Annotated in this window: 57 protein-coding genes, 2 tRNA genes and 2 pseudogenes (2 of these 61 only partly in view); 41 read left to right on the forward strand and 20 right to left on the reverse strand. The window is 74.0% G+C overall.

Annotated elements, in window-relative coordinates; genetic code table 11:
* The 4 genes from ACWIYF_RS17515 to ACWIYF_RS17530 all read left to right on the forward strand — a co-directional run.
* Positions 1-561: the end of an FUSC family protein gene (locus ACWIYF_RS17515; RefSeq protein WP_448624106.1), read on the forward strand. The gene continues 1,377 nt to the left of window position 1, outside the view; only the last 561 of its 1,938 coding nucleotides appear in the window; the start codon falls outside the window, past its left edge; it ends in the stop codon at positions 559-561.
* Between the two features lie 11 nt (positions 562-572).
* Entirely contained in the window at positions 573-1,529 is a 957-nt protein-coding gene (locus ACWIYF_RS17520) for an alpha/beta fold hydrolase (protein WP_448624107.1), read from the forward strand.
* 100 nt (positions 1,530-1,629) lie between these two features.
* The gene (locus ACWIYF_RS17525; protein ID WP_448628766.1) at positions 1,630-3,033 is read left to right on the forward strand and encodes a WS/DGAT/MGAT family O-acyltransferase; all 1,404 of its coding nucleotides are present in this window, start codon (positions 1,630-1,632) and stop codon (positions 3,031-3,033) included.
* A complete protein-coding gene (locus ACWIYF_RS17530; protein ID WP_448624108.1) occupies positions 3,030-4,034 on the forward strand; it encodes an NAD-dependent epimerase/dehydratase family protein in 1,005 nt (334 codons plus the stop codon). The genes ACWIYF_RS17525 and ACWIYF_RS17530 overlap by 4 nt, the downstream gene beginning before the upstream one ends.
* A 2-nt stretch (positions 4,035-4,036) precedes the next feature.
* On the opposite strand, the gene ACWIYF_RS17535 is transcribed toward ACWIYF_RS17530, so the two are convergent.
* The gene (locus ACWIYF_RS17535; RefSeq protein ID WP_448624109.1) at positions 4,037-4,948 is read right to left on the reverse strand and encodes an alpha/beta fold hydrolase; all 912 of its coding nucleotides are present in this window, start codon (positions 4,946-4,948) and stop codon (positions 4,037-4,039) included.
* Positions 4,949-5,129: 181 nt separating this feature from the next.
* Here ACWIYF_RS17535 and ACWIYF_RS17540 point away from each other — a divergent pair, with 181 nt between their 5' ends.
* Positions 5,130-5,936 carry a lipase family alpha/beta hydrolase gene (locus ACWIYF_RS17540; protein WP_448624110.1) on the forward strand — a complete coding sequence of 269 codons (807 nt, stop codon included), beginning with the start codon at positions 5,130-5,132 and terminating at the stop codon, positions 5,934-5,936.
* A 136-nt stretch (positions 5,937-6,072) separates the two neighbouring features.
* The gene (locus ACWIYF_RS17545) at positions 6,073-6,321 is read left to right on the forward strand and encodes a hypothetical protein (RefSeq protein ID WP_448624111.1); all 249 of its coding nucleotides are present in this window, start codon (positions 6,073-6,075) and stop codon (positions 6,319-6,321) included.
* Positions 6,322-6,437: 116 nt separating this feature from the next.
* On the opposite strand, the gene ACWIYF_RS17550 is transcribed toward ACWIYF_RS17545, so the two are convergent.
* The 3 genes from ACWIYF_RS17550 to ACWIYF_RS17560 all read right to left on the reverse strand — a co-directional run bounded on the left by ACWIYF_RS17550 (position 6,438) and on the right by ACWIYF_RS17560 (position 7,540).
* Positions 6,438-6,509 (reverse strand) — tRNA-Val (locus tag ACWIYF_RS17550).
* A gap of 99 nt (positions 6,510-6,608) precedes the next feature.
* Entirely contained in the window at positions 6,609-7,070 is a 462-nt protein-coding gene (locus ACWIYF_RS17555; RefSeq protein ID WP_448624112.1) for a peroxiredoxin, read from the reverse strand.
* Between the two features lie 44 nt (positions 7,071-7,114).
* Complete coding sequence (locus ACWIYF_RS17560) at positions 7,115-7,540, reverse strand: DUF3052 domain-containing protein (protein WP_448624113.1); 426 nt, start codon at positions 7,538-7,540, stop codon at positions 7,115-7,117.
* A gap of 417 nt (positions 7,541-7,957) precedes the next feature.
* On the opposite strand from ACWIYF_RS17560, the gene aceE reads away from it, so the two are divergent.
* Positions 7,958-10,765, forward strand: a complete 2,808-nt coding sequence (aceE, locus tag ACWIYF_RS17565) for a pyruvate dehydrogenase (acetyl-transferring), homodimeric type (RefSeq protein WP_448624114.1) — start codon at positions 7,958-7,960, stop codon at positions 10,763-10,765.
* A gap of 26 nt (positions 10,766-10,791) precedes the next feature.
* Positions 10,792-11,712, forward strand: a complete 921-nt coding sequence (locus ACWIYF_RS17570) for an FAD-dependent oxidoreductase (protein WP_448624115.1) — start codon at positions 10,792-10,794, stop codon at positions 11,710-11,712.
* On the opposite strand, the gene ACWIYF_RS17575 is transcribed toward ACWIYF_RS17570, so the two are convergent.
* Genes ACWIYF_RS17575 through ACWIYF_RS17585 form a run of 3 tightly spaced genes read right to left on the reverse strand, consistent with a single transcriptional unit; the run spans position 11,709 to position 14,209 of the window.
* On the reverse strand, positions 11,709-12,929 hold the full coding sequence (locus ACWIYF_RS17575; RefSeq protein ID WP_448624116.1) for a M20 metallopeptidase family protein: 1,221 nt from the start codon (positions 12,927-12,929) through the stop codon (positions 11,709-11,711). The two genes, ACWIYF_RS17570 and ACWIYF_RS17575, sit on opposite strands and share 4 nt — an antisense overlap.
* Before the next feature lie 21 nt (positions 12,930-12,950).
* The gene (locus ACWIYF_RS17580) at positions 12,951-13,502 is read right to left on the reverse strand and encodes a pirin family protein (RefSeq protein ID WP_448624117.1); all 552 of its coding nucleotides are present in this window, start codon (positions 13,500-13,502) and stop codon (positions 12,951-12,953) included.
* Complete coding sequence (locus tag ACWIYF_RS17585) at positions 13,499-14,209, reverse strand: phosphatase PAP2 family protein (protein ID WP_448624118.1); 711 nt, start codon at positions 14,207-14,209, stop codon at positions 13,499-13,501. Before ACWIYF_RS17585 ends, ACWIYF_RS17580 begins: the two co-directional genes overlap by 4 nt.
* Positions 14,210-14,278: 69 nt before the next feature.
* Here ACWIYF_RS17585 and ACWIYF_RS17590 point away from each other — a divergent pair, with 69 nt between their 5' ends.
* The 7 genes from ACWIYF_RS17590 (at position 14,279) to ACWIYF_RS17620 (ending at position 20,830) form a co-directional block, all read left to right on the forward strand.
* Entirely contained in the window at positions 14,279-15,454 is a 1,176-nt protein-coding gene (locus tag ACWIYF_RS17590) for a PucR family transcriptional regulator (RefSeq protein ID WP_448624119.1), read from the forward strand.
* Positions 15,455-15,594: 140 nt separating this feature from the next.
* On the forward strand, positions 15,595-16,536 hold the full coding sequence (locus ACWIYF_RS17595) for an ACP S-malonyltransferase (RefSeq protein ID WP_448624120.1): 942 nt from the start codon (positions 15,595-15,597) through the stop codon (positions 16,534-16,536).
* Complete coding sequence (locus tag ACWIYF_RS17600) at positions 16,529-16,783, forward strand: biotin/lipoyl-containing protein (protein WP_448624121.1); 255 nt, start codon at positions 16,529-16,531, stop codon at positions 16,781-16,783. Before ACWIYF_RS17595 ends, ACWIYF_RS17600 begins: the two co-directional genes overlap by 8 nt.
* Positions 16,780-17,745, forward strand: coding sequence for a beta-ketoacyl-ACP synthase III (locus tag ACWIYF_RS17605; RefSeq protein WP_448624122.1), 966 nt, complete (start codon positions 16,780-16,782; stop codon positions 17,743-17,745). Before ACWIYF_RS17600 ends, ACWIYF_RS17605 begins: the two co-directional genes overlap by 4 nt.
* 97 nt (positions 17,746-17,842) lie before the next feature.
* Positions 17,843-18,088 carry an acyl carrier protein gene (locus ACWIYF_RS17610; RefSeq protein WP_448624123.1) on the forward strand — a complete coding sequence of 82 codons (246 nt, stop codon included), beginning with the start codon at positions 17,843-17,845 and terminating at the stop codon, positions 18,086-18,088.
* A 57-nt stretch (positions 18,089-18,145) separates the two neighbouring features.
* Positions 18,146-19,387, forward strand: coding sequence for a beta-ketoacyl-[acyl-carrier-protein] synthase family protein (locus tag ACWIYF_RS17615; RefSeq protein WP_448624124.1), 1,242 nt, complete (start codon positions 18,146-18,148; stop codon positions 19,385-19,387).
* A 27-nt stretch (positions 19,388-19,414) separates the two neighbouring features.
* The gene (locus ACWIYF_RS17620) at positions 19,415-20,830 is read left to right on the forward strand and encodes an acyl-CoA carboxylase subunit beta (protein WP_448624125.1); all 1,416 of its coding nucleotides are present in this window, start codon (positions 19,415-19,417) and stop codon (positions 20,828-20,830) included.
* Between the two features lie 243 nt (positions 20,831-21,073).
* Here the strand turns inward: ACWIYF_RS17620 and ACWIYF_RS17625 are convergent, their stop codons facing one another.
* Positions 21,074-21,574: a DUF3145 domain-containing protein gene (locus ACWIYF_RS17625; RefSeq protein WP_448624126.1), complete on the reverse strand. Its 501-nt coding sequence runs from the start codon at positions 21,572-21,574 to the stop codon at positions 21,074-21,076.
* A gap of 684 nt (positions 21,575-22,258) precedes the next feature.
* Between ACWIYF_RS17625 and ACWIYF_RS17630 the strand changes: the two are divergent.
* Together ACWIYF_RS17630 and ACWIYF_RS17635 are read left to right on the forward strand one after the other, a co-directional pair.
* Positions 22,259-22,768: pseudogene (locus ACWIYF_RS17630) on the forward strand (ANTAR domain-containing protein); the annotation flags it as partial.
* Between the two features lie 482 nt (positions 22,769-23,250).
* Positions 23,251-24,093: a maleylpyruvate isomerase N-terminal domain-containing protein gene (locus ACWIYF_RS17635; RefSeq protein ID WP_448624127.1), complete on the forward strand. Its 843-nt coding sequence runs from the start codon at positions 23,251-23,253 to the stop codon at positions 24,091-24,093.
* Here ACWIYF_RS17635 and ACWIYF_RS17640 read toward each other — a convergent pair.
* Entirely contained in the window at positions 24,090-24,770 is a 681-nt protein-coding gene (locus ACWIYF_RS17640) for a TVP38/TMEM64 family protein (RefSeq protein WP_448624128.1), read from the reverse strand. The genes ACWIYF_RS17635 and ACWIYF_RS17640 overlap by 4 nt on opposite strands.
* A gap of 85 nt (positions 24,771-24,855) precedes the next feature.
* Between ACWIYF_RS17640 and ACWIYF_RS17645 the strand changes: the two genes are divergently transcribed.
* Positions 24,856-24,929, forward strand: a tRNA-Ile gene (locus ACWIYF_RS17645).
* A gap of 174 nt (positions 24,930-25,103) precedes the next feature.
* Here the strand turns inward: ACWIYF_RS17645 and ACWIYF_RS17650 are convergent.
* The 3 genes and pseudogenes from ACWIYF_RS17650 to ACWIYF_RS17660 all read right to left on the reverse strand — a co-directional run.
* Positions 25,104-25,937, reverse strand: a pseudogene (locus ACWIYF_RS17650) (tyrosine-type recombinase/integrase); the annotation flags it as partial.
* 68 nt (positions 25,938-26,005) lie between these two features.
* On the reverse strand, positions 26,006-26,446 hold the full coding sequence (locus ACWIYF_RS17655) for a GIY-YIG nuclease family protein (RefSeq protein WP_448624129.1): 441 nt from the start codon (positions 26,444-26,446) through the stop codon (positions 26,006-26,008).
* 194 nt (positions 26,447-26,640) lie between these two features.
* Complete coding sequence (locus ACWIYF_RS17660; protein WP_448624130.1) at positions 26,641-27,744, reverse strand: hypothetical protein; 1,104 nt, start codon at positions 27,742-27,744, stop codon at positions 26,641-26,643.
* An 863-nt stretch (positions 27,745-28,607) separates the two neighbouring features.
* On the opposite strand from ACWIYF_RS17660, the gene ACWIYF_RS17665 reads away from it, so the two are divergent.
* The 9 genes from ACWIYF_RS17665 to ACWIYF_RS17705 all read left to right on the forward strand — a co-directional run bounded on the left by ACWIYF_RS17665 (position 28,608) and on the right by ACWIYF_RS17705 (position 37,427).
* On the forward strand, positions 28,608-28,784 hold the full coding sequence (locus tag ACWIYF_RS17665) for a hypothetical protein (RefSeq protein WP_448624131.1): 177 nt from the start codon (positions 28,608-28,610) through the stop codon (positions 28,782-28,784).
* Between the two features lie 237 nt (positions 28,785-29,021).
* Entirely contained in the window at positions 29,022-30,041 is a 1,020-nt protein-coding gene (locus tag ACWIYF_RS17670; RefSeq protein ID WP_448624132.1) for an MvdC/MvdD family ATP grasp protein, read from the forward strand.
* 86 nt (positions 30,042-30,127) lie between these two features.
* Positions 30,128-31,078, forward strand: coding sequence for a hypothetical protein (locus ACWIYF_RS17675; protein ID WP_448624133.1), 951 nt, complete (start codon positions 30,128-30,130; stop codon positions 31,076-31,078).
* A 16-nt stretch (positions 31,079-31,094) separates the two neighbouring features.
* Complete coding sequence (locus ACWIYF_RS17680; protein WP_448624134.1) at positions 31,095-31,958, forward strand: ATP-binding cassette domain-containing protein; 864 nt, start codon at positions 31,095-31,097, stop codon at positions 31,956-31,958.
* Between the two features lie 25 nt (positions 31,959-31,983).
* Positions 31,984-32,673, forward strand: coding sequence for a S1 family peptidase (locus tag ACWIYF_RS17685; protein WP_448624135.1), 690 nt, complete (start codon positions 31,984-31,986; stop codon positions 32,671-32,673).
* 140 nt (positions 32,674-32,813) lie between these two features.
* Positions 32,814-34,109 carry a tyrosinase family protein gene (locus ACWIYF_RS17690; RefSeq protein WP_448624136.1) on the forward strand — a complete coding sequence of 432 codons (1,296 nt, stop codon included), beginning with the start codon at positions 32,814-32,816 and terminating at the stop codon, positions 34,107-34,109.
* 31 nt (positions 34,110-34,140) lie between these two features.
* Entirely contained in the window at positions 34,141-35,103 is a 963-nt protein-coding gene (locus ACWIYF_RS17695) for a HEAT repeat domain-containing protein (protein WP_448624137.1), read from the forward strand.
* A complete protein-coding gene (locus tag ACWIYF_RS17700) occupies positions 35,100-36,233 on the forward strand; it encodes an SCO family protein (protein ID WP_448624138.1) in 1,134 nt (377 codons plus the stop codon). Before ACWIYF_RS17695 ends, ACWIYF_RS17700 begins: the two co-directional genes overlap by 4 nt.
* A 165-nt stretch (positions 36,234-36,398) precedes the next feature.
* Entirely contained in the window at positions 36,399-37,427 is a 1,029-nt protein-coding gene (locus ACWIYF_RS17705) for a hypothetical protein (RefSeq protein ID WP_448624139.1), read from the forward strand.
* Positions 37,428-37,442: 15 nt separating this feature from the next.
* Here ACWIYF_RS17705 and ACWIYF_RS17710 read toward each other — a convergent pair whose 3' ends face one another.
* The 4 genes from ACWIYF_RS17710 to ACWIYF_RS17725 all read right to left on the reverse strand — a co-directional run bounded on the left by ACWIYF_RS17710 (position 37,443) and on the right by ACWIYF_RS17725 (position 42,467).
* On the reverse strand, positions 37,443-38,171 hold the full coding sequence (locus tag ACWIYF_RS17710) for an SRPBCC domain-containing protein (protein WP_448624140.1): 729 nt from the start codon (positions 38,169-38,171) through the stop codon (positions 37,443-37,445).
* Positions 38,168-38,494 carry an ArsR/SmtB family transcription factor gene (locus ACWIYF_RS17715; protein ID WP_448624141.1) on the reverse strand — a complete coding sequence of 109 codons (327 nt, stop codon included), beginning with the start codon at positions 38,492-38,494 and terminating at the stop codon, positions 38,168-38,170. The genes ACWIYF_RS17710 and ACWIYF_RS17715 overlap by 4 nt, the downstream gene beginning before the upstream one ends.
* A gap of 105 nt (positions 38,495-38,599) precedes the next feature.
* Positions 38,600-41,767, reverse strand: a complete 3,168-nt coding sequence (locus ACWIYF_RS17720) for a carboxyl transferase domain-containing protein (RefSeq protein ID WP_448624142.1) — start codon at positions 41,765-41,767, stop codon at positions 38,600-38,602.
* Between the two features lie 22 nt (positions 41,768-41,789).
* Positions 41,790-42,467: a hypothetical protein gene (locus ACWIYF_RS17725; RefSeq protein ID WP_448624143.1), complete on the reverse strand. Its 678-nt coding sequence runs from the start codon at positions 42,465-42,467 to the stop codon at positions 41,790-41,792.
* A 185-nt stretch (positions 42,468-42,652) separates the two neighbouring features.
* Here ACWIYF_RS17725 and ACWIYF_RS17730 point away from each other — a divergent pair, with 185 nt between their 5' ends.
* The 5 genes from ACWIYF_RS17730 to ACWIYF_RS17750 are packed head-to-tail and all read left to right on the forward strand — an operon-like array spanning position 42,653 to position 46,376.
* Positions 42,653-43,813 (forward strand): sensor histidine kinase, encoded by a 1,161-nt coding sequence (locus tag ACWIYF_RS17730; protein WP_448624144.1) that lies wholly within the window; start codon positions 42,653-42,655, stop codon positions 43,811-43,813.
* Entirely contained in the window at positions 43,810-44,463 is a 654-nt protein-coding gene (locus tag ACWIYF_RS17735) for a response regulator (protein ID WP_448624145.1), read from the forward strand. Before ACWIYF_RS17730 ends, ACWIYF_RS17735 begins: the two co-directional genes overlap by 4 nt.
* 26 nt (positions 44,464-44,489) lie before the next feature.
* Complete coding sequence (locus ACWIYF_RS17740) at positions 44,490-44,636, forward strand: hypothetical protein (protein ID WP_448624146.1); 147 nt, start codon at positions 44,490-44,492, stop codon at positions 44,634-44,636.
* 37 nt (positions 44,637-44,673) lie between these two features.
* Positions 44,674-45,858, forward strand: coding sequence for a serine/threonine-protein kinase (locus tag ACWIYF_RS17745; protein WP_448624147.1), 1,185 nt, complete (start codon positions 44,674-44,676; stop codon positions 45,856-45,858).
* A gap of 8 nt (positions 45,859-45,866) precedes the next feature.
* On the forward strand, positions 45,867-46,376 hold the full coding sequence (locus tag ACWIYF_RS17750; RefSeq protein WP_448624148.1) for a mycothiol transferase: 510 nt from the start codon (positions 45,867-45,869) through the stop codon (positions 46,374-46,376).
* Here ACWIYF_RS17750 and ACWIYF_RS17755 read toward each other — a convergent pair whose 3' ends face one another.
* Positions 46,377-47,192 carry a DUF2182 domain-containing protein gene (locus ACWIYF_RS17755; RefSeq protein WP_448624149.1) on the reverse strand — a complete coding sequence of 272 codons (816 nt, stop codon included), beginning with the start codon at positions 47,190-47,192 and terminating at the stop codon, positions 46,377-46,379.
* Between the two features lie 4 nt (positions 47,193-47,196).
* Complete coding sequence (locus ACWIYF_RS17760) at positions 47,197-47,799, reverse strand: DUF1326 domain-containing protein (protein WP_448624150.1); 603 nt, start codon at positions 47,797-47,799, stop codon at positions 47,197-47,199.
* A 112-nt stretch (positions 47,800-47,911) separates the two neighbouring features.
* Here ACWIYF_RS17760 and ACWIYF_RS17765 point away from each other — a divergent pair, with 112 nt between their 5' ends.
* Positions 47,912-49,099, forward strand: a complete 1,188-nt coding sequence (locus ACWIYF_RS17765) for an acyl-CoA dehydrogenase family protein (protein WP_448624151.1) — start codon at positions 47,912-47,914, stop codon at positions 49,097-49,099.
* A 19-nt stretch (positions 49,100-49,118) separates the two neighbouring features.
* Here the strand turns inward: ACWIYF_RS17765 and ACWIYF_RS17770 are convergent, their stop codons facing one another.
* Positions 49,119-49,379, reverse strand: coding sequence for a hypothetical protein (locus ACWIYF_RS17770; protein ID WP_448624152.1), 261 nt, complete (start codon positions 49,377-49,379; stop codon positions 49,119-49,121).
* 158 nt (positions 49,380-49,537) lie between these two features.
* Between ACWIYF_RS17770 and ACWIYF_RS17775 the strand changes: the two genes are divergently transcribed.
* The 7 genes from ACWIYF_RS17775 to ACWIYF_RS17805 all read left to right on the forward strand — a co-directional run bounded on the left by ACWIYF_RS17775 (position 49,538) and on the right by ACWIYF_RS17805 (position 54,210).
* Complete coding sequence (locus ACWIYF_RS17775) at positions 49,538-50,116, forward strand: hemerythrin domain-containing protein (protein WP_448624153.1); 579 nt, start codon at positions 49,538-49,540, stop codon at positions 50,114-50,116.
* Positions 50,117-50,177: 61 nt separating this feature from the next.
* Positions 50,178-50,480: a hypothetical protein gene (locus tag ACWIYF_RS17780; protein ID WP_448624154.1), complete on the forward strand. Its 303-nt coding sequence runs from the start codon at positions 50,178-50,180 to the stop codon at positions 50,478-50,480.
* Between the two features lie 46 nt (positions 50,481-50,526).
* On the forward strand, positions 50,527-51,606 hold the full coding sequence (locus ACWIYF_RS17785) for a sigma-70 family RNA polymerase sigma factor (RefSeq protein WP_448624155.1): 1,080 nt from the start codon (positions 50,527-50,529) through the stop codon (positions 51,604-51,606).
* Positions 51,607-51,609: 3 nt separating this feature from the next.
* Entirely contained in the window at positions 51,610-52,518 is a 909-nt protein-coding gene (locus tag ACWIYF_RS17790; RefSeq protein WP_448624156.1) for an STAS domain-containing protein, read from the forward strand.
* Complete coding sequence (locus ACWIYF_RS17795; protein ID WP_448624157.1) at positions 52,515-52,895, forward strand: STAS domain-containing protein; 381 nt, start codon at positions 52,515-52,517, stop codon at positions 52,893-52,895. Before ACWIYF_RS17790 ends, ACWIYF_RS17795 begins: the two co-directional genes overlap by 4 nt.
* On the forward strand, positions 52,892-53,182 hold the full coding sequence (locus ACWIYF_RS17800; RefSeq protein ID WP_448624158.1) for a phosphatase RsbU N-terminal domain-containing protein: 291 nt from the start codon (positions 52,892-52,894) through the stop codon (positions 53,180-53,182). The genes ACWIYF_RS17795 and ACWIYF_RS17800 overlap by 4 nt, the downstream gene beginning before the upstream one ends.
* 230 nt (positions 53,183-53,412) lie before the next feature.
* Positions 53,413-54,210, forward strand: coding sequence for an esterase/lipase family protein (locus tag ACWIYF_RS17805; protein ID WP_448624159.1), 798 nt, complete (start codon positions 53,413-53,415; stop codon positions 54,208-54,210).
* A 21-nt stretch (positions 54,211-54,231) separates the two neighbouring features.
* On the opposite strand, the gene ACWIYF_RS17810 is transcribed toward ACWIYF_RS17805, so the two are convergent.
* Complete coding sequence (locus tag ACWIYF_RS17810) at positions 54,232-54,693, reverse strand: MarR family winged helix-turn-helix transcriptional regulator (RefSeq protein ID WP_448624160.1); 462 nt, start codon at positions 54,691-54,693, stop codon at positions 54,232-54,234.
* Between the two features lie 20 nt (positions 54,694-54,713).
* Between ACWIYF_RS17810 and ACWIYF_RS17815 the strand changes: the two genes are divergently transcribed.
* On the forward strand, positions 54,714-55,229 hold the 5' portion of the coding sequence (locus ACWIYF_RS17815) for an ABC transporter substrate-binding protein (RefSeq protein WP_448624161.1). It continues 546 nt past the right edge of the window; only the first 516 of its 1,062 coding nucleotides appear in the window; its start codon is at positions 54,714-54,716; the stop codon falls past the right edge of the window.

Raw genomic sequence — 55,229 nt, forward strand, 5'->3', positions numbered from 1 at the left:
CTCGCGGTGCCCAGCGGCTCCGGGCTGGTGACCGCCCGGCTGCTCGACACTCTCATCGGCTGCGCGATCGTGCTCGTGTTCGGCTACCTGCTCTGGCCGCAGACCTGGCGCGCGCCGCTCGACGAGGCGCTGCGCGGCGCCGCCCTCGCGCTCGACGGCTTCGTCGAGGCGGCCTTCACCGGCTCCCCGACCGAGCGCCGCCGCGCCCGCCGGCGCTGCTACCGGGCGCTCACCGAGCTGCAGACCCAGCTGCAGCGGCGGCTGGCCGAGCCCCCGCCGATCAGCACCCGCGCCGCCGCCTGGTGGCCGGTGATCGTGCAGCTGGAACGGACGTCGGACGCGGTGACCGAGGCGGTGATCGCCATCCGCTCCGGGGAGCCCGAGCCGGACCTCGACCAGGTCGCCGTCCTGCGCCGGGCGATCCGGCAGCTGGAGGACGACGTCCGCGCCGACCGGGTGTGGGACGACGCCGAGATCCTCGCCGACGGCGTGCTGGCCCCGGTCGCCCGCGAGGTCGACACCGCCCGCCGCCTGGTGCGCGAGGCGGCGCCCGGGCGCTGAGGATGGACGGCATGGTCGTCCTCCCGCCGCTGTCCGATCCGCCGCCGCCCGGGTCCCGCACCGTCCGCACCGACGACGGCGTCGACCTGCACGTGGAGGTCGACGGCCGGGACGACGCCCCGCTGACCGTCGTCCTCGCCCACGGGTTCACCGCCCGGCTGGCCGAGTGGGAGCTGCAGCGCCGGGTGCTGCGCGACCGGGCGCGGCTGGTGCTCTTCGACCAGCGCGGGCACGGCCGGTCCGGCTGGACGCGGCTGACCGCTGCCACCATCGACCGCACCGGCCGGGACCTCGGCGAGGTCCTCGACGCCACCACGCCGGCGGGTCCGGTGGTGCTGGCCGGGCACTCGATGGGCGGCATGAGCGTGATGGCGCTGGCCCGGCAGCGCCCGGAGCTGTTCGGCTCGCGGGTGGTCGGCGTCCTCCTGCTGGCCACGTCGGCCGGCGGGCTGGTGGAGACGGGGATCGTCGGCTGGGCGGTGAAGGCGGTCCGGTGGCTCGGGCTGCTGCCGCTGTACCTCTGGTTGCTGCAGCTGTGGGCGCCGCTGCTGGAGCGCTTCCGCCGCCGCGGCACCCGGCTCGGGCGATGGTTCACCCGCCGCTACCTCTTCGGGCGGGAGGACGCCGACCCGGCGCACGTGCGCACGGTGCAGGACCTGCTGGAGGAGACGCCGTACCCGGTCACCGCGGCGTTCTACGCGACCTTCCTCGACCACGACGAGACGGCGTCGCTCGACGTGCTGGCCCGCGTGCCGGTCACCGTCGTCGCCGCCTCCGACGACCGGCTGACGCCGGCCGTGCACGCCCGGCGGATGGCCGAGCGGCTCGGGCCGGACGTCGAGCTGGTCGTCGTCCCCGGCGCCGGGCACAGCGTCAACCTGACCCGCGCCGCCGTGGTCGACCAGGCGTTTCTGGACCTGCTCGACCGGGTGGAGGCCGGGCTCGGGGAATCCCGCCGGACCGGTTGAACCGTTGTTACCGGTGAGTTCATGATCGGCTTGCACCCCCCGCCGCAGGCTCATAGCTTCGGCGGCCAGCCGACCTCTCGAGGAGCTGATCGTGGACCGCATGAGCCCGACCGACGCCGGTTTCTTCTACGCGGAGAGCGAGAACACCCCGCTGCACGTGGGATCGGTGGCCGTGTTCGACGGGCCGGCGCCGTCCTACGGCGACCTGGTCCGGCTGCTGCTGTCCAAGCTGCCGCTCGTCCCGCGCTACCGGCAGCGGGTGCGCGAGGTGCCGCTCAACCTGGGCCGGCCGATGTGGGTCGACGACCCGCACTTCCAGATCCTCTACCACGTGCGGCACACGGCGGTGCCGAAGCCGGGCAGCGACGAGCAGCTGCGCAACCTCGCCGGCCGCGTGCTCGGCCAGCGCCTGGACATGGCCAAGCCGCTGTGGGAGGTGTGGCTGGTCGAGGGCCTGGAGAACGACCGCTGGGCGATCATCTCCAAGGTCCACCACTGCATGGTCGACGGCATCGCCGGCACCGACCTGATGCAGGTCATCTTCGACCTCGACCCGAACGTCAAGCACACCGAGCCCAAGGAGTGGACGGCGCAGCGCAACCCGTCGAGCGTCGAGCTCATGGCCGGGGCCGTGCAGGACAACCTCACCCATCCGCTGCGCCAGCTGACCAGCCTCCCCGGCACCGGGGGCGCCGCGCGGGCGGCCAAGGGGCTGCTGGGCTCCGGCAGGACGCTGGCCAGCAACCTGCCCGCCCTCGCCCGGCAGGCGACGACGCCGCTGGCCCGCACGCTCACCGGGCCGATCGGCCCGCACCGCCGGTGGGCGTGGACCGACGCGCAGTTCGACGAGTTCAAGGCGGTGCGCACCGCGCTCGGCGGCACGGTGAACGACGTCGTCCTCACCGCCATCACCCGCGGGTTCCGCGACCTGCTGCAGGGCCGGGGCGCGCTGTCCGAGAAGGCCGTCGTCCGCTCGATGGTCCCGGTGTCCGTGCGGCGCCCCGGTGAGCGCGGCGCGCTGGACAACCGCGTCTCGGCGGTCTTCGTGGACCTGCCGGTGGGCGAGCCGGACGCGGGCGAGCGGCTGACCCGCGTCCGCCGGCAGATGGACGACTACAAGAAGGCGATGCAGGCGGTCGACGCCCGCTCGATCATCGCGATGGGCGACTTCGTCGCGCCGACGCTGCTGGCCATGGGCGTGCGGGCGGCGATGCAGGCCGGCCAGTTCTGGTGCCAGGCGGTGACGACCAACGTGCCCGGGCCGCGGGTGCCGCTGTACGTGCTCGGCCGGCGGATGTGCTCGGCGCACGCCTACGTGCCGATCGCCGGCGGCACCCGGATCTCGATCGGGATCTTCTCCTACCTGAACACGATGACCTTCGGCATCAACGCCGACTTCGACGGCTTCCCGGACATCGACGTGCTGGCCACCGGGATCCGCCGCGGGGTGGACGAGCTCAAGGAGATCGCGGACAAGCAGCCGGCCGCGGCGGCGCAGCAGTGAGCCCTGCGGCCGACCGCGACCTCACCGTCGCCGTCACCGGACCGACCGGCACCTTCGGCTCCGGGCTGGTCCCGCTGCTGCAGGAGGAGCCGCGGGTCGCGCGGATCATCGGCCTGGCCCGCCGGCCGTTCGACCCCGTCGAGCGCGGCTGGACGAAGATGGAGTACCGGCAGGGCGACGTCCGCGACCCCGACACCCTCACCGAGGCGTTCCGCGACGCCGACGTCGTCGTCCACCTCGCCTTCCTGATCACCGGCAACGCCTCCCGGCGGACGACGCGGGCGATCAACGTCGAGGGGACGCTCAACGTGTTCCGGGCCGCGGCGGCCTGCGGCGCGCGCCGGTTCGTCTACGCGTCGTCCGTGGCCGCCTACGGCTGGCACGCCGACAACCCGGAGCGGATCGCCGAGGACTGGCCGGTGCGGCCGGCCGGCCGGCTGTTCTACGCACAGGAGAAGGCCGAGCTCGAGGAGCTGCTCGACGCCGAGGCGGCCAGCGCCCCCGACCTCGCCCTCTACCTGCTGCGGCCGCCGGTGGTGCTCGGCCCGAACGCCGTGGGCGCCAAGGACGTCCTCCCGGGTCCGCTGGCCCCGCTCGGCCGCCGGCTGCTGGGCCGCCCCCGCCGGCTGCCGGTGCCCGTGCCGGTCGTCGTCCCCGAGTTCGAGCTGCAGTTCATCCACGAGGAGGACGTCGGCCGCGCGCTGCTGCTGTGCGTGCTGGGCGCCGGCCCGCCGGGGGCGTACAACATCGCCGGCGACGGCATCCTCACCGTCGGGGACGTCGCCCGCGAGTTCGGGGCGCTGCCGCTGCGGGTGCCGCCCGGCCCGGCGCAGCTCACCGCCCGGGCGCTGGCACGGCTGCCGTTCCTGCCGCCGTCCGGTGAGTGGGTCGAGGCGGTGAGCCGGCCCTCGATCATGGACACCACGCGCGCCAAGGAGCAGCTCGGCTGGCGGCCGCGCTACACCGGCCTGGAGGCGCTGCGCGCCACGCTGCAGCGCTGAGGTCAGGCCGGCGAGGGTGTCTCGGCCGTCTCCTCGAGCCAGGTGAGGATCTCCTTGGCGACCGTGTCGGGGACCTGCAGCTGCGGCACGTGCCCCACGCCGGCCAGCTCGAGGTAGCGCCAGTGCGGGTGCTGCTCGGCGGCGGCGCGGGCCGCGGCCACGGGCACCAGCCGGTCGCGGTCGCCCTGCACGAGCAGGACCGGGGCGGCGATGCCGGCCATCGCGCCGCGATAGGAGCGGGGGTCGACGAGGAGCTTCAGCAGCGAGCGGGCGGCGGCGAGGAAGGCCTTGTCCATGCCGTCGACGTCCCGGCGCTCCTCGAGCAGGGTGACCGACCGGTCGATCACCTCGGACGGGACGGCGTCCGGGTCCACCCCGCACAGCGCCAGCATCTCCCGCACCCGGTGCAGCGCGCTGTGCCGCCGGCGCCGGAGGGAGAGGAACCGCTCGCCGACGAAGGGCAGCGCGTAGAGGAAGAACTGGGCGGCGACCACCGGGTCGAGGGTCCGCCGCCCGCCGGGCAGGGCCGGGTCCAGCAGGACCAGCCCGCTGACCGCCCTCGGTGCGGACGCGGCGGTGAAGATCGAGATCATCCCACCCATCGAGTTCCCGACGAGGACGGCCCGCCCGCCGGCCACCTCGGTCAGGAAGCGTCGGAGGACGGCGACGTTGGCCTGCACGGTGGCTCGCCGGCTGCCGGGCTCGCTGCGGCCGAAGCCGGGCAGGTCGAGCGCCAGGACGCGGCCGTGCGGGGTGAGCAGCGGGGCGAGCAGGTCCCAGTTCAGGTGCGAGCCGCCGAGGCCGTGCACGAGGACGACGGTCGGCCCGTCGGGATCGCCGCCGAAGTCCACGTAGTGCACCGGACCGTCCCAGTCGACGGTGTGGCTGGTCCCCGGCTGCGTGCGCTCGTCCATCGATCCCCTTCGTCGGTGCCCACGGTCCTACCCGCGGGCACAGGCCCGGTAGCTGCCGCGTTGAAGTGTGCTGCATCACAACTTCATGTCGATGCGGCGACGCCGATACGAACGACGTGTGACCGACTGCTCATCTCGGTACACACAGAGATACCGACGTCGGGCCGGCCGAGGAGGACACGTGGCACACCAGGACGAGGGCCCCGGGCTCCCGCTGTACCTGACCGAACCCAGCCGGGCGGCCGCGGACTTCGGCCTGTACCTCGCGGCCCGCCCCTTCCTCGACCGTCTCCCGCACGGCGACGGGCACCCGGTTCTCGTCCTCCCCGGCTTCCTGGCCGACGACGTCTCCACCCGCGTCCTCCGGCGAGTGCTGCGCCGGCTGGACTACCGGGTGCACGGTTGGCGGCTGGGCCGCAACTTCGGCCCCACGGCGGCCTGCGTGACAGGCCTGCGGGACCGGATGGAGGACCTGTCCGACCGCTACGGCCGGCCGGTGACCCTGATCGGCTGGAGCCTGGGCGGCATCTTCGCCCGGGACATCGCGCGCCGCTCCCCGGAGTCGGTCCGCCAGGTGATCACCCTCGGCAGCCCGTTCCGGCTCGAGCGCAACAGCCAGAGCCGGGCCTCGAAGGCCTTCGAGCGCTACTCGCACCTGCACGTGGAGCACCGCACGCTGCCGCTGGAGAGCGAGGCGACGCCGCTGCCGGTGCCCTCGACCTCGATCTACTCGCACTTCGACGGCATCGTGCACTGGCAGACCTGCCTGGAACGGCCCGGCGAGCGCTGCGAGAACATCGCCGTCATGGCCAGCCACCTGGGACTGGGCCACCACCCGGCGGCCATCTGGGCGATCGCCGACCGGCTGGCGCAGCCCGAGGGCACCTGGCGGCCGTTCAAGGCCCCGCTGTTCCTGCGGCCGGCCTTCCCCCGCCCCGACCGGCCCGCTGCGGCCTCGCAGTTCACGGTGCGGGACCCCGCCGCGTAGCCCGGCATCGAGATGCGCCTGAGGGCGGTGTCCGCGCGTGCGGACACCGCCCTCAGGCGCATCTCGGCGGGTTGAGTTGCGGCACCGGCAGGACCAGCATGTGAAGGCACCCGCAACCGCTCGAGCAGGGGGCGTCATGGCCTGGCAGAAGGTGAGCTGGTACTCCCTCGGATTCAACATCGTCGACAAGCAGTGCTACTTCTACTTCGGCCTGGAGGGCGACCCGTCGGCCCGGCAGATCTTCGTGTCCGCCGCCGAGCTCAGCGTGCTGGCCGACATGTTCCGCAACGAGGGCCCGGTCTCCTACAACAGCGAGGGCAACTACTTCGTGACCGATCAGGAGAAGATCGGCGAAGGCGAGAACGTCCAGCGCGTCGACGCCTGAGCGGGGATCAGCCGGGCGGGCAGGGCGGGGTGATCAGCGGGGGCGCGGGCGGGGGCGCCGCCGGTGTCACCGGACGTCGCCCCTCCCCCGCCGGACCAGCCGAGCGAAGTGACAGGTGGGCGCGGCCGGGATCGAACCGGCGACCGCTCGCTTGTAAGGCGAGAGCTCTTCCGCTGAGCTACGCGCCCCGCGCGCCCAGGGTAGACAAAGGACCCCCGTCCCCCTCACCGCTCGCACGCTCGCGGCGAGCCTCTGGACGGGGGCCACCTCCCCAGGCGGCGAGAAGGTCAGGCGGCCAGTTGGCCGACCGCGTTCTTCCAGCCGGACTGCTGACGCGCGTCGCCGGGCTGGTTGACCTCGGCGAAGGCGATCTTGCCCTCGGCGTCGACGAGGAACGTGCCGCGCAGCGCCATGCCGGCCTTCTCGTTGAAGACGTCGTAGGCCTGCGCCGTCGCCCCGTGCGGCCAGAAGTCCGACAGCAGCGGGAAGTCGAAGCCCTCCTTCTCGCGGAAGGCCTTGAGGCTGAACACCGGGTCGGTGCTGATCGCGAGCACCTTCACGCCGGCCTCGGTGTAGGTGGTCAGCTCGTCGCGCAGCTGGCAGAGCTCACCGGTGCAGATGCCGGAGAAGGCGAACGGGTAGAAGACCAGCAGGACCGGCGTGCCGCGCAGCTCGGCGAGCGAGACGACCTGCCTGTCCTGGTCGGGAAGGCTGAACTCGGGCGCGGGATCTCCGACGGAAAGCGTCATGCGCCCGATCGTGCCGCATCCGGCGCCCAGGGCCGAACCGAGGGTCAGCGACGGGTGCGCGCGGCCTTCGGGGTCACCAGCCGGATGCCGGACCAGTCCTTGGCCGCCGAGATGCTGCTGGTCTGCTGCAGCCCCGCGGTGGGCGCCACCTCGGTGACGTCGCCGGGCTCGACGTGCCCGGGCCGCCCCGACTTCGGGACCAGGAGCCAGACCACGCCGTCGTCGGCCAGCGAGGTCAGGGCGTCGGTGAGCGCGTCGAACAGGTCGCCGTCGTCCTCGCGCCACCACAGGATGACGACGTCGGCCACCTCGTCGGTGTCCTCGTCGACCATCTCGCTGCCGGCCGCCTCGACGATGGAGTCGCGCAGGTCCTCGTCGGCGTCCTCGTCCCAGCCGAGCTCCTGCACGACCATGCCCGGCTTGATGCCCAGCCGGGCCGCCATGCTGGCGCTGCCCGAGTCGACGCTCATCCCTGCTGCTCCTCCGTGGAACGGTCGCCTGCTGACCGGCTGTCTGCGAAATGGTGCACTGTCGGAACGCGAAACGCGCGCGGACATCGCTTCACGAGCGCTCGCACGCGAGAGCCGGGGAGACGGGGGGTCCGGCGGCATCGGCGGACACGACCAGCGGGAGGGTTGCCCGCACCCTGGTCATGTCACCCCTCTCGTCCCTGCATCAGACCCGCCGTCCGGCCCGAAACGGCCCGGATGTCGGGGAACGGCCCCGTCTGCCGGGCGACCGTTGGCGGAAGCGTAGGGCATGCCCGGCGGGGCGCAAGCCCGTCCGCGACCGACGCGGAACACCGTCGTCCGTTGGTACGAACGCGTACCGACTGGACGCCGCGCCCTCACGTGACGCCGGAACCCCAGACGGGAGACGATGGAGACATGAGCGCACCGCAGCAGCCGGACGGCGACACCGCCCGCGACGCCACCTCCCCCCGCGCGGTCATCACCGCCGGTCTGCCCAGCCAGCTGGTCGACACCGATCCCGACGAGACGCAGGAGTGGGTCGAGTCCCTCGACGCGGTCGTCGACCACGCGGGGCGGACCCGGGCGCGGTACCTGATGCTCAAGCTGCTCGAGCGCAGCCGTGAGCAGCGGGTCGGCGTCCCGTCGCTGCGCAGCACCGACTACATCAACACCATCCCGCCGGAGCGGGAGCCCTACTTCCCCGGCGACGAGTTCGTCGAGAAGCGGATCCGGGCCTACATCCGGTGGAACGCCGCGATCATGGTGCACCGCGCCCAGCGGCCCGGGATCGCCGTCGGCGGGCACATCTCCTCCTACGCCTCCTCGGCGTCGCTCTACGAGGTCGGCTTCAACCACTTCTTCCGCGGCAAGGACCACCCCGGCGGAGGCGACCAGATCTGGTTCCAGGGGCACGCCTCCCCCGGCATCTATGCGCGCGCCTTCCTCGAGGGTCGGCTGAGCGAGCAGCAGATGGACGGGTTCCGCCAGGAGGTCAGCCACCCCGGCGGCGGGCTGTCGTCCTACCCGCACCCGCGGCTGATGCCGGAGTTCTGGGAGTACCCCAGCGTCTCCATGGGCCTGGGCCCGATCAACGCGATCTACCAGGCCCGGTTCAACCGCTACCTGCACAACCGCGGCATCAAGGACACCTCGGACCAGCACGTCTGGGCGTTCCTCGGCGACGGCGAGATGGACGAGCCCGAGTCGCTCGGCGCCATCGGCCTGGCCGCCCGCGAGGAGCTGGACAACCTCACGTTCGTCATCAACTGCAACCTGCAGCGCCTCGACGGTCCCGTCCGCGGCAACGGCAAGGTGATCCAGGAGCTGGAGTCCTTCTTCCGCGGCGCCGGCTGGAACGTCATCAAGGTCATCTGGGGCCGCGAGTGGGACGCGCTGCTGGCTGCCGACCGCGACGGCGCGCTGGTCAACCTGATGAACCAGACCCCGGACGGCGACTACCAGACCTACAAGGCCGAGGACGGCGCCTTCGTCCGCGAGCACTTCTTCGGCCGGGACCCGCGCACCCGCAAGATGGTCGAGGGCATGTCCGACAAGGAGATCTGGGACCTCTCCCGCGGCGGGCACGACTACCGCAAGCTCTACGCGGCCTACAAGGCGGCGGTCGAGCACAAGGGCCAGCCCACGGTCATCCTCGCCAAGACGATCAAGGGCTGGACGCTCGGCAGCCACTTCGAGGGCCGCAACTCCACGCACCAGATGAAGAAGCTGACCGCGGAGGACCTCGCCGCCTTCCGCGACCGGCTCTACCTGCCGATCCCCGACGAGGCGCTCGACAAGACCCTGCCGCCGTACTACAAGCCCGACCCCGACGGCGACGAGATGCAGTACATGCTCGAGCGGCGCCGGGCCCTCGGCGGGTCGGTGCCGCGGCGCCGGACGGACGCCAAGCCGCTCAAGGCGCCCGAGGACAAGGCCCTCGACGTGCTGCGCCGGGGCTCCGGCAAGCAGGAGGTGGCGACGACGATGGCGTTCGTCCGCCTGCTCAAGGAGCTCATCAAGGACCCCGAGCTCGGCCCGCGCTTCGTGCCCGTCATCCCGGACGAGGCCCGCACCTTCGGCATGGACTCGCTGTTCCCGACGCAGAAGATCTACTCGCCGCACGGCCAGCGCTACACCTCGGTCGACCGCGAGCTGATGCTGGCCTACAAGGAGTCCGAGCAGGGCCAGATCCTGCACGAGGGCATCAACGAGGCGGGCTCCGCGGCCTCGTTCACCGCCGTCGGGACCTCCTACGCCACGCACGGCGAGCACATGATCCCGATCTACATCTTCTACTCGATGTTCGGGTTCCAGCGGACCGGCGACGCGTTCTGGGCCGCCGGCGACCAGATGGCCCGCGGCTTCCTGCTCGGCGCCACCGCCGGGCGGACGACGCTCAACGGCGAGGGCCTGCAGCACGAGGACGGCCACTCGCTGCTGCTCGCGCTGACCAACCCCGCGGTGGTGAGCTACGACCCGGCGTTCTCCTACGAGGTCGCGCACATCACCAAGGACGCGCTGCTGCGGATGTACGGCAACGACCCGGGCGCGCCGCTCGGCGGGCACCGCAGCCCCGACGTCTTCTACTACCTGACCGTCTACAACGAGCCGTTCCAGCAGCCGGCCGAGCCGGAGAACCTCGACCTGCAGGGGCTGCTGGCCGGCATGTACCGCTACGCCGAGGGCCCGCAGCTGGACGGCGGCAAGAAGGCCCAGATCCTGGCCTCCGGCGTCGCGGTGCCGTGGGCGCTGCGGGCGCAGGAGCTGCTGGCGAACGACTGGGGCGTCTCGGCCGACGTCTGGTCGGTGACCTCCTGGACCGAGCTGCGCCGCGAGGCGGACGACGCCGAGGAGCACAACCTCCTGCACCCGGAGGAGGAGCCGCGGGTGCCGTACGTGACCCGGCGCCTGCAGGAGGCGGAGGGCCCGGTCGTGGCGGTGTCGGACTGGATGCGCGCCGTCCCCGACCTGATCGCGCCCTACGCGCCGAACGGCATGAAGTCCCTGGGCACCGACGGGTTCGGCCTGTCCGACACCCGCCCGGCGCTGCGCCGGTACTTCCACGTCGACGCCGAGTCGATCGTCGTCCGGACGCTCGCCTCGCTGGCCGACTGGAACGTGCTCGACCGGGACGTCGTCCGGCAGGCGGTCGAGAAGTACCAGGTCCGCGACGTCCAGGCGGCCCCCGAGGAGCAGCGGCCGGACGAGAGCCCGGCGACCTGAGACACGGGCCGCCCGGCGACGTCACCGTGATCGGGGGTGGGGTCGTCGGGCTGACCTGCGCCCTGGAGCTGGCCCGCGCCGGACACCGGGTGCGGGTCGTCACCGCCGGCCCGGTCGAACGGACGACGTCGGCGGTGGCTGCCGCGGTGTGGTTCCCCTACGCCGCGGCGCCCGCCGCCGCCGTCCTGCGCTGTGCGACGACGACCTTCGGCGTGCTCACCGACCTGGCCGGCGACCCCGCCACCGGCGTGACCCAGCGCCCCGGCACCGTCGTCTCCCGCACCGCCGAGCCCGACCTCTGGTGGGCGCCCGGCGTGCCCGGCCACCGGCCCGCGACGCCGGCGGAGCTGCCGCTGGGCGTTCCCGCGGGGACGCGCTGCACGCTCCCGGTGGCCGACATGAACAGGTACCTGCCGTGGCTGGCCGGCGCGTGCCGGGCCGCCGGGGTGGAGGTGGTCGAGGGGCGGGTGGACCGGCCGGCCGACGTCCCCGGCAATGTCGTCGTGGTCGCCGCGGGCCTGGCCTCGGGTGCCCTGCTCGGCGACGACTCGCTCGTGCCGGTGCAGGGGCAGGTGGTCCGGCTGGCCGATCCCGGGCTGGGCGGCTGGGTGCTCGACGAGGACAACCCCGCCGGGCTGACCTACGTGGTGCCCCGCGGCAGCGACGTCGTCTGCGGCGGCACCGCCGTCCCGGGTGCGACCGGCATCGAGCCCGATCCCGCGGTCGAGGCGGCGATCCTGGCGCGGGTGTGCGCGCTGGTACCGGCGCTGCGCGGGCAGCCGGTGCTCTCCCGCGCGGTGGGGCTGCGGCCGGGGCGGCCGACCGTGCGGCTGGACCGGACCGTCGTCGACGGCCGCCCGGTGGTCGCCTGCTACGGGCACGGCGGCGCCGGCGTCACCCTCTCCTGGGGCTGCGCCGCGGACGTCGTGGCGCTGGTGTCCGGCTAGCCCCAAGGCCGTTCACCCGCCAGGGCGTCCAGGGCCATGCGGGCGTAGAGGGCGACGCCGGCCGGGAGCGGCTCCTCGTCGAAGACGACGAGGTTGGAGTGGTTGGGCGGCGCGTTCTCCGGCTCCAGCCCGGGCGGGCACGCGCCGAGGAACGCCAGCGCGCCGGGCACCTGCTGCAGCACGTAGGAGAAGTCCTCGGCGCCCATGAGCGGGTCCGACATCAGCACGCTGGCCTGCGGCCCGAGCAGCGACGCCGCGGTGTCGAGCACCTGCGCGGTCGCCCCCGCGTCGTTGGCGGTGACCGGATAGCCCTCGACGTGCTCGAACTCGACGGTCATCTCGTGCGCGCCGGCGATCGCCGTCGCCACCCGCTGCACCGCCGCGACCACGGCGGCCCGCGTCGGCGCCGACAAGGTGCGGATCGTGCCCTCCAGGAACGCGGAGTCCGGGATGACGTTGTTGGTGGAGCCGGCCTCGATGTGGGCCACCGTGACCACCGCGGGGTCGAACACGTTCACGCGCCGCGTCACCAGCGTCTGCAGCGCCAGCACGATCTCCGCGGCCACCGGGACGGGGTCGTTGGCGGCGTAGGGCATCGAGGCGTGCCCGCCGCGGCCGCGGACGGTGATCCGCCACTGGTCGGCGGCGGCCATCATCGGCCCTGGCCGCACGTTGATCGTGCCGCTGGCGAACGACGAGGAGATGTGCAGCGCGAAGGCGCCGCTGACCGGGGCCTCCGGCACCGCCTGCAGCAGGCCCTCCTCGAGCATGTACCGCGCGCCGTGGAAGCCCTCCTCCCCCGGCTGGGCCATGAACACGACCTGCCCGGCGAGCTCGTCGCGCCGCTCGGCCAGGAGCCGGGCCGCGCCCAGCAGCATCGCCACGTGGGTGTCGTGCCCGCAGGCGTGCATGGCGCCGGGCACCTCGGAGGCGAAGGGCAGACCGCTGTCCTCGTGCACCGGCAGGGCGTCCATGTCGCCGCGCAGCAGGAACGTCGGGCCGGGCCGGGCCCCGCGCAGCACGCCGACCACCGAGCTGGTGGACCGCCCCGTCGTCACCTCGATCGGCAGGTCGGCCAGCGCCTCCACGACCGCGGCCTGGGTCCTCGGCAGGTGCAGCCCGATCTCCGGCTGCCGGTGCAGCCGCCGGCGCAGGTCGATGGTGCGGTCGGCGTCGGAGTAGGCGGCGGCGAGCAGGTCCGAGGCGCTGGTCGGCATGGCCCCAGTCTCGCCGCCGGATCAGAAGGCGGCCCAGTCGGGCCGTTGCCGGTCCAGCTGCCACACGAGCAGCAGCGCCGGGTCGGTCGCCCGGAACGGCCCGCCCGGCTGCTCGTGCGTCGTGGTCGTCCCCGGGCCGGCCACCACGAGCAGGCCGGGCGGGACGTCGGCGACCTCCCCCGCCGGCAGCCGGTGCACCCACAGCCGCGCGTCGGCCCGCCCGAGGTCCACCCAGCCCGCCGGCTGCGGCCGCACGGCGTGGGACGGCGCGGCCGCCGGCTCGGCCGCCCGCAGGTAGGTCTGCAGCAGCCGGGCCCCCTCCTGGCCGGCCACCTCGTCGTGCTCCAGCCCGCTGCCCGCGCGCAGCACCGCCACGTCACCGGCCGCCAGCCGCGCGTCGGGACCCCAGGCGTGCCGCACCGACCCGGAGACGACGACGGCCACGACGTCGACCGCGCGGTGCTCGTGCCGCCCGTAGCCGGCGCCGGGCGCCAGCCGGTCGTCGGCGAGCCGCAGCAGCGGCCCGAGCGAGCCGTCGTCCGCGGTCAGGACGACGTCCTGCTCGAGGGTCACGGCTCCTCCTCGACGACGAGCGCATCGCGCCGGAGAGGCAGCGCGGCCCGCCCGCCGGGCAGCGCGCCGAAGGCCAGCGCCACCGTCAGGGTCCAGGCCACCCCGAACGCCCAGCCGCCCACGACGTCGGAGAGGAAGTGCACGCCCAGCCACATCCGCGTCAGGCCCACCAGGACGACGAGGGCGACCCCCAGCCCCAGGCAGGTGCGCCGGACCGCCGGGGCGAGCAGCGGCCAGACCAGCAGCAGGACGACGGTGACGAGGGTGGCGATGCCCGAGGAGTGGCCGCTGGGGTAGCTCAGCGACGCCAGCCGGGCGCCGCCCTCCTCGAAGTCCGGCCGCACCCGGCCGAAGGACTCCTTGAGCACCGTGTTCAGCGGCCCCACCAGCACGATGGCGGTGAGCACCCAGGCGGCGACCCACCACGCCCGCCGGAGGACCAGCCAGACGACCACCGGCAGCAGCACGACCACGCGGAACGCCGTGAGCCCGGGCGCGGTGAGCACCTCCAGCAGGCCGTTCAGGCCCGCGGCGCGGTCGTCGCCGGCGTAGAGCGCCTCGCTCACCGCGCCGTCGAGGCGCAGCTGCGGGCCGAAGCCGGTGAGGACGCCGAGCCCCAGCAGCGCCACGACGACGTAGCCGGCCGCGGCCGCGATCAGCGCATGCCGACGAGTGACCCGCGGCGCGCCGTCCGGGGGAACGTCCACGGGTCCACTCTCCCCGCCCCGCCCTCGCGTGACACGCTGGGACGGGAACGACCGCAACGGGGAGGCGCCGTGTCCCGGGTGAGCAACCGCCCACCGAGCGAGGCGACGCTGCGGCGCCTCGAGCGGGCGTCCGGAGCGCTCGCCACCCAGGCCGTGGCGCGCATGGACGAGCAGCTGACCTGGTTCCGCACCATGCCGGCCGACCAGCGCTCCTGGGTCATGCTCGTCGCGCAGAACGGCATCGCCTCGCTGGTGGAGTGGTGCCGCAACCCAGGCCGCCCGCCCCGGCTCACCGGCGAGGTGTTCGGCGCCGCGCCGCGGGAGCTGGTCCGCGCCGTCCCGCTGCGCCAGACCGTCGACCTGATCAAGGTGACCGTCGAGGTGATGGACGACCACGTCGCCTCCGTCGCCGAGCCCGGGGACGCCGAGGCGCTGCGGGTGGCGGTGCTGACCTTCAGCCGCGAGGTCGCCTTCGCCACCGCGCACGTCTACGCCAGCTTCGCCGAGAACCGCGGCGCGTGGGACGCCCGGCTCGAGGCCCTGGTGGTCGACGCGCTGGTCCGCGGCGAGCGCTCCGAGGAGCTGCCCGGTCGGGCGGCCGCGCTGGGCTGGGCGACGATGAGCCCGGTCGTCGTCCTCGTCGGCAACGCCCCGAGCGGGGTGGACGCGCACTCCGTCGTCCGCCGGGTCGCCCGGTCGCTGCGCAGCGAGGTGCTCGTCGGGGTGCACGCCGACCAGCTCGTCGTCGTCCTCGGGGGGCACGACGACCTGGAGGCGGTCGCCGAGCGGCTCTCCGACGAGTTCGGGCCCGGCCCGGTGGTGACCGGGCCGGTGGTCGACGGGCTCAGCCGGGCGGCGGAGTCCGCGGCGGCCGCGCTCGCCGGGCTGCACGCCGCCCCGGCGTGGCCGGGCGCGCCGCGGCCGGTGTCGGCCGACGCCCTGCTCGCCGAGCGCGCCCTGGACGGCGACCCGCTGGCCCGCGGGGCGCTGAACGAGCGGATCGCCGCACCCCTGCAGGCGGCCGGCGGCGAGGTGCTCGAGACGGTGCGGGCGGTGCTGGCCGGCGGCGGCAACCTGGAGGCCAGCGCGCGGGCGCTGTTCGTGCACCCCAACACGGTCCGGTACCGGCTCAGGCGGGCCGCCGAGCTGACCGGGCTGTCGGCGACCGATCCGCGCGGCAGCTGGACGCTGCAGGTGGCGCTCGCCCTGGCGCAGCTCGGGCGGGACAGCTCCCTGTGGCACTGAGACGTGTGGTCTCTACCACGAATCGGCACAGAACCGGCCTCTGACCGGGCCCAGTTTGTAGGAACCCTCCAAAGATCAGCGGTGTGCTTTCGTACCGCTCCGGGGCGCGGGAGCCGATGATCTTTGGCACGGTGAAGGGCGTGCTGGCCGTTCTCGCCCCCGGACAGGGTGCCCAGAAGCCCGGGATGCTCACCGACTGGCTCGACCTCCCCGGCGCCGAGTCCTTCTTCCGCTGGGCCGGGGCGATCGCCGACGCCGACCTGCTGACCCTCGGCACCACGGGCGACGCCGAGGCGATCAAGGACACCGCGGTCACCCAGCCGCTCGTGGTGGCGATGAGCCTGTTCATCGCCCGCGAGCTCGGCGGGCTCCCCGAGCCGGGTGCGCAGCCCAGCGGGGACGTCGTCGTCGCCGGCCACAGCGTCGGCGAGCTGACCGCCGCCGCGCTCGCCGGGGTGCTGAGCACCGAGGCCGCGATCGCGCTGACCGCCGTCCGCGGCCGGGCGATGGCGGCCGCCTGCGCGCGGACGCCGACCGGCATGGCCGCCGTCCTCGGCGGCGACCCCGACGAGCTGCCGATCGCGCTGGACAAGCACGGCCTCGTCGCCGCGAACTACAACGGCGGCGGCCAGGTCGTCGTCGCCGGGCCGCTCGAGGGGCTGGCCGCGCTCAAGGCCGACCCGCCGGCCAAGGCCCGGGTGATGCCGCTGTCGGTGGCCGGCGCCTTCCACACCGAGTACATGGCCCCGGCCCGCGAGGAGCTCGAGGGGCTCGTCGGCGGGGTGCGCCCGGCAGACCCGAGCCGGCGGCTGCTCTCCAACGCCGACGGCGCCGCGGTCGACAGCGGCGCCGAGGCGCTCTCCCGCCTGGTCAGCCAGGTCACCAGCCCGGTCCGCTTCGACGCCTGCCTGGCCACGATGCGCGAGCTGGGGGTCACCGCCGCGGTCGAGCTGCCGCCCGCCGGCGCGCTGGCCGGCCTGGCCAAGCGCGAGTGGAAGGGCGCCGACGTCGAGATCCTCGCCGTCACCGGCCCGGCCGACCTCGACCGCGCCCGCGAGCTGCTGGAGGCTGGCCGTGCCTGACGCCGGCAACGTGTTCGGCTGGCGGATCGTCGTCGCGCCCACCCGCGGCACGGTCAGCCCCGCCGCCCTCGCCGAGGGCACCCGCCTGCCCGCCGGCACGCCGCTGGGCTCGGTGCGCAGCCGCCGCGAGGAGGTCGACGTCTCGGCCGGCTACGACGGGGTACTGGCGGAATGGCTCGTGCACGACGGTGACCTGGTCGACGCCGGGGACCCGCTGGCCCGTCTCTACCCGGAGGTGTCGCAGTGACCATCAAGCAGCGGCAGGGGGCGCCCGGTGCCCGGATCCTCGGGATCGGCGGCTACCGGCCCCGCCGGCGGGTCACCAACGACGAGCTCTCCCAGGTGATGGACACCAGCGACGAGTGGATCCAGAGCCGGGTCGGCATCGCCGAGCGCCGCTGGGCCGGCGAGGACGAGTCCCTCGTCGAGATGGCGGTCGCCGCCGGCGGCAAGGCCATCGCGGCCAGCGGCCTCGGGCCCGACGAGATCGACATGGTGGTCGCGGCCAGCGCCAGCCTGCGGGCACCGATCCCCGGCATCGGCCCGCAGATCGCCCACCGGCTGGGTGTCCCGCGGCCGGGCTCGTTCGACCTCAACGCCGGGTGTGCCGGCTTCTGCTACTCCCTCGGCCTGGTCACCGACGCGATCCGCGCCGGCTCGGCCCGCAACGCGCTGGTCATCGGCGTCGAGCGGCTGACCGACGTCACCGACCTGACCGACCGGTCCACCGCCGTGATCTTCGCCGACGGCGCCGGCGCGGCCGTGGTCGGCGCCTCGGACGAGCCCGGGATCGGACCGGTCGCCTGGGGCAGCGACGGCGACCAGCACAACGCGATCGAGATCGCGGCCGGCAGCGCGACCATGACCATGGCCGGGCAGGCGGTGTACCGGTGGGCGACGACGAAACTGACCCTGGCCCTGGTGGAAGCCATGGAGGCCGCCGGCGTCGGCCCCGAGGACATCGACGTCTTCGCCCCCCACCAGGCCAACCTGCGGATCATCGAGTCGATGACCAAGAAGCTCGGCCTGCCCGAGCGGACCGTCATCGCCCGTGACATCGTCCAGGCCGGCAACACCTCCGCGGCGTCGATCCCGCTCGCCCTGTCGGCCCTGCTGGAGTCCGGCGAGGCCAAGTCGGGCGACCTGGCCCTGGTGCTCGGCTACGGCGCCGGGCTGACCTTCGCGGGCCAGGTCCTGCGGCTTCCCTAGCCACGCACCACCTTGTCAGTCAGCCGGGACACCCGTCCCGGACGACGGCGGCGGACCACCGTGGACGCCGCCACCTTCCGAGAGAGAGGACCCCACGTTGGCCAGCACCCAGGAGATCCAGGCCGGGCTCGCCGAGATCCTGGAGGAGGTGGCCGGCGTGACCCCCGCCGACGCCACCCCCGAGAAGTCCTTCACCGACGACCTCGACGTCGACTCGCTGTCGATGGTGGAGATCGCCACCGCCGTCGAGGACAAGTTCGGCGTCGCGATCCCCGACGACGAGCTGGGCAACATCAAGACCGTCGGCGACGCCATCGGCTACATCGAGAAGAACCAAGGCTGACGACCCTCGCCCGGTTCCCGGCCACCCGGCCGCCCCGCCTTCTGGGAGGAAGAGCACATGAGCACGTCAACCAGTGACGTCGTCGTCACCGGCCTCGGCGCCACCACGCCGCTCGGCGGGGACGTGGCCAGCACGTGGGAGGCGCTGCTGGCCGGGCGGTCGGGGGTCAGCCGCATCACCGACGACTGGATCAAGGAGTACCCCGCCCAGCTCGTCGCCCACATGGCGACCGACCCGGCCGACTCGCTCGACCGGGTCCGCGCCCGGCGGCTGGACCGCAGCCAGCAGGCCGCGGTGGTCGCCGCCGAGGAGGCCTGGACGTCCTCCGGCGCCGCCGACCTCGACGTCGACCCCGAGCGGATCGCGGTCGTCTTCGGCACCGGCATCGGCGGCGCGCTCACCCTGCTCGGCCAGGACGACGTCCTCGAGCAGAAGGGGCCCAAGCGGGTCTCCCCCTTCACCATCCCGATGCTCATGCCCAACGGCCCGGCGGCCGCGGTCGGCCTCGCGATCGGTGCGAAGGGCGGCGTGCACGCGCCGGTCAGCGCGTGCGCGTCGGGCGCCGAGGCGATCCGGTGGGGCCTGGACCTGCTGCGCTTCGACCGCGCGGACGTCGTGCTGGTCGGCGGCGCCGAGGCGTGCATCCACCCGCTGCCGATGGCCGGCTTCGCGGCGATGCGTGCGATGAGCACTCGCAACGACGAGCCCGAGCGCGCCTCGCGGCCGTTCGACAAGTCGCGTGACGGCTTCGTGCTCGGCGAGGGCGCCGCGGCGCTGGTGCTGGAGCGGGCCGACTCGGCGACCTCCCGGGGAGCCACCGTGCACGCCCGGCTCGCCGGGGCCGGTGCCACCGCCGACGGTTACGACCTGGTGGCCCCGCATCCGGAGGGCGAGGGCGCCGGCCGCGCCATCGGCGCGGCTCTGCGCGACGCCGGCCTGTCGCCGTCCGACGTCGGGCACGTCAACGCGCACGCCACCTCCACGCCGGTCGGCGACACCGCCGAGGCGTCCGCGATCCGCAACGCGATCGGCGAGCACGTCCTGGTCACCGCGACCAAGAGCCAGACCGGCCACCTGCTCGGCGCCGCCGGCGCGCTGGAGTCGGTGTTCACGATCCTGGCCCTGCGCGAGCAGATCGTGCCGGCGACGGCCAACCTCGACGACCCGGACGACGACGCCGCCGTCCAGGCGCTCGACATCGTGCGGCACGAGCCCCGCAAGGCGCAGCTCACCGCGGCCGTCAACGACTCGTTCGGCTTCGGCGGCCACAACATCGCGCTGGTCTTCACCACCGCCTGAACCCCGTCCCCGGTCCCCGGAGGTTCCGTGACAACCCTGCACGCCGCTCCCCCGACGTCGACTGCCACGGACCCGCGAGACCCCGAGGACCGCCTGCTGCGGTTCTTCGACGAGGGATCCCTGCGGCTGCTGGCCGGCCGGGACGGCTCCGGGGTGGTGGCCGCGCGCGGCACCGTGTGCGGTGCGCCGGCGGTCGCGTTCTGCACCGACGCGACCGTGATGGGCGGCGCCATGGGCGTCGACGGGTGCCGGCACATCGTCGACGCGATCGACACCGCGGTGCGCGAGCGCGTCCCGGTCGTGGGGATCTGGCACTCGGGCGGTGCCCGGCTGGCCGAGGGCGTGACCGCGCTGCACGCCGTCGGCGAGGTCTTCGCGGCGATGGTGCGGGCCTCCGGCCGGGTGCCGCAGATCTCCGTCGTCCTCGGCCCGGCCGCCGGCGGCGCCGCCTACGGCCCGGCGCTCACCGACCTGGTGATCATGGGCCCGGCGGGGCGGGTGTTCGTCACCGGCCCGGACGTCGTCCGCTCGGTCACCGGCGAGGTCGTGGACCAGGAGCAGCTGGGCGGCCCGGACACCCACGGCCGCCGCTCCGGCGTCGTCCACGTGGTGACCGACTCCGAGGCCGAGGCGCTGGAGACCGCGCGGCGGACCGTCGACCTGCTCGCCGGGCAGGGCGCGTTCGCCCCGGCCGAGGGCGAGCCGGACGTCGACCTGCGGACCCTGCTGCCGGAGCAGCCGCAGCGGGCCTACGACGTCAAGCCGCTGGTGGCCGCCGTCCTCGATGCCCCCGGCCTCGAGCTGCACCCGCGGTTCGCACCGAACATCGTCACGACGCTCGGCCGGCTGGCCGGGCGGACCGTCGGCGTGATCGCCAACAACCCGCTGCGGCTCGGCGGCTGCCTGGACTCCGCGTCGGCGGAGAAGGCGGCGCGGTTCGTGCGCATGTGCGACGCGTTCGGCGTGCCCCTCGTCGTGCTGGTCGACGTCCCGGGCTACCTGCCGGGGGTCGGCCAGGAGTGGGACGGCGTCGTGCGCCGCGGGGCCAAGCTGCTGCACGCCTTCGCGGAGGCCGTCGTCCCGCGGGTGACCCTGGTGACCCGCAAGTCCTATGGCGGCGCCTACATCGCGATGAACTCGCGCTCGCTGGGCGCCACCGCCGTGTTCGCGTGGCCGGGCGCCGAGGTCGCCGTCATGGGTGCCAGGGCCGCCGTCGGCATCCTGCACCGCAAGAAGCTGGCCGCCGCGCCGCCCGGGGAGCGGGAGGCCCTGCACGCGCAGCTGGCCGCCGAGCACGAGCGGATCGCCGGTGGGGTCAACCGCGCCCGCGAGATCGGCGTCGTCGACGAGGTGGTCGAGCCCGCCCAGACCAGGCGCCGGCTCGTTCAGGCGCTCGCCGCGGCGCCGTCCGGGCGCGGGGCGCACGGCAACATCCCGCTGTAGCCCCGGGCGGGCGTGGCTGGGATCAGCTCAGCTGATCGTGAGGGCTCGTGGCTCAGGGTGGGACGTGAGCCAGGACGCGCCCCGGTGAGCCAGGACGGCGGACGGCGTCATCCGCGCGGCACGAAAACGGTCATCCGGACGCCGCTTCCCCGACGACGTCCGGATGACCGGTCTGTAGCCTACGACGCCTCGGCGCCTCCGCTGGGAGTGTCGTAGTCGGATCGTGACCTGCTGGTTCGCTCCTCAGACGACCTGGTGCAGCCAGGTGATGGGGCTGCCGTCGCCGGCGTGGCGGTAGACCTCGAGATCGGCGTCCCAGGCCGCGCCGAGCAGCTCGTCCACCCCGTGCCGGAAGGCCTCGATGGAGGTCGCGGTCGCGGCCAGGTGGCGCAGCTGCTGCTCGGTCACCACGAGGTCACCGTTGGCGCTGGTGGGCGCGCGGTAGACGCCGTGGCCGGGCACGTAGGACATGCGCTCGCCGTCGTTGCCGTGGCTGGCCTCCTCGGTCACCTCGAAGCGCAGCATCGGCCACGCGCGCAGCGCAGCAACCAACCGGGCGCCGGTTCCCGGGGAACCGGTCCAGGCCACCTCGGCACGGTAGGAACCGTGCGCCGCGGGCTGCTCGGCCCACGACAGGGAGACCGGCGCGCCGACGACGCGTTCCAGCGCCCACTCGACGTGCTGGCAGAGCGCCTTCGGGCACGCGTGCACGAAGACGACACCCTGGGTAGACCGTCGCTGCACGAGGCACCTCCATCGACTCGATCGGTCTCGTCTTCCCCTACGGACCCATCGATTCGGTGACGCGCTGTGTTCGGCAATGACGGAGCAGGGCTCCCGCAGACAGTCTGCACGATGGTGACCCCATCGCGCCAGTGCGGATGAGCCAGGTGGGCCGAATGTGACGCAAGGTGACGTGTGTTACCTCTTACCGCTGGTCAGGGGCCATACCACGACCGACGGCCCGCCGTCCACCGAGCCTCTTCCGTTCCGAGAAGCCCCCGCGAGCAGGTGTCAAGAGGCCGCCGGAGTGCCGCATCGGCGCGCCGCCGGCCACCCGCTCGGCGATGACGCACGGTAACGGACACGCGCCCGGCTACCCGCGTGCCACACCGCGCGGGCGTGTCCCCCGCTCCGCCCGACGACGATGCGGCGGCTATATTCCGCAGCGGAATGCGCGTCCAACAGGCGGCGTGCGGTGCGAGCCCTGGCTCGCCCGGTGGGTCCCCGCAACCCGTGGGGATCTCCCGCTCGCCGCCGGCTCGCCCGGTCACCTGACCTTGCCGGAGAAGAACCGTGACCCGCCCCGACCCGAACGACATCCCCGGGGGCTCGGCGCAGGGCGCCTTCGAGGAGCTCGGGCGCATCTCCTTCGCGGAGCACTCGCTGGAGTCGCTGATCCAGACGGTGACCGACCTCGCCGCCCGCGTGATACCGGTCGACCCGGCCACCTCGGTGACCATCGTGTCCCAGGGGACGCCGCGCACCGTGGCCTGGAGCGATGAGCGCGCCGCCGAGCTCGACCGCGTCCAGTACTCGCTCGGCGGCGGCCCCTGCCTGACGGCGGCGGGCGAGGGCCGGACCGCGGAGGTGCTCGACACCCGGACCGAGCAGCGGTGGCCGGAGTTCGCGCAGCGCGCCTCGGAGCTCGGCTTCCAGAGCGTGCTCTCGGTGCCGCTGCCGGTGCAGGAGCGCGTGTCCGGGGGGCTGAACGTCTACGCCCGCCGGTCCCACGGCGCCGACGAGCGCAACCGGGAGCTGGCCACCCGCTTCGCCTCGTACGCCGTCGTCCCGGTGTCGAACATGTACCTGTACACGAGCGCGGTCGAGCGGGTCGGGCACCTGGAGGCGGCCCTGGACTCTCGCGCGGTCATCGACCAGGCCAAGGGGATCCTCATGGAGCGCTACCGGCTCACCGCCGACCAGGCGTTCCAGGCCCTGGCGCGGATGTCGATGGAGACGAACACCAAGGTCCGCGACGTGGCCGAGCGCATGGTCGAGACCGGGACCTGCGGCCGAGCTGACTCACGCGCCGAGGCTGGCCTGCAGGTCCTCCCTCGGCGTCACCCGGACGGCGCGCAGGCCGCCCTCGGCCGGCTCCTCCCACTCGACCTCGACCACCTGACCCGCCCGGAGCGTCTCCGCTCCGGTGCTGCGGCGGACGACGTCCGCCTCCACCCAGCACTCCCCCGGCAGGTCCGACGACTCGATGAACCCGCGCCCCTGCGCCTCGTCCCACCGGATGACGGTGCCGAGGCTCGTGCCGCTGCGCGCCATGCGCCCAGGCTGGCCCGGCCGAAGCGCTCGGACAAGCCGTCCGGCGGTGCCTGCTCCTCCGGCCGCGAGGGTAGGGAGCGGCCATGGCTGACGCCGCTCGAGATCACGGAATGGCCGACGCCGGGCGCACGAAGGTCGCCGAGATGGTGCTCGGGGCATGGGACGTGTTCCTCGTCCAGGCCGACGCCGTTGACCTGGACCGGAAGACCCGGCTGCCCGGCTGGCGGGCGCAGGAGATCTGCGTGCACCTGGGCCTGTGGCCGGAGAACACGGCCATGGCCGACCTGATCGCCTCCGCGAAGGCCGGCGGCACCGGGGACCCGCCGGACGTCGACGCGGTGAACGCGCGCGTGACCGACGCGCACCGGGACGCCTCGCGCGCGGAGGTGCTGGCCGGGCTGCGGCGCAACCGCGAGGCCACGGAGCGGTACCTGGCCGAGGAGCCCGAGGAGCTGGACACGGCGCCCACGGTCGCCGTCGTCGGCCGGCTGCCGCTGCTCAGCGTCGTCCTGGGGCAGGCCTACGAGCTGGCGGTGCACGGGCTCGACCTCGCCGACGCCGGCGCCCCGCCGGTGCCGCGGGAGGTGCTGCAGTCGGGGATCGCCGCGCTCGCCGACGTGACCGGCGCGCTGGCGGCGTCCTGCGGGATCACCGGCGGGGCGTCGCTGATCACCCCGGACGGCGGCTGGCGGTTCGCGGCCGACGGCTCCGGCTGGACGGTGACCCGCGTGGCGGCCGGCGACCGGTCGGGGACGTCGGTGGAGGCACCGGCCGACCTGCTGCTCGAGGCGGCGTCCGGGCGGGTCAACCCGGTGCCCGCCGTGGCCCGCCGCAAGCTCAAGGTGCACGACATCGGCGGCCTGCTGCGGCTGGCGCCGATCGTGCAGGCCGCGCCGGGCATCCCCGGCGGCCCGATCCTGCAACTGGCGGCGCGCACCCTCGGCGGCGCGGGCGGGATGCTGGGCCGCTTGTTCGGGCGCGGCTAGCCGAGAACCGCTTCCCGCCCTGCCCGCCGCTTCCGGCGCCGCCAGGCCAGCGCACCGAGCGCCGCCAGCAGTCCGGCGACGAGGAGCACCGGCACGACGGTGAAGGTCGTCGCCTGCTCGACGACGAACGGCGCCGAGGCGCCGAGGCCGACCTGGACGACTGTGCTGGGCACCAGTCCGACCGCGGTGGCCGCCAGGTACGGGACCAGCCGGACGCCGGTGAGCCCGGCGGCGTAGCTGAGCAGGGTGAACGGCACGACGGGGATGAGCCGCGCGGTCAGCACCGAGACGAAACCGCGCTCGCCGACGAGCTGGTCCACTCTGGCCAGCCGCGGCCCGGCCAGCCGGGTGGCGGCGCCGCGGCCGAGCCAGCGGCTGAGCGCGAACCCGGCGAGTCCGCCGAGCAGCGCGCCTCCGAGGGCGACCGCGAGCCCGACCCAGAATCCGGCGACGAGTCCGACGAGCACCGAGAGGGCCGTGCGGGGCACGGGCGCGAGCAGCGCCAGCCCGAGGGCGCCGGTCAGGACGACGAACCCGGCGGTGCCGGCGGAGGCCAGCCAGGCGCGGACCGAGTCGACGCTCGGGAGGTCCACGGTCAGCGCGACGACGACGCCGGCGAGGAGGACGAGGAGCAGGAGCCCCGCGCGGACCCAGGTCCGCTCCAGCGCCGTCCGCACGTCTCCATGGTGCGTGACGCGTCCGCGCGCACGAGGGAGGCGGGGGTGCGATCCGTGTCGCCGGCCGTGGCAGGCTGGAGGCCTCGGGGCGGTAGCTCAGCTGGTCAGAGCATGGGACTCATAATCCCTGGGTCGTGGGTTCGAGCCCCACCCGCCCCACCGGTCCTGAACTGCGGTTTCGTCCTTAGCGGCGGGCCCCCGAGCGCCCACACGGCCCACAGGTGGGCACGAGGTGGGCACATCGGCGTCGGTGAGCGCACGGTGGGCACGCGGGATCAGCGCGGCGGCCGACTCCGCGGCCTCACGCTCCACGTCCTCGAACACCGACAGGTAGACCTGCTCGGTGATCGCCGTGGACGAGTGGCCGAGCATCTGGCTGGTGAGCTTCAGGTCCTTCGTCGCCCGGTAGGTCAGGGACGCGGCCAGGTGCCGCAGGTCGTGCAGCCGCACCGGCGGCAGGCCCGCGCGGGCGACGAGCCGGTCGAACCGCTGCGAGGCGCTGTCCGGGACGAACGACGACCCGTCGGCCTTGGTGAAGACCAGGCCGCTGTCGACCCACGCGGGGCCCAGCAGTAGCCGGAGCTCCGCCTGGCGGCGCTTCCAGGTACGCAGGACCTCGACAGTGCCGGCGTCAAGACTGACCGTGCGGGCGCTGGCGTCGGTCTTCGTGTCGCCATCGACGACGTCCCGGCCTACCTGCACCCGGGCCCCACGCACAGTGAGCGTGCCACGGTCGAGGTCGACGTCGGCCCATGGGAGCCCGAGCGCCTCCGAGCGGCGCAGTCCGCGGAACGCGATCACGTGCCACAGCGGGTAGAGCTCGTCCTCGTCGGCGAAGTCGAGGAAGGCGCCGGCCTGCTCCGGCGTCCACACCATCGCCGCGGCCGGGCGTTTGCCGGTGCGGCGCCACTCCTCCACCCGAGGCTCGGTCCACACCAGCGCCCGGTCGGCGCGACCGGAGGGCAGCTCGAGGTGCTCCCCCTGGTTCGCCGGGATCTTCCGCCGCTTCACCGCGGTCGACAGCGCCGACATGGCGGTCGCGTGCACACGCCGGATCGTGGCGTCGGACAGCGGCCGGCGCGCGGCCGGTGTGTCGGTACGCGCCTCCAGCAGTCGGCGCAGCATCGGCGACGGACGGCCCTCGACCGGGCGGCCGATCTGTCGCATGGCCGCGTAGAGCGCCTCGAGGTCGACGTCCCGCAGATCGGACAGGCGCAGGTGACCGAGTCCGGGCCTCAGGTAGAGGTTGAGGTGTTGGGCGTAGCCGTGCCGGGTGGATGCCCGGAGATGCCGGAGCGGGGCTGCTCGGTTCGCCGGTTGAACCGGGGCTGCCACTCGGCTACCAGTTGCGCCTTGAGCTCCTCCGGGTCCTCGGACAACCGCCAGGCCACCGTGCAGCCGCCCAGCCAGTCCGCGATCTCCTGTGCCGTCGCGAGATGGTCGGGGCCGTCGAGCTCAGCACCGACCTGCTCGTGCAGTACAGACGCCCGCCGATCGCCGCTCAGGTGCTGCCGCAGGCGTCCCCGCAAGTCGCTGGTGGCTCCGACGTAGATCGGGGCGCCGACGCTGTCGCGGACTACATGCACGCCGGATGCGGCTGGCGCCAGACCGACGGTGTCCGCGGTGTACGGCAATGCCTCACTGAAGCCGTCGCCAGGCCCGGTTGGCTCGCTCATCACTCCCCCGTGGTCCGAGCTCGGCGAAACCCTACGGCTACCGCGCTCGCGCGTCGCGCGAATGGCGGAGGTCTCAGCCTCCCCACCCGTCAGCGGGTGCTCGACCTCGGTGGCCGCCCGCAGCACGTGGCCTTGCCGAAGAACGCGCGGCGGTCATCCGCAGATGCCTCTAGACCACGGCCGCGCACGGGTGATCAGCGGGTGGCCACCACGATTGGCGCCATCGCCTGCTCGTCGCGCGCGGCACGGGCGAGCGGTAGGGAGGGCCACCCGCTCCAGCCGCGCGATCGCATGTGCGCCACCTTGGCGGCCAGCTCGGGAATTTGGGCGACGGCGTCCGCGTACTCCTCGACGCGCTCGGGATGCCTCGTCGAGTACTCGGAAAGGACGTGGTAGAGCCAGCCGGCCGTCTTCGCGTCGCCCACGTTGATGTTCCACACCGGTGTGTCCTTGCCGTCGACCGGGTACCAGCCGGTCACCCCGGCCGTACTGCCGCTCCCCCAGGAGAACCGGCCGCCGCGCTCCTTGACGTCGTTGATGAGCCGCCGGACGAGCGCCATCTCCTCGGCCGTGCGTGCCTCCGTCCCAGCGTCGAGCAGGGTCTGCTCCGTCCATGGCCCCCGCTTGCTCCGATGCTGTTTGGCGTCCACGGCCGCCGCCGTGCGACCGACGACCCTCGGTACGTAGACGACCTGCCCCTCCGGGGCCGTGTACTGGGGCATCTCGATGCCCAGGACTTCGACGTCGCGCATCTGCTCGTTGAGGAACTCGATGATCCGGACCAGGCCCGGCGCGAGCCGGTCGGCCAGGAAGATGAGCCGGATCTTGCCGACCCGCAGGTTGTCCTCGACCGTCGTCCAGAACTCCTCGACGTCCTCCACGCCCAACTGCTCCTGGAGATACGTGCCGGGGTCCGTCGCTCCGGCCGTCTGCGCGACGGCGTCGCGCAGGTCGTTTTGCCAGCTGGCCACGCCGTTGGCCGCGTAGTCGAGCATCTGCGCGACGACCTCGCGTCGAGCCCGGGTGTCCGACGCCCGCTTGACCTCGACGAGCACGGGCACGCCCGACTGGTCGAGGAACAGGTGGTCGAGGGACAGGCCGACACTGTCCGCGGCCACCACCGGCATCTCGCGGCGGACGAGCAGTAGTTTCGCGCTCTCTCCCGCAGTGCCGACGCCGGCGACAAGCTCGGGGAACTGCGCGAGCACCTGCTGGAGAACTGCCTCGCTGCTGTAGTCGGCCTTGCGGAGTGCGGTCAGCTGCTCGCCGACCGCGAGAAAGATGGCGTCGTCGCTCATGCCGCCCATCACACCCGCCCGCCGCACCGTGACGACGGCACGACACGACCCAAGTGCTGAAAGGCGCTCAGTCGCCCCGTTCGGCTTCGCTCGAAGGCCCGCCGCGCGTGCCCCAGCACCGTCGGGCTTCCCTCCAGCGCGGCCGCGGCGCCCAGGACAATGCCACGAGCTACCGCCGGCGTCACCGGCTGGCGACAGCAAGTGCAAGCTCCCAGGCGTCTAGGTCGGACCTTCAATCCGTTGGCGGGTTGCCCGTCTGGACCGTCGAGGTTGTCGGACCGTCGGGCTCCGCTCCGCAGTTGGACCGCACACGGGCCACAGGTCGTGACACGCGGCTGCAGGTCGCCAATTTGCTCGCCGGGACCCAGCAGTCCCCAGGTGGTCACACGGTGGGCACGAACGCGCAAGTGCGTGAGGGGCAGTGGCGAACAGGTCCGGACTACAGCACGCGCCTGACATGCAGAAACGGACCTGGCCGATCAAGACGGATCACGGCCGGCACGCTGGTCGCCCGACTCATAATCCCTGGGTCGTGGGTTCGAGCCCCACCCGCCCCACCGGTGCTTCTCCAGGTCAAAGGCTTGCCGGCCGAGCGAATCGCGCCCTGGGTCCGCCGTCGCATGCCCGGCGACGGACCGCTGAAGGGCCGCACGCGGACGCCGCGGCCCTCTGCGCATGACGCGGGACGGCGCGGCGCCTCCCCGGCCGAACCCGTGCTCGGGCCGCTCAAGGCCGGTCCCGCGGACACGGTTGGGGGCGTCATGCCGGACGCGCGGAGCCGTTTTCACCAGTGGTACGGCGTTGCTCGGCCACCCGGTCGGCGTTCGCGCCGTGCCGACGGAAAGTCTCAGGAGGAGAAACTCATGAAACCTGAACTGCCGCTCGTGCTGGAACTGGCCGAGGCCAAGCTGATCGCCGGTGAGGTGGACATCCAGCTGTCCAGTCGAACCAACACCAGGCAGCAGTCCACGACGTTCAGCTCCCGGGGCGTCCTAAGCGACATCAGCGTGGACGTCGCCGTCGACGACGTCATCGCCTGACATCAGCAGGATTGCTCGTAGGCCGACTCCGGCTGCCTCTTCCCATATCAGGGGAGCACCACCGTCGGCCTACGAGCAATCCATTCACCTTCTCTGCGGAATCTGTCGGCGATCTGTTCGGTATCGGACCTGTCCACCGGGCCCAGGCGTCGCCGTGAAGGTCGTCTGTCGAAACGTTCAGTGCATATCTCGTTCCCCGAGATCCCGACGAAGCGGAGGCCCGTCATCCCTTCCACAGTGCTGGTCATCACCAACGACCACGACGAGCACGCCGATGCGGTCATCAAGGAGCTCGACCGGCGCGCTGTCCCCGTCTTCCGGTTCCACCCCGAGGGCTTCACGGACACCGCCAGCATCTCGATGGAGATCTGCAACGGGCGCATCGACGGCGAGATCCGCGATGCCCGACAACGGGTCGTCTTCCACGACATCTGCGCCGCCTGGTACCGGCGATCGCGTGCCCTGTTCGCGCCGCTCCCGAGCATGAACCTGCTGCAAGGGGATCTCGAGAACTTCGTCAGGGTGCAGTCCAGTGCGACGCTCACCGCGCTCTTCGGCGCGCTGCAGACGATGTGGGTCGGGCAGCCCTTCAAGCTGCGCCGGGCAGAGGTGAAGCCCCTGCAGCTGGCCGAGGCCAGCAAGGCCGGGCTGGCGACACCGGCCACGCTGATCTCCAACGACCCAGAGCGGGCCGCGGGATTCGTCGAGGCGCTCGCGGACACCGCCTGCGCCGTCAAGCCGCTGATCGCGACCCGCGTCGACGGCGAAGAGGGCGCTCGGCTGCCGCTCACGACCGTCCTGCCGCGCGGTCACGCGCTCGACTCCGTGGCCCTGTCCCCCAACATCTTCCAGCCCTACATCGAGAAGGCCTACGAGCTGCGCTGCGTCGTGATGGGAGAGCAGATCTTCACCGCCAAGCTCGACTCGCAGGCCCACCAGAGCACGCGGACGGACTGGCGCGCCGGAGCCGTCGAGGAGGACGACGTCACGTACGAGGCCTTCGACCTCCCGGAGCGCGTGGAGGCGGGGCTGCACCGCCTGATGCGCAGCTTCGAGATCAACTTCGCCTCGATCGACATGATCGTGACTCCCGACGGGGAGTTCGTGTTCCTCGACCTCAACCCGAACGGGCAGTGGCTCTGGCTGGAAGAGGAGCTCGGCCTACCGCTGGTCGCCGGCATGGCGGACCTCCTGACGAGCGAGTACTCCCCGGCGGAGGCGGCTTCCCCGGTCCTGCTGTCCCGCACCGGGTCATGAGGCGTGAGCTGCGGCACCTGGGCAGCACGTTGAAGTTGCTGTACCGGGTGGATCGATCCGCGTTCGTCATCGGCACCATCGCGAGCGTGCTCGAGGCCGTGGTGTACCCGCTGATGCTGCTGGTGGTGTGGCGGGGCCTGGACCTCGTCGTAGCCGGGACCGCAGCCGAAGACCTCGTCTCACGAGGGATGGTGCTGCTCGGCATCCTGTTCGGCCTGCTGGCCCTCGAGACGGTGCTGCGGATGGTCACCGAGACGGCGACGAGCCTCCTGGAGGCCGAGTCGGCGCAGCAGGTCAATGCGCGGATCATGTACAAGATGGCGGAGGTGCCGTACCACCTCTTCGAGGACAACGACTTCCAGGCCCGGTACGGGCTCCTCATCAGTCAGGCGAGCCACCGGCCCGGCCAGCTCGTGCAAGCGTTCGTCGGCAGCCTCGGCGCGCTGATCGCCTCGCTCGCCATCGGGGCGACGCTGCTCGTGTTCGCGCCGATCCTGGTCCTGTTCCTGCTGATCCTGTTTCCGCTGACGGCCGCGGAGGTGCGGTATCACTGGCGGGTCGTCGAGCTGCAGACCAGCGCATCTCCGGCGTTGTTCCGCATGATGTTCCTGGCCCAGCGGAGCATCGACGCCACCTGGCAACGGGACATCCGCGTCCACCACTCCACGATCCTCTACGACGAGTACCGATTCCTGGCCGGCCGCTACCTGAGCGACCTGCGGGCCCTGTTGCGCCGCTATCAGCTGATCCGCACGGCCGTCGGTCTCGGTGCGGCGGCCGTCATGACGCTGGCTGTCGGAGCTGTCTTCTACATCGTCGGCGGAAGTCCGACCGGCCTGGCCGAGGCCGCCGTCCTGCTGCCGGCACTGGTGATGGGGCTGGGTCAGGGCCGCTCGTTCGCCACGAGCTGGGGAGCCATGACGGAGTGCCGCGGCTATCTCGCGCAGCTGTTCGACTTCCTGGACCACCCGTTCGAGCAGTCGGCGACGGCGCAGGAGCCGGCGAGCGTGGGCGCTCCCGTGCCCACGGTGGCGTAGGGAGGAGTCAGAAGGGATGGAGACGGCATCTCGGGTGGAACCGGCGCCGGACGCGACGGCGCTCCTCCTGCGAGGCGTGCGCTACCACTACCCGCACAGCCGGAAGGCCGCCCTCGATGACGTCTCCTACACCTTCCGCACCGGCACGACGGCCATCGTCGGGCCGAACGGCGCCGGGAAGAGCACCCTCGTCAAGTTGGTGACCGGCCTGCTCGCGCCGACGTCCGGCGCGATTCGTGCCTGCCTGACCGACGGGGCCTGCGTGCCCGCGGAGCAGGTGCCCAAGGCGGTCCTCTTCCAGGAACCCTCCCACTTGTACCTGACGGTGCGGCAGAACGTCACGATGCGCTACGAGCGGGCACCCGACGAGGACGCGCGCATCCACCACGCCCTGGAACTGGCAGGGCTGGGCGCGGTCGTGGCGGGCTTGCCCGAGGGGCTGGACACGCTGATCGGTGCGGGATTCGGCGGCCGGGTCGATCTCTCCGGGGGGCAGTGGCAGCGGTTGGCGTTGGCGCGGCTCATCTACCGGGACGCCCCGATCATGATCCTGGACGAGCCGGTCGCGAGCCTCGATCCGGAGGGCGAGCGCGCCGTCTTCGAGCTCTTCGCCACGATGCAGCACAGGGTCATCATCTTCACCACGCACCGGTACGACTCCATCCCGCCGGGGACGCCGATCGTCGTCCTCGTGGACGGCCGCATCAGCGAAGCCGGGACGCACGAGGAACTCCTGCGGCAGGAGCGGGACTACTGGTCCCTCTACATGTCGGGGAGATCGATCGCGCGCGGCTTGCTGGGCGGACGCGGCCGGCACGACGGCGCGAGAGCGGAGACGGCGAACCACGGGGCTGCCCGGGAAGTGCCGTGCCACCCCTAGCCGCTTCCCTGCCACAGGAGCCCTGATGTTCGCCGACGCCATCGCGAAGGTCGCAGCCTCGATCTTTCCCGTCTTCTACGCCTATGAGCACGCGGACGGACCGATCATCGGGGTGAGCGGGACCGGCTTCTTCGTCGACGACGACGGGCTCTTCGTCACCGGCGATCACATCATGAACTGCGCGCCGGACGGCGCGGGCTACTACTACTTCGGGAACCTGCCGGACGAGCTGATCCAACCCCCGCTGGAGATCGAGCGGGTCGCCAGCGATCCCGGCCGCGACCTCTACCTCGGACGGGTCCGGCGGGACCAGCTGCGGGCGGTGGAACTGTCCGAGGAAGCGGTACGGCCCGGAGACTCCGTCTGCCTCTCGGGCTATCCCATGGCCGAGGTGTCCACCAACTCGGAAGGCGGCTTCGTCGCCAACGTGCGGCGCTACTGGCAGCCGACCTTCGTGGTCGATGCGACGCAGGCCGTCGTGGGCGACAGGGTCTACGACGGCTACGTCGTGGGCCACCCGTGCTTCTCGGGGATGAGCGGGGGGCCGGTGTTCGATGTGGAGGGGAAGGTGCGCGGCATGGCCGCCGCGACAGTCACTCGCAGCGAGCCCCAGCTCGAGGGCGATCCGGTCGTCGTGAGAAACGGCATCGTGCTCGATCGCGAGCACATCCGGGCGTTCCTCGAACTCAACCGGCCGACGCAGGTCAGGCTGTAGTCGCCGGCGGACGCGCTGGCTGATCCGCCGGGCTCCCGGGAGATGGGGAAACGTCTTGTACCGCTGATCCGTCCGGGCCACACTGCTCGGTCACCGACGGCGCCCCGGGTCGGCGCCGCGGCTCGGTCAGGGGGATGGCCATGCGGATCGAGATCTCCATCGCCAACGCGGACGCGGCGGGTCGGAACTACCTCACCTGGGCCCCGGTCCGCGCCAGGATCCGGCTCTTCGACGCACCCCCGAACGGCGGCGAACCGGTCGCTGTGACCGTCCGGAACCAGAACCCGCAGGCGGGCGGGCAGCTGGCGTTCTCCCTCTCCCGCGGCGACCCGCGGACCCCCGTGCTCGACCTCAAGCTGCCCACCGACTCCTCGCCGGTGGACTTCTTCGTCGCCGGCGTCGTCGGCCGGTCCAGCCGGGAGGACGGCGACGCCGTCCTCTCGGTGTCCCGGGCCGGGGCGACGCAGGCGCTGGGCAGCAAACGGGTGATGGTCCGCATCCGCAAGAACGCGAACACCCTCACCCCCGCCGAACGGGACCGGTTCACGACCGCCCTGGCCAAGCTCAACAACCAGGGCGCCGGGCAGTTCCAGAGCTTCCGCGAGATGCACCGCCAGCGGGTCGCGCTGCGCCAGGCCCACGGGGCGCCGGGTTTCCTCGCCTGGCACCGCGCCTACCTGCTCGATCTGGAGCGGGAACTGCAGCGCATCGATCCGAGCGTGGCGCTCCCCTACTGGCGCTTCGACCAGCCGGCGCCCAACCTCTTCACGCCGGAGTTCCTGGGCCGCAGCAGCACCCTCGGCACCGCCACCTTCGCCCCCACCAACCTGCTCGCGCAGTGGCGTACCGACGGCGCGCCCGGCATCACGCGGACACCCTTCTTCAACGCGCAGTCGCAGGCCGCCTTCGTGGCCAGCCAGGGCGACACTTTGATCATGGGCGGCCCGCCGCCCACCTCGATCTTCGACACCGGCCCCACCCAGCCGGGCGGCTTCGACGAGATGGAGGGCGACCCCCACGGCAACGCCCACACCAGCTTCGACGGCTGGATCCAGGATCCGGCCACCGCGCCGCGGGATCCGCTGTTCTTCCTGCTGCACTGCAACGTCGACCGGCTGTGGGCGGGGTGGCAGTTCCTCAACGGCCGGTTCGACGGCACCCGCCCGGACACCTACTTCTTCCGCGGGACGGCGGGCCAGCCGGGATCGGCGCTCATCGGCCACAACCTGCTGGACTCGATGTGGCCGTGGAACGGCGACACCGCGCCCCCGCGGCCCCCGACCGCCCCGCGCGGTCCGTTCCCGGTCGTGCCGACGGCGGCCGCTCCGGGCCCCGCCCCGACGGTCCGGGACATGATCGACTACGCCGGCTTCCTGAACCCCGCGGCGGATCTGAACTTCGCCTACGACGGCATCCCGTTCGGCGTCGCGCCGTAAACCGCAGCGGTCCGAGCAGAGGGAGGACACCGTGTCCGAACCGACAGTCGAGAGCCTCGCGGACGAACTGCGGCGCGAGGTCAGCGAGGCGCAGGAGAGCCGCACGCAGTACCTGTCCGGCCTCCGGTCCGCCGCCGGACCGCGGACCCTCTCCGGTGAGGAGAGCGTCGACAGCGATCCTGTGCTGCGGGTCCTCACCGACCGCGGACAGCCGGAGGAGGACCGGCTCGAGCTGCTGCGCCGCCTGGCCAGCACGCTCGGCCGCCGGGACGACTACATCGACGGCCTGCTCACCGTCGTCCGGGACTCCGACGACGCCCCCGCCGTGCGCCAGGCCGCGCTGCGCGTCCTGGCCGCCGCCGCGTTCCAGGTCGAGCGCTTCGCCCCGCACCAGCAGCCCTACGAGGACGCGCTGCACGACCTGGTCGGCGACCCGGATCCGGGCATGCGGGACCGCGCCGTGAGCATCCTCGCGCAGCGGCACGACCCCGTCGTCCAGGAGAGCCTGCTGGCCGGACTGCGCGGCGACCGTCCGCTGCCGGTCGACCGCGAGCGCGCCGTCCGGCTGCTGGCCGAGGACGACCACGTCGACGTCCTGCCCCTGCTGCAGGACATGTACCGGGAGGGCTCGCCGGACGCCAAGCAGGAGGCGGTGCGGTTCATGGGGTCCTACCCCGACGCCCGCGAGACGCTCGAGGGCATCCTCCGCGACAAGAGCGAGTCCCCCGAGGTGCGCCAGCAGAGCGCGGCGTCGCTGCGGTACCTGGCGCCGGAGACCTACGAGGCCACCGCCAAGGAGATCGCCACCGACACCGACGACGACCCCGACGTCCGCACCGCCTCGCTGACCGCGCTGCAGCACCTCGGCGATCCGGAGCGGGTGTACGGCGACGCCGACTTCGTCGGCCGCGTCGAGGCGATCAGCCAGGAGGAGTCCACGTCGCAGGTCACGCAGGTCGCCCGCGAGCTGCTCGACCGGCGGCCCGCGACGTGACGTCGACCGCGACGGACCTCGGCGCGCTGGTCGACCGACTGCGGGACGGGCCGGACGCCGCCGACGAGCTGGCCGCGCTGCTGCCGGAGAACCTGCCGCTGCACGCCGGGCGCAGCGCGGCCGAGATGACCCGCTTCCGCGCGTACCTGCTCGCCGCGTTCGCCGGGACGGGGCTCCCCGACGCGGCGCTGCCCTACGTCGTCGAGTCGTTGGAGGCCGGGCACGGCCCGGACGAGGTGGCCGGCGCGGCCATCGCGCTGCGCGGCCTCGGGACGGCGCCGGTCGACGTCGGGACGCCGCTGCTGCGGGCCCTGGAGAACCTCGCCGGCACCGACGCCACGGTCAGCTTCGAGGCCTACCGGCCGGCGTGGCCGTACGCGGAGCCGACGACGGCGCTCACCGAGGTGGTCCGCACGATCGGCCTGCTGGGCGAGCGGGCCGGGCCGGCGGCGGCCCGGCTCGCCGAGCTGGTCCGGGACGACCGGATCCCCGCCGCCCTGCGGGAGGAGGTGCAACGGGCGGTCGACGCCGCACCGGCCGACAGCGGGTGCTGCGGGTCCGGGACCTGCGGGTGCTGCGCTCCCCCGGCCGCACCGGCGGCCCCGCCGACGGACGACGTCCCGACCGCGACCGTGCTCGAGGACCAGGACGGCCGGACGACGGCGTTCGACGACTTCTTCCGCGGGCGGCCGGCGGTCGTCGCGTTCTTCTACACGCGCTGCGACAACCCCCGGAAGTGCTCGCTGACCGTCACGAAACTCGCCGCGCTGCAGCGGGCGCTCGAGGAACGCGGCGCGGACGGCGCGGTGCGGATCGCGGCGATCACCTACGACCCCGCCTTCGACCTGCCCGACCGGCTGCGGCGCTACGGCACCGACCGCGGCATCCGGTTCGGCGAGCACGTGCGCTTCTTCCGCGTCCCCGCGGGGTTCGACGGCGTCCGGCGGCGCTTCGACCTCGGCGTGAACTACGGCGCCGCCACCGTCAACCGGCACCGGACCGAGCTGTTCGTCCTCGACGGCCAGGGCCGGGTCGCGGCCTCCTTCACCCGCGTGCAGTGGGACGTCGACGCCGTCCTCGCGGCTCTCGTCCGGGACGGCGTCGTCCTGCTGCACCACCGCCGACCGTAGTCGCGGCGGTGACCGAGGGTCACGGACGTCGAGCCGCCGCCGGACGACCCCCGTGGAACCGTCCCCCAGACCTGGGTGGAACCGGCCTTCTCGGTAGACCGCCGGCGTATGCGCCGGTCAGGATGCTGGTGCAGCTGTTCCGAACCTTCGGGGGATCCAGAGACCATGGGCAAGCACTCGCCGGGCCGGCACCGGCTGACGCGCACGTCGATGATCGGCGCCGGCGCGGGCACGCTCGCCGTCGCCGCGGTCCTCGCGGCGATGGAAGCCACCGTCCCGACCGCCGTGGGCGCCGCCGCGGTCGGTCCCCTCGCCGGCGTTCTCGGTGCGGCCTCCGACGAGTCCGCCTACGAGGCCGGGCCGCTGCTGATCCCGAGCATCGGTGTCGTGGCCCCGGGCTTCGACGACCCGTACCTCGCGCTCGCCACGCAGGGCGTGCCGGCTGCGCTGGTCCCGTCCGACTACATCGCCCCGGAGACCACCCGCGGGCTCGTCCTCGGCCCCATCGCGTCGGCGGCCATGCTGCCCGGTCTGACCGTCTCCGCGACGGCGTCGGTCACCGGCGCCCCGCCCGCCCCCGCTCCGGCGCAGGCCCCGGTGGTCGCCGCGCCCGCGGCCCCGGGCACCAACACGTCCGGCACGACGACCTCGGGCACGACGGACCAGGGCACGACGGCCCCGGGCACGACGACCTCCGGCACGACGACCTCCGGCACGACGACCCCGGGTACGACGACCCCGGGTACGACGACCCCGGGTACGACGACCTCGGGCACCACCACGCCAGGGGTGCCCACGACGGACACCACCACGCCGGCCGCGCCGACCACGGACACCACGACCCCGGCGGCGCCCACGACGGACACGACCACGCCGGCCGCGCCGACCACGGACACCACCACCCCGGCGGCGCCCACGACGGACACCACCACGCCGGCCGCGCCGACCACGGACACCACCACCCCGGCGGCGCCCACGACCGAGACCACCACCGCGGCCGCCCCGACCACCGAGACCACCACCACCCCGGCTGCGACGACGGCGGCGGAGACCACGACGGCGACGGCCACCGAGACGCCGGTGGAGCCGCCCTGCCCGGTCGGCGAGGTCCCGAACCTGCCCGAGATCCTCGCGGCCGACCCCCTCGCCCCGCTGTGCGTGCCGGTGGTCCCGGCGACCACCCCGGCCGCCTGACCCCGCGGCGCCGCGTCAGGCGCTGAGCACCACCCGCCACGGGCGGACGTCGACCTGCAGGAAGCCGAGCGCGACGGCCTTGTCGTCCTCGGTCGCCAGCGCCGCGACGTCGACGTCCCCGTGCTCGGGGCGCACGCGGACGACGGTCATCCCGGAGCCGTCCTCGCCGCCGAGCACCGGGCCGGCGGCGACCAGCAGCCCGCGCTCGCGCAGCCGGCCGAGGAAGGCCAGGTGCTCGGCGAACTCCGGCTGGGCGAACAGCGAGGCGCCCTGGGGCAGCGCCGGCCCGGGCCGGTGCAGCAGCGCGAACCAGCGGTCGCCGGCGGCCTCGGCGAACCGGGAGAGCACGAACGCCCAGCCCTCGTCGTAGGAGCCGCGCGCGGCCTCGGCGTCGGCCAGCCGCTCCCAGCCGTCGTGCTCCAGGGTCACGAGGGTCCGGTCGTCGTCCGCCTCGAACGTCACGCGGACGCGGGTGGCGCTCTCCGCCGTCCGGCCGGGGTGCCAGTCGAGCTCGAGCGCGTCCGGCGGCTCCCAGACGGTCACCTCGGCCCACACCGACACCCGGTCGCCGTGCCGTTCGACCAGCCCGGTGCTCTCGAACGCGACGGTGCCGCCGGCACCGAAGACGCTGTGCCCGTCGCCCAGCGGCCACCACTCGGCGATGCGCTCGGTGAACAGCGCGAACGCGCGCTCGGGGGGTGCGGCGACAGAGACCTGACGGACGACCGGCCGGACGGTGCTCACGGGCGTTTCCTCTCCTCGTCCTCGACGAACGCCGCGAACGACTGCAGCGCGGTGTCCCAGACGCCGGTGAGCCACTGCTGGACCTCGGCCAGGCCACCCGGCGCGAGCGCGTACAGGTTGCGGGTGCCGCGCGAGCGGTGCTCGACCAGCCCGGCGCCCTCCAGCACGCGCAGGTGCTTGCTGACGGCGGGGCGGCCCACCGGCAGCCGGCCGGCCAGCTCCCCCACCGGCAGCGCGCCGTCGCGCAGGCACTCGAGGATCCGGCGCCGCATGGGATCACCCAGCGCGTCGAACGCGTCGTCTGCTGCCGCTTGGTTGCTCATCGGTAACGGTTACCGTAGAGGCACCAAGCCGGGCGGTCAACGCCGTCCGGGCTCACCTCAGCGGTTCCTGGCTCACGTCCGGCGCTGAGCCAGGAGCCCGCGGGATCAGCTCAGCTGATCGTGGCCGCCCGCGGCGCGGAGGGCCTCGATGACCACGGCGCGGGTGTCGGCGGGGTCGATGACGTCGTCGATCTCGAACACCGAGGCGACGCCCAGCGCCTTGCCGCGCTCGTAGGCCTCCGCGACCAGCTCGTCGAACCGCGCCTGGCGGGCGGCGGCGTCGGGCAGCGCCTCGAACTCGCGGCGGTAGCCGAGCCGGACGGCGCCCTCGAGGCTCATCGGCCCGAACTCGCCGGTCGGCCAGGCGACGGTGAGGAACGGCGCCCGCAGGTCCCCGCCGGTCATCGCCATCGCCCCGAGCCCGTAGGCCTTGCGCAGCACCACCGCGACCAGCGGCACGGTCAGCGCGGCCCCGGCGACGTAGAGCGCCCCGAACCGGCGCACGGTCCCGGTCCTCTCCGACTCGGGGCCGACCATGAAGCCAGGGGTGTCGACCAGCGAGACCACCGGCAGCCGGTGCGCCTCGCACAGTCGCAGGAAGGCCGCGGCCTTGTCGGCCGACTCGGCGTCGATCGCGCCGCCGAGGTGCCGGGGGTCGTTGGCCAGGACCCCCACCGGCCGGCGGCCGAGCCGCGCGAGCGCCGTGACGATCCCCGGCCCGAACCGCGGCCGCAGTTCCAGCACGCTGCCGGTGTCGGCGAGGGTCTCGAGCACCGGCCGCACGTCGTAGCTGCGCACCCGGTTGGCCGGCAGCAGGTGCCGCAGCAGCCGCTGGTCGGCGCACTCCCCCGCGGCGGCCCGCCCGGTGAGGCAGCCCAGCGCGGCACGGGCGGCGGCGACCGCGGCGTCGTCGTCCGGCACCACGACGTCGACGACCCCGTTGGCCGCCTGCACCGCCGTCGGCCCGACGTCGCCGGGGGCCACGACGCCCAGCCCGCCGGCCTCGATCATCGCCGGCCCGCCCATCCCGATGCTGCTGCCCTCGGTGGCGACGACGACGTCGCAGACCCCGACCAGCGCCGCGTTGCCGGCGAAGCAGTAGCCGGAGACGACGGCGACGGTCGGCACCTTCCCGGCCAGCCGGGCCATCGAGGTGAACGTCGGGACGTCGAGCAGCGACACCCCTGCCGTGTCGGTGTCGCCCGGCCGCCCGCCGCCGCCCTCGGCGAAGAGCACCACCGGCAGCCCCCGCTGCTCGGCCAGCGCCAGCAGCCGGTCGGTCTTCTTGTGGTTGACCATGCCCTGGGTGCCGGCCAGCACCGTGTAGTCGTAGGCGAGGACGGCGCACGGGACCCCGTCGACCTCGCCGATCCCGGTCACCATGCCGTCGGCCGGCGTGCGGGCGACCAGCTCCGCCAGCGTTCGGCGGCGCCGCTGGGCTGCGATGCCCAGGGCGCCGTACTCGACGAAGCTGCCGTCGTCGACCAGCGCGGCGACCATCTCCCGGGCGGTCCTCCGGCCGGCGGCGTGCCGGCCGGCGACCGCCTCCGGCCGCGCGGCGTCCAGGCCGATCCGGTGCCGCTCGATGCTCTCGGCCAGCTCGGGGCGGATCTCGTCGAGGTCGGTCTCGGCCGCCCCGGCGTCGGCCGCGGCGTCGTCGTCCGACGGGGTCAGGACGGCGAGCGGCGCACCGGCCGAGACGACGTCGCCGACCACCACCCGCAGGCCGGCCACCTCGCCGGCGACCGGGGCGCGCACGACGTGCTCCATCTTCATCGCCTCGAGCACGAGCAGCGTCGCGCCGGCGCCGACCCGGTCCCCCTCGGCCGCGGCGACCTCGACGACGACGCCCTGCAGCGGCGCCTCGACCGGCAGCCCGCCGTCGAGCCGGACCGGGCCCGCGGCCTCCGGCGCCTCCGGGGGCAGCAGCTCGGACAGGTGCCCGTCGAGGAAGTCGGTGGTCGCGCGGCCCTCGGCGAGCTCCGGGCGCGCGACCAGTGCCGCGAGCAGGGCCAGGTTGGTCGCCGGGCCGGCGACGTCGAATTCGGCGATCGCCCGGGCCGCGCCGGCCAGCGCCCGTGGCAGGTCCCGCTCGGCCGTGACCACCTTGGCCAGCAGCGAGTCGTAGCGCGGGTTGACCGTGTCGCCGGGGACCCCGGCGGTGTCGACCCGCACGCCGCGCCCGGTCGGCGGGACGAAGCGCTCCAGGGTTCCGGCGGCCGGCTGCACCGTCCCGTCGGCCCGCAGCGTCTCGGCGTTGACCCGCACCTGGACGGCGGCCCCGCGCGGCTCGATCGGGCCGTCCAGCCCCAGCTCGCCGAGGGTCGCCCCGTCCGCGAGCCGCAGCGCCACCTCGACCAGGTCCAGGCCGGTGACCTGCTCGGTGACCGTGTGCTCGACCTGCAGCCGCGGGTTGACCTCGAGGAACGCGACCTCGGACCCGCGGACGAGGAACTCCACCGTCGCCAGGCCGCGCAGGCCCGCCGAGCTCCCCAGCGCGACCGCCGCGTCGGCCAGCTCCCGACGCACCGCCGGGTCCAGCGCCGGGGCGGGGGCGATCTCCACCAGCTTCTGCCGGCGCCGCTGCACGCTGCAGTCGCGGTCGCCGAGGGCCGCCACCGCCGCGCCGTCCCCGGCGAGCTGCACCTCGACGTGCCGGGCGCCGGTCAGCAGCCGCTCGACGTAGACCTCGCCCGAGCCGAAGGCGGCGCGCGCCTCCGAGCGGCAGCGCTCCAGCGCCTCCGCGAGCTCGTCCTCCGACCGCACCGGCTGCTGGCCGCGCCCGCCGCCGCCGGCCAGCGCCTTGACCATGACCGCGCCGCCGACGGCTCGCAGGAAGGCGCGGGCGCCGTCGAGGTCGGTCGGCCCGTCGGTGGCGGCCAGCACCGGGATGCCCAGCTCGCGGGCGCGGGCGCGGGCCCGGGTCTTGTCGCCGAAGAGCTCGAGCACGGCGGCGTCCGGGCCGACGAAGACCAGGCCCGCGTCGGCGCAGCGGCGGGCCAGCTCGGCGCTCTCGGCCAGGAAGCCGTAGCCGGGGTGGACGGCGTCGGCGCCGCTGCCCAGCGCCGCGTCGACGACCGCCGCGGCGTCGAGGTAGGCGGCCGGGCCGGCGCCCTCCAGCCGCACGGCGTCGTCCGCCCGGCGGACGTGCAGCGCGCCGGCGTCGTCGGCCGGCGCCACCGCGACGGTGCGCAGGTCCATCGCCGCCGCCGTCCGCAGGATCCGGACGGCGACCTCGCCGCGGTTGGCGACCAGGAGCCGGGTGATCGCCATCCGCGGGAGTGTAGGTCGGGGCTCAGGCGGCGGCGCCCACCAGCCCGTCGACCGGCTCGACGGCGGGGACCCGCCGGGCCAGCGCGACGCCGGTCGCGGCGATCCAGACCATCCCGAGCAGCCAGACCAGGACCAGACCCTCCACCCACCAGACCGCCAGGGACGCGGCCGCGAGCAGCGCCGCCACGACGACCCCGCTCCAGCCGTGCACCCGGCCCAGCACGCGCGCGCGCATCCCGGCCAGCGCCGCGATCCCGAGCGGGACGGCGACCACCAGCCAGCCGAGCACGAACACCGCGCCGTTCATCAGCTGCAGCGCCTTGGCCAGCTCCGGCGTCAGGTCGCCGTCGCCGGCCATGACGGTCGCGGCCAGCAGCGGCAGCGCGCCGGAGATCCCGACGGCGGCGGCGAGCACCCCGCCGGCGGCCACCGCCCGGGCAGCGCGGTCGCCGTCGGCCGTGCCGCGCAGCCGCTCCGCGACCACCCGGAAGAAGCCGCCCACCGCCAGCCATGCGACCACGGCCAGGTAGATCCCCACGATCCCCAGGGGCGAGGAGCCGACCGCGTCGGCGTACCCCTCGGGGGACGCGTGCAGGTCCGGCGAGCCCCCGCCGATCTTCGTCAGCTCGTTCCCGACGTTCAGCAGCACCACCGCTCCCACCCCCAGCACCGGCGCGGCGATCCTCGACCGCATCGTCATCGCAGACCTCCCCTGTCCGTCCGCGACGTCCCGGGCCGCGGAGTCGGCGGAACGCTAGGGACGAGGTCTCGGTGCGCGCCTCCGCCGCGGCGGCCTCGGCACTCCTCCCGGGGGAGGGGATTCCCCGGCCGGCGCTCGTACCGCAGGGGGAGGTCGGACAGGGGTCCGGCGGCCTACCGTGCGCCATGGCCCACTGGCGGCGGGCGCAGCGATGGGTGGATCCCCTGCTGGCCGCGGCGCTGCTGGGCGGCAGCCTCTACGCGCTGACGGCGCTGCCGGCGAGCGAGTCGGACTTCGTCGCGCCGCCGCTCGTGGACGCCGCCTTCCTCGTCCTCGTCTGCGTGCCGCTCGCCTGGCGCAGCCCGCACCCGCTGCCGGTCTTCGCCGTCGTCCTCGGCGCGACGTGGCTGTGGCTGCTGCTCTTCTACGGCGACCAGCCGCAGCCGCCGTTCTCGCCGGGCGTGGCCCTGCTGCTGGCCACGTTCAGCGCGGCCGCCGTCCCGCGGGCCCGCTCGGCCTGGGCCGTGGCGGTGGCGCTGGTCGCCTTCCTCGTCTCCACCGACGTGCCGGCCGTGCTCGCCGGGCGGTCGTGGAGCGACGTCGTCCCGTCCTGGGTGCTGTTCACCCTGGCGTTCGGCGTCGGCCGGGCGGTCGGGCTGCGCCAGCAGCAGGCCGCGGCGGCGGCCGAGCGGGCGGCGGCCGCGGAGGCCGGCCGGGCGGAGGAGGCGGCGCGGGCCGCCGCGGCCGAGCGGGCGCGCATCGCCCGGGAACTGCACGACGTCGTCACGCACGCGGTCACCGTCATGGTCGTGCAGGCCGCCGCGGAGGCCCGCGCGGTGCCCGAGGGGACGACGACCCACCGGACGCTGACCGCCATCGAGACCACCGGCCGGGAGGCGCTGACCGAGCTGCGGCGCATGCTCGGCGTCCTGCGCGCCGGCGATCCGGGCGCCGACCGCCGGCCGCCGCCGTCCCTGCGCGAGCTCGACGGGCTGCTGGCCGCGGCCCGGGGCGGCGGGCTTGACGTGCGGCTGGAGGTGCGCGGCGAGCCCGTGGAGCTGCCGGCCGCCCTGGACCTCACCGCCTACCGGATCGTGCAGGAGGCGCTGACCAACGTGCGCAAGCACGGCTGCGGCAGTGCGGCCGAGCTGCGCCTCGACCACTGCCCCGACGCGCTCGTCGTCGAGGTCGTCAACCCGTGCGTCGCCGGTCCCCCGGCTCCCGGCGGCCACGGACTGGCCGGGCTGCGGGAACGGGTCGCGCTGCACGGCGGCACGCTGGAGGCCGGGCCGGAGCCGGACGGGCGGTACCGGCTGCGGGCGCGGCTGCCGGTGGCCGCGCCGTGAGCGTCTCGGTGCTGGTCGTCGACGACCAGACGCTCGTGCGGGCGGGGTTCGTGCGGCTGCTGGAGTCCGAGCCCGGCATCACGGTGGCCGGCGAGGCGGCCGACGGGCTCGCGGCGCTGGAGGTGGCGCGGCGGACCCGCCCGGACGTCGTCCTCATGGACATCCGGATGCCGCGGCTGGACGGCCTGCAGGCGACCGCGCGGCTGGTGGCGGCGCAGCCGGGGACGCGGGTCGTCGTCCTCACCACCTTCGACCTCGACGAGTACGTCTTCGAGGCGCTGCGGGCCGGGGCCAGCGGTTTCCTGCTCAAGGACGCCCCGCCGGACGAGCTGGTCCACGCGATCCGGGTGGTCGCGGCCGGGGAGGCGCTGCTGGCGCCGTCGGTCACCCGGCGGCTGATCGCCGAGTTCGCCCGCACGCCGGTCCCCCGCGCCGACGACCGCCTCACCCGGCTCACCCCGCGCGAGCGCGACGTCCTGGCACTGGTCGCTACCGGGCTCTCCAACGCCGAGATCGCCGCCCGGCTCTTCCTCGGCGAGTCGACCGTCAAGACCCACCTGACCGCGGTCCTGACCAAGCTGGACCTGCGCGACCGGGTGCAGGCCGTCGTGCTGGCCTACGAGTCCGGGCTGGTCCGACCGGGCGGATGAGCCCCATCTGCGGCAGGCTTCGGAGCATGACCACACCCGAGCCGAACGAGCCGGTCGAGCGCAGCCTGCCCGAACCCCGCGACATCGCCCTCGAGCAGGAGACGCCCGAGCAGGCCGCGGAGATGGAGGCGCAGAGCGACTCCGCGGCCGGCACCGAGGACCAGCAGAGGTAACAGTCCCCGCCGTCCGATTCCGGCGTACCGTCCGCCCATGAGCGCCGAGGCAGCGCCCGCCGACCGGGTCCTCGCCGGCCGGTACGCGCTGACCGACGTCCTGGGTCGCGGCGGGATGGGGATCGTCTGGCGGGCCACCGACCAGACGCTGCACCGCCAGGTCGCGATCAAGGAGCTGACCTTCTCGATCGGGGCGACCGACGAGGAGCGGCACGTGCTGCGTGAGCGGACCCTCCGCGAGGCGCGCGCGGCCGCCCGGCTCGACCACCCGTGCGTGACCACGGTCTACGACGTCGTCGAGGAGGGCGGCAAGCCGTGGCTGGTCATGGAGCACGTCGACGCCGACAGCCTCCAGCGGATGCTCGAGCACGGCGGCCCGCTCTCGCCCAAGGCGGTGGCCCAGATCGGGCTCGACGTGCTCTCCGCGCTGGAGGCGGCGCACGCCGCCGGGATCGTGCACCGCGACGTCAAGCCGGCCAACGTGCTCGTCGAGCGCAACGGGCACGCCTGCCTGACCGACTTCGGCATCGCCACGGCGACCGGCGACTCCAGCCTGACCACCCAGGGCGCCCTGATCGGCTCGCCGTCCTACATGGCGCCGGAGCGGATCCACGGCGACGAGCCGCGGCCGGCGGTCGACCTGTGGTCGCTCGGCGCCACGCTGTACGCGGCGGTGGAGGGGCGCCCGCCGTTCGGCCGCGGCGAGCCGATGGCCACGGCGATGTCCGTGGTGTCGGAGCACCCGGCGCCGATGGTGCGGGCCGGCCCGCTGGAGCCGGTGCTGCGGGGCCTGCTCACCAAGGACCCCGCGCAGCGCAGCACGGCCGAGCAGGCGCGACGGGGTCTGGAGGCGGTGCTGGCGGACGACGCGCCGCCCGCGGCCCCGCCCGAGTCACCGCCGCCTCCCCCGCCGCCGACCCCGAGCGAGGGCTCGGTGCACCGCTTCGACCAGGCGGACCTGAAGATCCTGGCCGCCGCGTCGAAGGCAGTGCTGGGCTCGGTCGCCCGCGATGCCCGGGACTCCCTGGCGGCGCGCCGGCGCGAGCAGCGCGGCCACGCCGTCCCGGGTCCGGTCGCCGGCCGCCCGCCCGCCGCGCCCCCTCGGCGGCGGCGGTTCAAGCGCCGCTGGGTCGTCGTCCCGGTGGTGACGGTCCTGGTGGTCTCGATCGCGGTGATCGTGGGGCTGATCTGGCTGATCGTGCGCACGTTCGGCCTGGGCTGAGCAACCGCATGCGGAGCCGGGACCTGCTGCTCGACGGCTACGAACGGATCCAGCAGACGCTGCGGCGGACGCTCGACGGGCTGACCGCCGAGCAGCTCACCGCGCGCGTCGGGCCCGAGGCGAACACCATCGCGTGGCTGGCGTGGCACCTGGTCCGCGTGCAGGACGACCACGTCGCCGAGGTGGCCGACCGAGAGCAGGTGTGGACCGCCGAAGGGTTCGCCGAGCGTTTCGGCCTGCCCTTCGACCCGGCGGCCACCGGCTACGGGTTCAGCGCGGACGACGTCGCCGCCGTCCGTGTCGAGTCCCCGGACCTGCTGCTCGAGTACGCCGCGGCGGTGCACGCCCGGACGGCGGAGTTCCTGGCCGGGCTGACCGACGAGGACCTCGACCGGGTGGTGGACCGCCGCTGGGATCCGCCGGTCACCCTCGGCGTCCGGCTGGTCAGCGTGCTCTCCGACGACCTGCAGCACGCCGGCCAGGCCGCCTACGTCCGGGGACTGCTCACCTCGGCATGACTACGGCGCCATCTCGGTCATCCGGTCGCCGGCCGGGACCGTGAGCGCCGGGATCGCTCCCGGAGCTGCGAGGATCAGGAGCCCGAGGGTGAGCAGCAGGACCGTCGTCCCGTAGGACGCGACCCGCCGCCACGGCAGGGTCTTCTCCACGGCGATCACCCCGGCGACGAGGGCCATCCAGACGACGCTCATGATCCCGAGCGCGAACAGCGACGCCATGAGCGCCCAGCAGCAGCCCACGCACCAGGCGCCGTTCTTCGCACCCATCCGCAGCCCGCCCAGGGGGCCGTCCCGCCACGAGCCCAGCAGGAAGCCGAGGGGGCTGCGGCACTTCCCGAGGCAGACGTCCTTGAGCGGGGTCAATTCGTAGACCGCCGCGACGACGAGGGTCCCGCCCGCGATCCACCGGCCGGCCCGGTCCCAGGCGAGGACGTCGCCCGCCACCTGGTCGACGAGCGCGAGCACCGCGAAGGCGACGAGTCCCGCGCCGGTCCACGTGAGCAGGTAGCCGGCGACGAACATCGGGGGCGACAGCCGGGACCGGTGCCGGGTCATGCGCGAGTACAGGGCGACCGTCGGCGCGACCGACGGGAACATCATCGCGGCCATCATCACGACCCAGACGCCGAGGAACCAGCCCAGCGTGCCGAGATCGCTCCACGGCCCCTGGTCCATGCCGCGCATCTGCCGCGCCGTCCACCACCAGCCGACCGCGGCGAGGACGAACAGGAGGGCGACCAGCCCCAGGCGGGTGCGGACGGCGGCGAACGCCGGAGCGAGGCCGCTGGTGGGCCGCACCTGCGCCGGAGCGGTCATCGGGTCAGGCGGACCAGGAGAAATCGGCGTGGGAGACGCCGGTCTTGCCCTCGTACCGGATGCCGAAGGCGTCGATCCGCGAGCGCCGCGCCTCGGCCATCGTCAGGTTCGAGGCGACCGGGTGGAACGCGCCGTCGAACCGGACCGGCGTCCCGTCCTCCTTGCCGAAGGGCACGATGTCCTCGACCTCGAAGTCGATGACGTAGCCGACGCGGACGCTGTGCAGCAGTCCGTCGTCGCGCAGCTCGATCGCGGCCCGTTCCACACCGACGACCTCCCCCACGAGCGGGCCGAGCGCGCCCATGGGGCCGCCGAGCTGGCCGCCGAAGACCTGGACCAGCTTGTCGAACTGCTCTTGGCTGGCCTCCTCGTCGATGAACATCCCGACCCGCCAGTTGCCGTCGGTCATGACCTTCGGCGTGTCGATGATCGTCACGACCTTGCGGCCCCGGACGTCGGTGCCGTCGATCTCGCCCTCGCGGATGTTGAAGGCCAGGGTCGCCCGGCAGTAGTCGTAGGTGGCGCCGTGGGTCAGGGTGAGATTGCACGGGCACATCAGCTCGCACGAGCAGGTCTCCGCGTAGCTGCCCTTGAGGTTCCACGCCATGGCGAGCTCCTTCCGCGCGCCGGTCAGTGTCGACCCGGTGTCCGCACCGGTCAACGGGCCCGCGGGTGATCACCGGCGAGCGGCACCGACCGGAGCGCACTAGCGTCGCGCCGTGACCTCGCCGACCACCGACTTCTACGCGATCGAGGACCTGCTCGAGCCGGAGGAGATCGAGATCCGCGACCGGGTCCGCGCCTTCTGCGAGCAGGAGGTGACGCCGCGGATCAACGAGTACTGGGAGCGCGCCGACTTCCCGTTCGAACTGGTGCCCAAGATCGCCGAGCTGGGCATCTCCGGCGGCACCGTGCAGGGCTACGGCTCCCCCGGCATGAGCGCGGTCGCCGCCGGGCTGGTCGCCGCCGAGTGGGCGCGCGCCGACGGCAGCATCGGCACCTTCTACGGCGTGCACAGCTTCCTGGCCATGCAGTCGATCGCGCTGCTCGGCGACGAGGAGCAGCGCGAGCGCTGGCTGCCGGAGATGGCCCGGCTGGAGAAGATCGGCGCGTTCGGCCTCACCGAGCCCCGGCACGGCTCGGACGCCGTCGCGCTGGAGACCTCCGCCCGCCGGGACGGCGACAGCTACGTGCTCGACGGGCAGAAGAAGTGGATCGGCAACGGCTCGATCGCCGACCACGTGCTCATCTGGGCCCGGGGTGAGGACGGCGCGGTCGGCGGCTACGTCGTCGAGAAGGGCACGCCGGGCTACACGGCGCGGGTCATGACCGGCAAGACGGCGCTGCGCGCGGTGTGGCAGGCCGAGATCACCCTCGAGGGCGTCCGGGTGCCGGTGGAGAACAAGCTGGCCCACTGCACCTCGTTCAAGGACGTCTCGAAGGTGCTCGACCGCACCCGCTACACCGTCGCCTGGCGTGCGCTCGGGCTGGCGACGGCGTCCTACGAGCTGGCGCTGGCGCACGCGCTGCGCCGCGAGCAGTTCGGCTCCCCGATCGCCGGCTACCAGCTGGTTCAGGACAAGCTGGCGCGGATGCTCGCCGAGATCACCGCCATGCAGCTGATGTGCTGGCGGCTGTCGAAGCTCGCCGACGAGGGCCGGATGACCGCGGCGATGGCGTCGATGGCGAAGATGAACCACGCGGCCAAGGCGCGGGCGATCGTGGCCGACGCGCGCGACATCCTCGGCGGCGACGGGATCCTGCTCGACCACCACGTCGCCCGGCACCACGCCGACATGGAGGCGATCTTCACCTTCGAGGGCACCGACTCGGTGCAGGCGCTGATCGTCGGCCGGGAGATCACCGGTCTGTCGGCGATCAGCGGCCGCCGTCCCGACCGCCGCTGACCCCCCGGAGGCGGACCGGTCAGCCGGTGACGCTCAGCGCGGGGACCACCGCGGTGAGGCGGACGCACTCCGGGCAGGCGGTCCGGCCGGTGCCGACGCGGTCCCACCTCTGGGAACCCCACACCTGGACGATGGCCCCGCACACCGCGAGCTCCACCTCCCCGTCCAGCTCGGCCGGCGGGCGGTGCGCCTCGACGGCATGCCACGGGCAGTTCTGCTCCGCCGGTCTCCCCCGGGACCAGCGGTCGGGCCGGGCGAACCCGACGGCGTAGCTCTCCACGGCCTCCTTGTGCCCCGTCTCACAAGCGATCAACCGCCCCGATCGGGCGACACCGGACGACCTCCGGCCGCGGGGTTCGGGCCGGTCGCGACGGGGAAAGGGGGCGGCGGGGAAGCCGCCCCCCACCGCCCCTGCAGGGCAGCCAGCGAGGAGTCGTCATGACCGACACCCAGCGCGACGTCGTCGACCTGCTCACCGCCGACCACCGCGAGTTCGACCGCCTCTTCCGGGAGCTGGAAGGGCTGCTGGGCCGGACCGGGCCCGACGACCTGCGGCGCAAGCGCGAGCTGGTCGACGAGGTCACGATCGGCCTGGTCAAGCACTCGGTCGCCGAGGAGTCGCAGGTCTACCCGAAGGTCGAGAAGCAGGTCGACAAGGACGAGGCGGAGCACGCCAAGCACGAGCACGCCGAGGCCGAGGAGACCATGAAGCGGCTCGAGCGCATGGACCCGGACGACGCGCAGTTCGACACCGAGGTGCAGACGCTCATCCGCGAGATCCGCCACCACGTCGAGGACGAGGAGGGCCGGATGTTCGCCGACCTGCGCCGCACGTTCAGCCGGGCGGAGCTGGTCGAGATGGCCGAGAAGGTCGAGGGGGTCAAGAAGCTCGCCCCGACCCGCGCGCACCCCATGACGCCGAACGACGCCACGGTGCGGACGGTGCTCGGCCCGGTCGCCAGCCTGCTCGACCACCTGCGCGACGCCGTGAGCGGCCGCGGGAAGACGACCGGCTGACCCCTCCCCTCCCGCCCGTCCGGCGCTACCGTCAGGAGGAGACGGAACGGGAGGAGCACCGGTGGAACCGATCAGCCTGCTGGTGGGTGGGGCCTTGCTGGCCGTGGGCTTCGTCGCCGGGCGGCTGCAGCGGCGGGCCCCCGCCCCGCCCAAGCCGGTGACCCCGGTGTGCGGCTGCGGTCATCCGCTCAGCCAGCACGACACCGAGACCTCCACCTGCTACGCCGAGCTGCGCCGCGACGCCTACGACAAGCGCGGCCGCTGGGCCGGGCACACCTGGGTGCCGTGCACCTGCCGGCAGTACGTCGGCCCCCGGCCGATCGACGAGGTGTTCCTGCCCCGCGTCCTGCCGCCGACCGACTGATCGTTCCGAGGGGCCGCCCGGGCGGGCCGGGCGTAGCGTCCGGGAGGTGGGGACGGCGGAGTCCACCGATGCCCAGGACGGGGCCGGGCCACCCCTCGACGTCGCCGCGCTGATCCCCATGGTGCGGCGCATCGTCGCCGCGCGCGTGCCCGACGAGGCCACCGTCGACGACCTGGTCCAGGAGACCCTCGTCCGGGTCCTCGCGGCGACCGGCCGGGTCGAGCCCGGCATGCTCGAGCCGTACGCGATCGTGACCGCGCGCAACGTCGTCGCGTCCCTGTGGCGCGAGCAGGACCGCCACCGCCGCAACCAGCACCGCGTCGTCGACCTGCGCCCGCCCGAGGTGCCGGACGAGGGCCTCCTCGCGCAGGAGGAGAAGTCCGCCGTCGCCGCCGCGCTGACCCGGCTCTCCGAACGCGAACGCCAGACGCTGCTCGCGCACGAGGTGTCGGGGCAGGACACCCGCACCCTGGCTGCCGAGCTGGGCAGCACGGCCGGTGCCGTGGCCGCCCAGCTCAACCGCACGCGGGCCCGGCTGCGGGTCGAGTACCTGCTGGCGCTCGAGCGGACCGAGCCCCCGACCGACCGGTGCCGGCCCGTGCTGCTGGCGCTGTCCGGCGGGGACCGCCGGCGGCAGCGGGAGGTGGACGCCGCCCGCCACCTGCTCGAGTGCGAGGTCTGCGCGCGGCTGAGCCGGCCGCTCCTGGAACGCGGTCAGCCCCGCGACGACGAGGTCCGTATCCCGATCCGGGCCGACGCCGACATCGTCGCCGCCCGGCAGGCGGCACGGGCGGTCGCCGCGCGGCTGTCGTTCTCCGCCAGCGAGCTGACGATGATCGCGACCGCGGTGTCCGAGATCGCGCGCAACATCGTGCGGTTCGCCCGCAACGGCGAGATCGTCGTCGAGCTGCTCGAGCAGCCCCGACCGGGGATCCGCGTGGTCGCGCGGGACAGCGGCCCCGGCATCGCCGACATCGAGCAGGCGCTGACCGACGGCTACAGCACCTACGCAGGGCTCGGGCTCGGTCTGCCGGGCGCGCGGCGGCTCATGGACGAGTTCGCCGTCGTCTCGGAAGTGGGTCGCGGGACGACCGTGACGATGACGAAGTGGCGCGGAGAGGAATGACTCATGGACCAGGACCGCAGCAGGGTCGTCAACGTGCCTGGCCCCGGCACGCCCCTCGACGAACCGGACGGCGCCCAGCTGCTCCCCCAGCTGGTGGCCCATCTGCGCGAGCACCGGACCCGGCTGCGACAGGAGTGGGCCAACCGCGTCCAGGGCGCGCACCTGCTGCACGCGATGACGCCCCAGGAGATGGCCGCCGAGACCACCTCGGTCTACGACAACTACGTCGAGGTGCTCGAGACCGGCAGTGTCGAGGCGCTCCAGCGCTACGCCCGCGACCTCTCGGAGCGGATCATCCCCCGCGGTGTGGAGACCCACGAGGTCGTCGGGATCGTGCTGCTGCTGCGCGACGTCCTCGCCCGGTCGCTGTTCGAGAAGTACCAACGTGACTTCGCCCTGCTCAACCGGGTGCTCGACGCCTACGAGCCGGCTGCCAACCGCATCGCCAACACCGTCGCGGTCAGCTTCGTCGAGGAGCGCGAGCGGATCATCCGCCAGCAGCAGGACTCGATCCGCGAGCTGTCCACCCCGGTCCTGCCGGTGCGCGAACGGCTGCTGATCCTGCCGATCATCGGCATCCTCGACAGCGAGCGCGCGCGGCAGCTGACCGAGCAGCTGCTCACCGGGATCCGCACGCACCGGGCCAAGGTCGTCGTCGTGGACATCACGGGTGTCCCGGACGTCGACGAGGCCGTGGCGAACAACCTGGTACGGACGGTGGACGCCTCGCGGCTCATGGGGGCCAGCGTGATCATCACCGGTCTGTCGCCGGAGATCGCGCAGACCCTGGTCACGATCGGCGTCGACCTGAGCAAGATGGACACGATCGGGGACCTGCAGGGCGGCCTGGAGGAGGCCGAACGGTTGCTCGGGTACACGGTGAGCAAGGCCGACGGCATGGGGGGTCCGTGACCGCCGGGCCCAAACTCGTCTCGATCCTGCGCCAGGGGCCGTACCTGATCGCGTCGATCCACACCGCACTGGACGACACCGAGATGGTGCGGTTCCAGCAGGACCTGATCGACCAGATCGGTCGATGCCGTTCCCGCGGCGTGATCATCGACGTCGCGGCCCTGGACGTGCTGGACTCCTTCGGCACGCGCACGTTGCGCACGGTCGCGGAGATGGCCCGCCTGCGCGGTGCCACGACCGTCATCGTCGGCATCCAGCCCGACGTCGCCTTCGCCATGGTCTCGCTCGGCATGGGCACCGGGACCGTCGCGACCGCCCTCGATCTGGAGGAGGGGCTGGCCTATCTCGACGAACGGATCGGGCGTGCCCGCCCATGACCCCCGTCGAGAGCCTGTTGCGGGACTACCGGGCGGCGTTCCTCGGCTTCCTCCCGCGCCGGGAGGAGGCCGCTCTGCTGCGCGGCTACGAGCTGGGGCGGGCCGCCATGGCCGACGGGCTCAGCGTGCTCGACGTCGCCCGGGTGCACCACGAAGTGGTGTTCCAGGTGCTGCGCGAGGGCGGCGGCGACGACCTCTCCGAGGTGGCGTCCGCGGCCTCGGAGTTCTTCCTCGAGGTGCTCGCGCCCTTCGACATGACCCAGCGGAACTACCCTCGAGGGAGCTGACCGGTGCGGGCCCCGGCCGGGCGCGGGGTCACGGCACCCGGCCGGGGTGGGGTGCCCGCACTGGCCGCACAGGTGAAGATGCCGCCGCCCCGCCGGCATGACGGCGGCGGACTCCTCGCCGACCTGCGACCCGGCGACGACGCGCGGCTCCGCCCCGCGTCACGCCGAGGGTGCCGAGTCGTCCACCCGGGGTAGCAGCCGACCGTCGTCCGACACCGAACGGAGTGCCGATGCCCGCCTCGCGAGTCCCCTACGACCGGCGCGGCGTGCTCGCCGCGACCGAGCCGGTGCGCGCGATGGCCAGCGCCGGCGCGTTCGCCGCGACCTGGCCGCTGCTCGCCCTGGCCCCGCGCGGCGACCGGCACCCCGTGCTGGTCCTGCCCGGGCTGGGCGCGACGGACCTGTCGACCGGAACCCTGCGCCGGTGGCTGCGCGGGCTCGGCTACCCCGTGGTCGGCTGGGAGCTCGGCCGCAACCGGGGGCCGACGCAGGAGGTCGTCACCGCGCTGCCGAAGCTGCTGGAGCGACTGCACCGCCGGCACGGCTCCCCGGTGAGCGTCGTCGGGCAGAGCCTGGGCGGGATCTACGCCCGGCGGCTGGCCGAGCGCGCGCCCGAGCAGGTGCGCCAGGTGGTCACCCTGGGCTCGCCGTTCGCGCTGGTCGGCGGCCCGGCCGATGGCACCCGCGGCGCGCGTGCCTACGACCGGTACCGGCACCTGCACTCGACCGAGCGCCTCTCCTCGGCGCGCGGCGGGCTGCGCCGGCCGCTCCCCGTGCCGAGCACGTCGGTCTACTCCCGCTGGGACGGCGTCGTCGACTGGCGGGCGTGCCTCCAGCAACCCGGCCCCACCAGCGAGAACGTCGCCGTCCGCGCCAGCCACCTCGGCATGGGGTTCGACCCCGCGGTGCTGTGGGTGGTCGCCGACCGGCTGGCCCAATCGGCCGACCGCTGGCGCCCGTTCGCACGCCCCACCCGCTTCGGCCTCGGCGTGCTGTTCCCGGACGACGACGCGGCGGGCGTCGGCTGATCCGGAGGAGATCCGTGCGCGTTACCCGGCCGGATCTCCTCCGCTCAGGTCGACCAGCGCCCGCCGCAGCGCGTCCACCCGGTCGCCGCCGAGGGACTCGGCCAGCGCGGACTCGTGCGCCCGCACCAGGGCCTCGAGCCGGGACAGCCGGGTGCGGCCGGCGTCGGAGAGGTGGACGACGACCTTGCGCCCGTCGCCGGGGTCGGGCAGCCGGTAGGCCAGGGCGGCGTCGACGGCGGCGTCCACCAGCCGGGTCAGCGTGGGCGCGGGCAGGCGCAGCGCGGCCACGAGCTCGCCCATCGAGCGCCCTCCGGCAGCGGCCAGGGCGCGCAGCAGGCGGTAGCCGTCGAGGGTGGCGCCGTCCTCGGCGAGCACCGCGGCGACCCCGCCGGCCACCCGGCGCTGCGTCACGGTGAGCAGCTCGACGAGGTGGTCGGACACCCGACCCGGCGACGGCGTCGCCGCTGTGCCGCCCGCCACCATGGCGGCACCATACTCAGCGGGTGCCCAGCCCGAGGGGTCCGCTGGATCCGTGGGACGTGCTGCTCGCCGGCCCGCGGGCGGACGCCGTGCGGATCGGGCTGGCCGTCCCGCTGTCCGGGCCGCTGGCGCTGACCGCGCCCTCCGCGCTCGACCTGGCCGGGCTGGCCGTCGACGAGGCCAACGAGGCCGGCGGCGTCGGCGGGCGGACCGTCGAGCTCGTCGCCCTCGACTTCGGGCGCGCGCCGGCGGTGGTCGCCGCCGAGACCGCCGCGCTGCACGCGGCCGGCGCCTTCGACGTCCTGGTCGGGTTCCACACCAGCGACGTGCACCGCGCGGTCGAGACGGCGCTGGCCGGGCGGGTCCGCTACGTCTTCACGCCCCCGCACGAGGGCGGCCGCCACTCCCCCGGCGTCGTCCGGCTCGGGCAGGCGCCGCGGGAGCAGCACGCGGCGGCCCTCGCCTGGGTGGTCGCCCACCGGCGGGCCCGGCGGTGGGTGCTGCTCGGCACCGACTACGTCTGGCCACGGGCGGTGCAC

This window comes from Geodermatophilus sp. URMC 64 (assembly GCF_053502555.1).

Coding starts and splice junctions, on each gene's coding strand:
- ACWIYF_RS17520 (WP_448624107.1), top strand. CDS start 573: ATGGTCGTCCTCCCGCCGCTGTCCGATCCGCCGCCGCCCGGGTCCCGC.
- ACWIYF_RS17525 (WP_448628766.1), top strand. CDS start 1,630: ATGAGCCCGACCGACGCCGGTTTCTTCTACGCGGAGAGCGAGAACACC.
- ACWIYF_RS17535 (WP_448624109.1), bottom strand. CDS start 4,948: ATGGACGAGCGCACGCAGCCGGGGACCAGCCACACCGTCGACTGGGAC.
- ACWIYF_RS17545 (WP_448624111.1), top strand. CDS start 6,073: ATGGCCTGGCAGAAGGTGAGCTGGTACTCCCTCGGATTCAACATCGTC.
- ACWIYF_RS17555 (WP_448624112.1), bottom strand. CDS start 7,070: ATGACGCTTTCCGTCGGAGATCCCGCGCCCGAGTTCAGCCTTCCCGAC.
- ACWIYF_RS17560 (WP_448624113.1), bottom strand. CDS start 7,540: ATGAGCGTCGACTCGGGCAGCGCCAGCATGGCGGCCCGGCTGGGCATC.
- aceE (WP_448624114.1), top strand. CDS start 7,958: ATGAGCGCACCGCAGCAGCCGGACGGCGACACCGCCCGCGACGCCACC.
- ACWIYF_RS17575 (WP_448624116.1), bottom strand. CDS start 12,929: ATGCCGACCAGCGCCTCGGACCTGCTCGCCGCCGCCTACTCCGACGCC.
- ACWIYF_RS17615 (WP_448624124.1), top strand. CDS start 18,146: ATGAGCACGTCAACCAGTGACGTCGTCGTCACCGGCCTCGGCGCCACC.
- ACWIYF_RS17635 (WP_448624127.1), top strand. CDS start 23,251: ATGGTGCTCGGGGCATGGGACGTGTTCCTCGTCCAGGCCGACGCCGTT.
- ACWIYF_RS17655 (WP_448624129.1), bottom strand. CDS start 26,446: ATGAGCGAGCCAACCGGGCCTGGCGACGGCTTCAGTGAGGCATTGCCG.
- ACWIYF_RS17660 (WP_448624130.1), bottom strand. CDS start 27,744: ATGAGCGACGACGCCATCTTTCTCGCGGTCGGCGAGCAGCTGACCGCA.
- ACWIYF_RS17665 (WP_448624131.1), top strand. CDS start 28,608: ATGAAACCTGAACTGCCGCTCGTGCTGGAACTGGCCGAGGCCAAGCTG.
- ACWIYF_RS17680 (WP_448624134.1), top strand. CDS start 31,095: ATGGAGACGGCATCTCGGGTGGAACCGGCGCCGGACGCGACGGCGCTC.
- ACWIYF_RS17685 (WP_448624135.1), top strand. CDS start 31,984: ATGTTCGCCGACGCCATCGCGAAGGTCGCAGCCTCGATCTTTCCCGTC.
- ACWIYF_RS17690 (WP_448624136.1), top strand. CDS start 32,814: ATGCGGATCGAGATCTCCATCGCCAACGCGGACGCGGCGGGTCGGAAC.
- ACWIYF_RS17705 (WP_448624139.1), top strand. CDS start 36,399: ATGGGCAAGCACTCGCCGGGCCGGCACCGGCTGACGCGCACGTCGATG.
- ACWIYF_RS17715 (WP_448624141.1), bottom strand. CDS start 38,494: ATGAGCAACCAAGCGGCAGCAGACGACGCGTTCGACGCGCTGGGTGAT.
- ACWIYF_RS17720 (WP_448624142.1), bottom strand. CDS start 41,767: ATGGCGATCACCCGGCTCCTGGTCGCCAACCGCGGCGAGGTCGCCGTC.
- ACWIYF_RS17725 (WP_448624143.1), bottom strand. CDS start 42,467: ATGACGATGCGGTCGAGGATCGCCGCGCCGGTGCTGGGGGTGGGAGCG.
- ACWIYF_RS17730 (WP_448624144.1), top strand. CDS start 42,653: ATGGCCCACTGGCGGCGGGCGCAGCGATGGGTGGATCCCCTGCTGGCC.
- ACWIYF_RS17740 (WP_448624146.1), top strand. CDS start 44,490: ATGACCACACCCGAGCCGAACGAGCCGGTCGAGCGCAGCCTGCCCGAA.
- ACWIYF_RS17745 (WP_448624147.1), top strand. CDS start 44,674: ATGAGCGCCGAGGCAGCGCCCGCCGACCGGGTCCTCGCCGGCCGGTAC.
- ACWIYF_RS17750 (WP_448624148.1), top strand. CDS start 45,867: ATGCGGAGCCGGGACCTGCTGCTCGACGGCTACGAACGGATCCAGCAG.
- ACWIYF_RS17755 (WP_448624149.1), bottom strand. CDS start 47,192: ATGACCGCTCCGGCGCAGGTGCGGCCCACCAGCGGCCTCGCTCCGGCG.
- ACWIYF_RS17760 (WP_448624150.1), bottom strand. CDS start 47,799: ATGGCGTGGAACCTCAAGGGCAGCTACGCGGAGACCTGCTCGTGCGAG.
- ACWIYF_RS17775 (WP_448624153.1), top strand. CDS start 49,538: ATGACCGACACCCAGCGCGACGTCGTCGACCTGCTCACCGCCGACCAC.
- ACWIYF_RS17790 (WP_448624156.1), top strand. CDS start 51,610: ATGGACCAGGACCGCAGCAGGGTCGTCAACGTGCCTGGCCCCGGCACG.
- ACWIYF_RS17800 (WP_448624158.1), top strand. CDS start 52,892: ATGACCCCCGTCGAGAGCCTGTTGCGGGACTACCGGGCGGCGTTCCTC.
- ACWIYF_RS17805 (WP_448624159.1), top strand. CDS start 53,413: ATGCCCGCCTCGCGAGTCCCCTACGACCGGCGCGGCGTGCTCGCCGCG.
- ACWIYF_RS17810 (WP_448624160.1), bottom strand. CDS start 54,693: ATGGTGGCGGGCGGCACAGCGGCGACGCCGTCGCCGGGTCGGGTGTCC.